The sequence below is a fragment of the Paenibacillus sp. FSL R7-0189 genome (assembly GCF_037969925.1).
GTDB lineage: Bacteria > Bacillota > Bacilli > Paenibacillales > Paenibacillaceae > Paenibacillus_AQ > Paenibacillus_AQ odorifer.
Genome location: NZ_CP150223.1, coordinates 634385 through 692055, shown reverse-complemented (window position 1 = coordinate 692055; position 57671 = coordinate 634385). Strand labels below are relative to the sequence as shown.

Here is a 57671-nt window from a genome sequence, read left to right as displayed (position 1 = left end):
CCACATCTGCACTTTCGCCAGCGGTTTCGGCAACGGCTGTCTGTAGCAAAGTAGCCGCTCCTCCAAACGTCAACCCCCATACACCAACCACTAAATAGATCACTACGGGCTGGCTGCTACTAATGCCTAGTACAATGGATGACAAGGCGAAAGCAGCGAGGCTGATCAGAACCAATGGACGCAGCTTGCGGTCGATCAAAATACCGATGACCCAGATGCCAACAAGCGCTGTAATGCCGAAAATAAGCAGTACCAAGTCAACGCGCTGGGTTAGCCCGGCCTGAGTAAGATAAGGGGCAATGTAGGTATACAAGATGTTGTGTGCCAGTACCCATGCCAGAACAACAAACAGTACCGGCCGTACCCCCGGAATAACAAAAACCTTGTAGAGAGGGAGTCGCTTATCAGGGGCCTCTCCTGGATAGTCCGGTAGCTTCCAAAACACCCAAGCGATTAGCATCAGAGCCAATAGCGACATGATCCCGAAGATAGAGCGCCAGCCTACAAGGGTGCCAAGAAGTGTTCCCGCAGGGACACCGAGTGCCAGAGCGAGAGGCGTGCCAACCATGGCTACCGCCATTGCTCGTCCCTTGAGTGACTCCGGCACCATGCGCCGGGCGTAACCTGCTATCATCCCCCATAAGACTCCAGCGGATACGCCTGCGAAGAACCGAGCTGTCAGCGTAAGTATATAATTGGAAGAAAAAGTGGTGACGGTGTTGAATATGAGAAAACCAAGGATGCACATTAGTAGCAGTGGTCGCCGCCGCCATCCACGCGTCACGGTAGTTAAGGGGATCGCCGCCAACAGTGAACCCAGGGCGTACAAAGTGACAAGTTGACCTGCAAGGGCCTCGGAGACTCCAAGCCCGTCACCTATTTGGAGCAACAAGCCGGCCGGAATCGTTTCGGTAAGAATACAGATAAACCCCGTCATAGCTAGGGCGAGTAATCCAGCCCATGGCAGACGTTCAGAAGAGGGAGTGCTGGAGGCACTTTGTGTGGCAGAAGATGTGTTTTGGCTCATAGAGAAGCCCCTCTCTTATATAATTTTAGCAAACTCAATGATACACACGACGAATAGGTCTACTAGACAGAGCGCCTAGGCCGGTTTATTCCGGACCCAGGCACCTTGTGTTCTTGCTCTATTTATTACGTCTGTCATAAATGGCATCACAAAGGTCAACAGTAAACTGACCCGACATGCCTTCCAGTGCAGTATTAGTGAAAGCCACGACACTGAGGCGTTGCTTCGGATCGACGAACCACGAATGACCATAAGTGCCACCCATGCGCCAAGTACCCGGGGATTCCGGAGTGTCTGCGGCGACAGGATCCTTTAGTACCGTAATGCCTAGGCCAAAGCCTCGTCCTGGCCAGAAGGCCATTGGCAGATCACCGATCTGGTTGGTCGTCATATCGTGAACCAGTGACTCTGGTAGCAGCGGCGCTCCGCCCTTACGTAATGTTTCCAGCAGTTGCAAAAAGTCTCCGGCGCTGCCGACCATGCCAGATCCTCCAGAAGGATAGGCAGTAGTGTCAAATGCTCGGCTAGGGGCAAGCAGGAACCCAGCCGTTCCCTCCACAAAGGCAATACTGTCGGGCTCAAGTAAGGGCCGTGGCTCTGGAGTATCATTGGCATAGGAAGTGGCCAGCCGTTCTCGGTCAACTGCAATAAAACCCGTGTCGCTCATGCCAAGCGGCTTTGTCACGAGTGAATGTACAGCTTCACTAAGCGGTGTTTCTGTGACCTTTGCAATTACTGCTCCCAGTACATCTGTCGCGATGGAATATTTCCACTCGGTACCTGGCGTATAAAGGAGGGGGACAGAGGCAAGACGACGCAGGTTCTCTTCCAACGTGATGCCGGGCTGATCCATACCATCTGATACCCCTGCTGACTGATAGGAACCCTTCTCTTCTTGAAAAAATCGGTAAGACAGGCCTGCGGTGTGCGTCATCAAATGACGAATCGTCAAGGTCGCGAACTCGCCATTCTGCAAACGCGGCTGAAACTCTGGAAGCCAACGATCAACGCGGTCGTCCAGCTGTAGACGACCTTGCGCAACTAATACTAGGGCTGCCGTTGAAACGATAGGTTTAGTAACTGAAGCTAGCCGGAATAAGGCATCTTCTCGCATAAGTCGGCCTATCTCGCGGTCGGCAAAACCGGCAGCACGGCTATAAACCAGTTCCCCATCTATCATTACTTTAATGACAGCACCGACCAAACGCTTGTCAGCGAGGGTTCGATCGATTACTCTATCGATGCGACCTGATAAACATTCTGTATTTATTTTGTTTGAATCCAATATACTCATCTGTCTTCATCCCTTCGGAATAGTTAAAGCCAGGAACACTTTACTATGTAGGGTTATTATATATAACGAGTTATCTTGATTACATAAGGCAACTAAGTTAAATTAGCCTTATAACGGTTAATTACAGGCTAGTTAATATAGAACACCTTAAATTTAAAGGAGGCGATTTTGATGGACCATGTTGATAAGCAAATTCTTTTCCATCTTCAAAATCAAGCAAGAATTTCTATGACAGAGCTGGGGAAATGTGTCGGTTTATCGCAACCTGCGGTTACGGAGAGAGTTAGGCGTATGGAGGAAAAAGGCATCATCAGCGAATATCGCACCATAATTTCTCCTGAAAAGATTGGGAAACATGCTGCTGCCTACATGTTATTTCATTCTAGGGATTGTAATGCATTCCTTGATTTCTGCCGCTCAAGTCCTGATGTCGTCGAATGTTACCGTATAAGTGGGGAACACAACTACTTATTGAAAGTAGTAACCGACTCTACACGAGCCCTCGAGGAGTTCGGAAATCAATGTGATAAATACGGTACCTACACGATTCTAATCGTGATGTCATCGCCAATCGATCATAAATTTCTTATACCATCGCTTGAAGAAGCAAGCCTAAACTTACTGAGTTAGATTTTAAACATAATCCGTTAGCCTGTCGCAACAAAAAAAGACTCTTCTATATAAATAGAGGAGTCTTTTTGGTGTGGATATTGTAATAAAAATGATTGCAGCTGCTCCTTTTTCGTAGATACATCATGGACTCTCTATTTTATAAGTCTGGCGGTATTTTAATGGAGAAAGCCCGGTGATTTCCTTAAATACCCGACCAAAGTGAGTCATATTATCAAATCCAACATTTTCAGCTATCTTGGCTACTTTAAAGGCAGTATTAATTAACAAGGCACGAGCTTCCTTTATCCGCACATTATTCAAATATTCTGTAAAGGTGAAGCCTGTACTATCACGAAAAGTTTTGCAGAAGTAGGAAGGACTGATATAGAATCTGTTGGCAATATCGCGTATGGAATGACGTTGGTCGTAATAACGGTTGAGATAGTCAACAATTTCAAATATTTTTTTGTTCACTACACTGATTTCTTCAGTGATTGCAGGAGGCATCGCTTCCTGGTGGCGATAAATATAAATAAGCAGCTCAAACATAAGTGTTTTTAGATAGAATTCATAGCCGGGAGGTTGCTTCGTAAATTCAGAGACCATTTTATTGAATAATTTCTCGATAAAGTTTTGTTCAGAGCCATTAAATCGCAGCAGATGACAATCTCGTGTAAAAGTGGACAGCAAATCAAGCGTCTTATTGTTCGGAAACAGATCTTCGAGGAACTCGCGTTTAAATACAAGTGTTATTCGTTCAAAGGTCTCCCCACTCGAATTGACAAGCTTATGAATTTTATTGATGTCAATCAGCAATAGAGAACCCCCGACAACCTGATAAGCCTTATCCTCTATGAAATAGCAAATATCCCCCGAAACCATGTAAAAAACCTCATAACCGTTATGGTAATGTCGTGTAGGCATGCTGGATTGACTTTTTTTCTCTCGACTGATGTCGAATTTTTGTACTTCATAAAAATTGGTTTCCATTTGCTATCCCTCCCAATTCAGTTGTATGTCAACTATATTAACAAGAATATATGCAGAAAAACAATATATTTAGTGAATATATGTGCTGAAAATCATATTTTTAGACGCTATGATGAAGTTGTTCCGAATGGTTTAGCAAAGGGGGTGTGAAGAGAAAATTAGAATGTTATCTAAATTATCGAATTGTGTAATCTATATGTAAACTTATGCTGAAATTAGAGATACTTTGAACGATTTTAAACGAAAAATGAAAAAAGGTGGGACATAAAAATGAAATCTCAATTCTTAAAAAAGAACCTTCTTTCTACATTTCTACCCGTTGCAGTTCTCGGAATGTCATTGTCGGCATGTGCCGGATCTGGTGATAAGGAATCTACTATCGACCCTTCAGGTGTGCAGAGTAATAAGGGAGAGACAGTAGAGATTAATTGGGTGATGGCTGCAGATCCGGATAAAAAAGCTTGGCAAGACGAGACGATCGCTTCGTTCGAAGCCACTCATCCTAATATTAAAGTTCATCTTGAGAATATTCCGTATGATCAGTTCGATCAGAAGTTGACCACTATGATCTCAAGCGGCAACGCTCCTGATGTGTGGAATCCGAACCAGGCGGACAGCGGTTTTGCTACTTATATGAAGATGGGTGCCCTGAAGGACTTAACGCCTTACATTGAAAAAGGGGCTCCAGAGCTGGATACGATGGATAAGGATTTGCTGGATGTATATAAAATTGATGATAAATTTTTCGGAATTCCGCTTGTCAGCAATGCGACGTATCTGTTTTACAATAAGGATTTATTCGATCAGCAGGGTATTCCTTATCCAACAACGGACTGGGATGACACTTCATGGAACTACGATAAAATGTTAGAAATTGCTCAAAAGCTTTCTCATGATGTAGGTAATGTACGCAAGCAGGTATTCGGATTTGCAAGCGGCCTTAGTCCGAATGCTATGGCTTGGTCATTTGGCGGTGATTTTTTTAAGCCAGAAGCGTATACCTCAGGGGTTATGGGGGAGCCGGATCTACTTAATGACAAAAATATTGAAGCGTTACAATTTAACCTCGATTTAATTAACAAGTATAAGGTTGCACCGGACCAACAGACTGTGTCTGCCGCGGCTCAGCTTGGAGATGTGTTCATGACGGGGAAAGTTGCCATGTACATTAATGGAGGTTGGGGATTGGGTTCTTATGAAAAAGCGGACTTTCGCTGGGGTGTCGCAGCTGTTCCCTACCATGATGGCCGCAAAGTGACACTTTTTGTGGACCCATGGAGCATCTCAAACTCAAGTAAACATCCGGATGAAGCCTGGGAATTTGTCAGATATCTGGCCGATCCCAAAACCGATGGAGGCGCCTATCGCTATATGAATGATGTCGGTAGAACGCCAGCGGACAGCAGCTTGTTTGAACTGTGGTACGAAAAAATATCCTCGCAGATTGGGATGGATAAAGCGGAATTCAAACAAGTCCATGAGGGTGCTATTAAGTATGGACGTGAAGCTGAAAATCATCTGATCGTAAAGTTCAATACGATTCTAGAAACCATGAACCAGACCATGTCTTCTGTATGGAATGGAAGTAAAGATTTGAAAGATGGACTGAAGGAAGTGGATCAGAACCTCCGTTCACTCAAACTGGATTAACTAGAACTGGAAGGATAAGCGGCCGCTAATCGCAGACTAGCCGGCCGCGTAAGGAGGATGATTCATGAAGCGAATGGCAACTGAGAGTAAGCGGGAGGAACGCGCCTTCTGGATGTTTATTATGCCGTGGTTTATCGGTTTCATATTGTTTACTGGCGGACCGATCATCGTGTCGCTAATGTTAAGTTTCTCCGAATACAATGTAATTTCGTCTCCTGAATTTATAGGGTTTGATAATTTCAGGCTGTTATTTCAGGATAGGCTGTTCTACAAATCGTTATCTGTCACCATCTATTATTCCTTATTGTCCGTACCCTTTACCATTGTATCTTCGTTGGTGATTGCCCTGCTGCTGAATCAGAAGGTTCGAGGACAGTCATTACTTCGTACGCTGTATTATGCGCCAAGTGTTATTTCCGGGGTGGCTGTGTCTTTCCTGTGGTCTTGGCTGCTTAACCCGACCTTCGGGGTAGTCAATTCCTTACTCTATGACTGGTTTGGTGTGGAAGGTCCAGGCTGGTTCACGAGCCCGGGGACGGTCGTCCCATCTATGGTTCTGATGCAATTAACGGCGTCAGGTTCAACCATGGTGATATTCCTAGCTTCCTTGCAATCTCTTCCGAGTGATCTATATGAAGCGGCGTCAATCGAAGGAGCAGGTGTGTGGAAAAAGTTCTACAAAATTACACTTCCGCTCATTTCGCCGGTGGTTTTGTTCAATACGATTATTGCAATGATCGCTTCCCTGCAAGTATTTACTGAATCCTACGTCATTACGAAAGGCGGACCGGACTGGAGTTCATATTTCTATGTATACTACTTGTTTGATACAGCCTTTAAACAATTTCGGATGGGTTATGCCTCTGCTCAGGCCTGGATTCTATTTATCATCCTTTTTACACTGACTCTTGTATTCATGTGGAGTTCGAAGCGGTTTGTCCACTATGAATATGACTCTAAAAGATAGGAGGGATTCACATCATGAGACAGCGAAGTTTTTTACACGGCAAGCTGAAGCCCATTCAGAAGATACTGTTATATCTAATCCTTTATGGCGGCGTTATTCTTTTCGCATTCCCGTTATTCTGGATGTTGGTCACCTCGCTAAAAACCATGGGCGACATTCATAAAGTCCCGATGATATGGCTGCCATCCTCTATTCAATGGAGTAATTATAAGCAAATTTTCATAGATGCTCCAATGGGGCGATATTTATTGAATTCGGTAGGCTACACATGTATCTCAGTATTTGGGACTGTGCTTGCCTCCTCTATGGCTGCGTTTGCGTTCGCTCGTCTTCGTGCCCGTGGAAATATGCTTCTGTTTGTGCTTGTACTCAGCACAATGATGATCCCGTCACAAGTGACTTTGATTCCTCAATATTTGTTATTTAATCAAATTCATTGGACAAATTCTTATTTGCCGCTTATCGTTCCGGCATTTACAGGCAGTGCATTTGTTATCTTTTTGTTACGCCAATTCTATCTTGGGATCTCTAGGGAAATGGATGAGGCAGTTAAGATAGATGGTGGAGGACATCTAGTCATGTATTGGAGAATTCTCCTGCCCTTGTCGGCACCGGCGCTCGCTACATCGGCTGTTCTAGAAATCATGTCCCGTTGGAATGATTTATTTGGTCCACTTATTTATTTAAGTGAAAGCAGTCAATATCCTCTTTCACTAGGATTAGCAAATTTCACAGCCGCATATGGACAAACACCATGGAATCTGTTGATGGCAGCATCTGTGGTAACCGTCTTTCCGTTGCTGTTATTGTTCTTTTTTGCTCAAAAAGTATTTATTCAAGGAATTGTTATTTCTGGATCGAAAGGTTAACGCGAATCATAAAAAAGTTTATTACCTGGAGGGAACTTATGAAGTTTGATTATCATACACATCATAATCGTTGCGGGCACGCAACAGGAACAGTAAGAGATTATGTAATTGCAGCCATTGAAAAGGGATTACAGGTTATTGGAATCTCAGATCATACTCCTGCATTTGCGCTGGAGGAAGACCTGCCCTGGCCCGGAGGAGCTATGGCGAAGAGTGAATTTCCTGCATACGTGGATGAGGTTCTAGCTTTAAAAAAAGAATTTGCGGGACAGATTGATGTAATGCTGGGGATTGAAGCGGACTTTTTGCCTGATTCCCTGGATATATATCGTAGTGTCATCGCCAGTTATCCCTTTGATTATGTGATTGGTTCGATTCATAATTTCGGCGGAATCAGCATTTACGATGGAGAATACTGGGACGGATTGGATCAGGCGGGGAAACTTGCGACCAAAAATCTGTATTATGACTATGTCTCTCAATCGGCTAAAAGTGGCTTATACGACATACTAGGCCATGTGGATGCTTTAAAGCGGTATTTTCCCGGTTATTCCGGCTTGTGGACAGAAGCGCTGGATTTCACCCTGCAAACCGTTGCAGCAAGTGACGTAGTTCTCGAAATTAATACTTCTGACGATAACTGTGTCCCAGATACGGCTTTTCTAGAAAGAGCTCTGTTTCATGGTGTGAAGGTCACGATTGGATCAGATGCACATGAACCCGAACGGGTGGGAGATCAGTTCGAAGAAGTCCGGAAAAACCTGCAGGCCATTGGCTATCGGGAATGGGCTACATTCCATAAACGGGTTAGAACAATGGTTAGTCTAGACCAAATATAAAATGAATTAAGTAGCCAAGCTAATGCCGGCATCACCTAGTTTCCAACGGCAGGTCATTATCAGCTGCTCATCCTCCAGTTCGGCTGTCAGCGTGCCACCCATTTTATTCATCAGACTTTTGGCGATGGAGAGACCCAGCCCGGAGGCTTGAGAAGATCGGGTACGGTCTGCGGTATAGAATCGGTCAAATAAGAGGTTAACGTCGCTTCCGGCTAGTTCCTTCGCATCGTTTACTATCGTTAAATCAGCTGTTTCCTGCCGTCGTTCGAAACGGATTTCCACATACCCGGTCGCGTGTTTGACCGTATTGACAAGTAAATTCTCGACAACTCTCCGCACAGCGGATTCATCGGCGTATACGGATACATTTTCCTCAGGTAGCCGTATATCCGGTGTAATATTGCGTTCGTTGAAGGAATCGTAAAATCCGACCAGAATTTCCGAGAGCAGGGCCGTCATCCCAAGCTTTTCGGTATGTAGAGGATAATCTAGCGATTCGATCAAGGAAAGCTCAAAAAAATCATTCAGCAGCGCCTGCAGCCGTTTCGTCCGATTTTTAACGATGGCAACATATTCAAGCTTTTCATCAGGGGTAATAGACTCATCCTCCAACAGTTGAATATAACCGAAGATGGAGGTGAGGGGTGTACGGATATCATGTGAAATATTCGCAACAGCCTGACGGAATTCTTGTTCGACACGTTTTCGCTGGGCATCCGCTTCGACGATTAAATCAGATTGACGATTGATTTGTCCCGCAAGCGCCTCAAGCTTCTGGTCGAATAGAGCCACATCAATTTTTTTACCGGTTGCTCGCTCATTGTAGGTATGCAATTGCTCTGTTATCCGCCCTAGCTCTCGCCTTAAAATCAACAAACGGAAAAGCAGGAGAGCTCCTGCCGCAAACAATATGATTGTCAGAATAAACAACACTCTCCTGCACCTCCTATTTGTTATTTGATTTCTTTTCGGTGGAATACGAGAATACCGAGTACCCCGGAAACGGCTATTGTCAACAACGGTACAAGTAAAAGCGCTGGCCAATCTCCACTGTCGATACTGGGCTTACCGATATCGCTCACCAGTTTGAAGATGGAATAATCATACAAATTACTAAAGAAAGAGATCTTTGCACCTATACTAGCCAAAACCGTATCAATCATAAGGAAGAAAATCATTGAGAAGCCGATAGTTTTGCCGCTGTCGGTTAGGATTACGGTGAACAGCGCCCCGATGGCTGCGTAACCAGCTGTGTACAACAGGGTTAGCCCGAGGGCTCGCGGTATAAAAAGTGTAGTGCTTCCTTCTGGCAGATGACCGAAGCCCGAAAGCAGCGTGACTTCGACTGTGCTGACAATAGGAAAGACGAGCGAAATCGCCATGGCCCCAACTGCGAATACGATTAGTTTTGCCGCGAACAGCCGGCCTCTGGTGTTGCCCGAAGATGCGATCGTCTTCATGACCCCTGTGGAATATTCGTTAGAGATAAAGAATCCAGCCAGAATGGCTACGCCGAATTTAATAATGTAGGCATTGCTTGAAATAAAGGTAGTCAGAAATTCAGCACCGGTGATCTGAGGTTCCCCATTGGACCGATGATCAAAATAATATAGCAATGGGTAAGCAAGTGAGAGGACGGAAAGTGCCAATAGAAAAGTCCAAAATGATCTATTCTTACGGAGCTTGAAAAACTCAACTCTGATCAGATTATACATTTGGATTCCCCCCAATTCGCTTCGTAAAATAACTTTCCAAGTCTTCACCCATAGGCATAAACTTCTCGATCTCGAGGCCGGCAGAGAATAACGCTGTTGATACTTTGCCTGGCTGCTCAATGCGGCTATACAACTTGATGGTTCCATCCTGCATCACTTCGAAATCGGCCGTACCCAGCTCGTTCTGAATGACGGCTGTTGCCTTGCCCGGATCATCCACTTTGATAAACAAATACTGCTGACATTTCTCGTTTAATTCCTCCGCAGTGAGTTGTTCAAGCAACTGACCGCGATGAATAATGCCATAATGACTTGCCATTAAATGCAGCTCACTTAGAATATGACTTGAGATCATTATCGTAATGCCAAGCTCACGGTTTAGTCGCTTGAGCAGTTCGCGCATTTCGACGACACCCATTGGATCCAACCCATTGGTCGGCTCGTCCAGAATCAGAAATTCTGGATCTCCCAGCAAGGCGATGGCAAGACCTAACCGCTGCTTCATTCCAAGTGAGAAATTTTTGGCTTTCTTCTTGCCAGCGCCCTGCAGTCCAACTTGTTCTAGCATTCTAGGAACGCAATCTTTGCCGGGAATACCGCGTAGAATCCGGTTTGCTTCTAAATTTTCGCTTGCAGTCATATGGGGGAACAAAGCGGGGCTCTCGATAATCGAGCCGATTCGCTTACGAGCCTGGATCAAGGCCTGCTCTTCACTGGCTCCGAACAGCTCGATCGTCCCCTGAGTCGGAAAAGCAAGTCCGGTCACAATCCGGATTAATGTTGATTTTCCAGCTCCGTTTTGCCCAATAAAACCATAAATAGAGCCTTTACGGATTGACAAATTGACTTTGTCCAGCGCCGTATGGCCCTTGAACTTTTTGGATAGTTGATTTGTTTTTAATACATACTCGTACATCTCGTCTTGGCCTCCTTTTCGTGATAGACCAAGTATAGAATTGAAAACATAAGAAGAGCTAAAGCCAAATCTTAAGAATGTCTTAAGGCTTGAGCCGATAACCTATGCCCCATACCGTCTCGATAAATTCGCTTCCTGGTGCGGCCTTGGTTAGCTTGCTGCGCAAATTGCTCATGTGGACATTGACCGTATTGTCGTCCCCGAAATATGGCTCTTGCCAGACTCTTTCATACAAATTCGCTTTCGTAAACACCTTTTTTGGGGCCGACAAAAGTAACGAGAGAATCTCAAACTCTAGAGCTGTGAGCGTCAGTTCCGCACCATTTGCCGTAACCGACATCGCATCTCGATGAAGTACAAGGCCCTGATGCTGGAGCACGTTAGGCAAAGCCGATTGCGCAATCCGCGAATACAAACGTAGATGAGAATCGATCCGTGCAGAGACTTCTTCAACATCGAAGGGTTTTGTAATGAAATCATCCGCCCCCGCCCGTAGGGCAGACACCTTGGTCTGGGGCTCACCCTTGGCGGAAATGATAATTACCGACATATCGTCCCGCCCGGCAATCCTCTCAAGTAGTTCCTCTCCCGACATGCCAGGCAGCATCAGATCCAGTAGCAGCATGCTCCATTGACGTTGCTCCAGATAGAGAAGTGCCTCCGTTCCCGAGTAAGCGGGTTGGGGAATGTAGCCGCTTTTCTTAATAATGTTGCACAGCAATCGGTTGATGTCGCTGTCGTCCTCAGCAACAAGAATATGTATCGGGTTATTCATTTAATCTCCTTTTTCCACCTAAAATAGGTCGTTATTCGGATGAATGCCTATTAAATAGGATAGCAGGTTTTAGATTCTGTATCCAGATCCAGCCAATTTCTGCATTTTGGTTATTCAAATCTATATCACCGATTCTTGTGAGTTCATTTTTATATAAAAAAGAGACTCTTCTATTTAAATAGAGGAGTCTCTTTGCTATGTTAAGGTATTTAGATAAATAGATTATGACCGGACTGATCGGCTTGGCCGAGGTAATAACCAACGCCGCCGATTCCGACACCGTCAATCAGTTCTTCACGAGTGATGCCCATAAGATCCATGGACATTTGGCAGGCGACGATTTCCACACCTTGGTCGATAGCCATCTGAATCAATTCTTCCAAGGAAGAGATATTTTTGCTCTTCATTAGAGAGCGGATCATCTTCGAACCCATGCCCATCATGTTCATATTTGAAAGCGTCAGCTTCCGGCTGCCGCGTGGCATCATGGCACCGAACATTTTACCGATGAAGTTCTTGTTCACATGCACCTTCTCATCCTTGCGGATAATATTGAGGCCCCAGAAGGTAAAGAACATCGTGACTTTTTTGCCGCTGGATGCTGCTCCGTTGGCAATGATGAAGGAAGCGATCGCTTTATCCAAATCCCCGCTAAAAACAACCATTGTGCTTGCGTTGCTAGTTTGAATTACTTGTTCGCCTGCTCCGGTTGGTGCTGATGCTGAAGCCTCGATAACTCCTTTGCGCAGATAAGCTTCGATCATACCAGTAGGCAGCTTTGTTAGCTGCAAAAGCGTATGGTTGGACATACGAGCCCAAGCCTTGATATCCTCATAAAATCCGGGATCGGAAGCAGTTACCTTCAGGACTTGGCCGTCCAAGAGCGGGTCCATGCTCATTTTAACTTGGATCAGCGGCCCTGGGCAGCACAGTCCGCAGGCATCAAGCACGGAATCAGGTGCTAGTTCCGTTTCTATTTTGGATGAAGGGGCACCTATTGTGCTGGAGTTAGCAGTGAAAGCTGTAGCATTGACGGTTGGTGTAACTGTGCCAGTCCCAGTCTCAGGCTCCGTCATTGCTCCCGTTGCTGCGATTTCTTTAATGGCTACGGCTGTATCAACGTTTGGCGTCAAGTTATCTTTTTTTTTAGGCGTAAATTGGCTCATCTGATAGGTTTTATAACCGCCGGTCAGATTCTTCACACGGTAACCTTTTTGCTGCAAAATCCGGGAAGCGGTGTAGCCTCTGAGTCCAACTTGGCAATACACCCAAATTTCTTTACTAGGGTCAAGCTCGTTTAGCCGACCACGCAGATCATCCACAGGGATATTAATGGACCCTTCAATATGACCGTTGGCATGTTCGATTTCCGAACGTACGTCAACTAAAATGGTGTTGTTTTTGTCACGACCCTCTAAATCCTTAGGGACGAATACCGTAGTCAAACCTTGCAAAATATTTTCAGCGGCAAAGCCGGCCATGTTCACCGGATCTTTTGCGGAAGAATAAGGAGGGGCATAAGATAGCTCCAACTCCGTCAAATCAGTGACCGTACCTCTAAAACGAATAACTGTAGCGATATCGTCGATACGTTTATCTACACCGCTGTAACCCACAGCTTGTGCTCCTAGCACCGTACCTTTTGGATCAAAAATCAGCTTCATAGATATCGGAGTTGCCCCCGGATAATAGGTTGCGTGTGAGCTTGGATGTATATAAATCACGTGATACGGCAGACCCAAACGTTGTAGTGTTTTTTCGTTATTTCCAGTAGAAGCACCTGTGACTCCAAAAACCTTAATAATAGAAGTCCCTTGTGATCCTTTGTAAGTTGTGCCGAGACCACTGACGTTGTCCGCAGCAATGCGCCCTTGCTTATTGGCAGGACCAGCTAGTGGAATGGCAGTTTTTGTTCCGTTTACGAAATCAACCACCTCAACCGCGTCACCTACAGCGTACACTTGATCCAGATTTGTCTCCATCCGCTCATTGACTACAATATGGCCACGGGGACCGAATTCTAAGCCACTGTCCTTCAGGAAAGAGGTATCCGGAGAAACGCCGATAGCCAGCAGAACCAGATCACTTTGCAGTACAGTGCCACTTGCTAATTGCACCTGTATTTGTTCTCCCACCTCAGCAAACCCTTGGACCATATCGGAAAAAATAAGATTAACACCATGCTCGTCAAGTTCTTTTGCCAAAATAGAAGACATTTCAGTATCGAATGGAGCTAATATTTGTGGTCCTGCTTCAATTAAGGAAACTTCCAGACCAGCTTCTCTAAGGTTCTCAGCCATTTCCACACCGATAAATCCACCACCGATCACCACGGCCGAACGTGTGCCTTCCGCAGCGACTTTAGCTTTGACTTTGTCAGTGTCGGGAATGTTACGCAACATGTGTATTTTGGAACTCTCGATACCAGGCAAATTCGGACGAATCGGTTTAGCACCTGGCGATAAAATAAGCGCATCATAACTCTCTTCATAGGAGCCTTTTTCTATACTTTCTACTCGCACTTTTTTGTTCACGGGGTCGATAGACACTACTTCACTTTGAATCCGAACATCGATGTTAAAACGTTTATGCATCGCCTCCGGTGTCTGCACTAGCAGCTTGGAGCGGTCCTGAATGGAACCCCCGATATAATAAGGAAGTCCGCAATTGGCAAAAGAAATGTACGGATCACGCTCAAACATTACAATATGCACATCTTCATCTAATCTCCGAAGTCGGGCTGCTGCTGATGCGCCTCCTGCAACTCCACCAACAATCAATACTTTTTTACTCATGATGACTTATTCCTCCCCTAAAAATAACTGAATCAGATGTTTGATTTTTTCGTCTTTAACAGAATAGTTAATTTCCAGCCCATTACGTTCGGTTTCAACGATGCCTAGTGATCTAAGCTTCTGTAAATGCTGGGACACCGTAGATTGGGGAAGGTCGAGACAGTCCTGCATGAAGCTCACGTTGCAGCTGCCCTTTTCCAGAAGTCCTTTGATGATGCATAAGCGCACGGGATGAGCTATAGCCTTTAAGGTTTCGGCGGTTTGGTTATAAGCTTTAAAATTTTTGTCCATGGTAACGAACACCTCGCTTTACAATATCCTTATATCGTAATATTATGATATAGTGATATGAAAATCAAGTTATTTTTATAAAGGTGAAGGAGAGATGCTCAATGTCTTTTAAAATTTCAAAGGAAATTACCCCACAGCAAGTGGCGGAACGCTTGAAGAATGGCGAGACTCTTACCATGTTGGATATACGCGAACCAGCCGAATGGGTGGAGGGACATGTAATGGGTGCTAAGCATATTCCGCTTGGACAGCTATTGATGCGCATAGATGAATTGGATTCTCATGGCGAGATAATTGTGATGTGCTTAAGTGGTGGCCGTAGTGGACTGGCTTGTGAGCTGCTGAGTGAAAAGGGGTATAACGTTGTGAACATGACGGGTGGATTAGGGGCTTGGACGGATGATTTTTTGGTACGGGAGTAATGGCATGAGCATGATGGTACGGATCCTACTGAGTATCTTAATTGTCTTTAGTATTTTGAGGTTTTTACGTTATGCATGGCCTGTTCGTTCACTTTCTTATATAGAAGTCCGTGAGGTTCGCGAATTAGCAGATCAATCACTGGCTATGAAAATGCTCGATGTCAGGGATGCCGTTGATTACCAGAAGGACAGTATCCGTGGTTCGATAAATATATCGCTTGGGCGGTTACCCTATGTCTGGCAGCACTGTCTATCTCCAGGCGATTCGGTCTTAATTCTTGCAGGAAGCTACTACAATAGAAATAAAGCTGCGCGAATTCTTTATAAGCAGGGATTTCGTAAGTTATATGCGGTAAACGGTGATTTGTTAGGGAACAAAAGAACGCTCTCCGACATTTCTGTGAAAGGTTGTTGTGAAGGATAATGGATTTATGATCATTGATTTCCCGTCTCGGATTGAAGCTAGGGTGTCGAAGTCAGGGTGTCGATGGAATGATCTCTTATGATGCCTATGGGCGAGGCGCTCGGCATGCACATTTGCTAGGTGAGGGAGAGCAGTGAAGAGGAGCAATATGTCACTCTAGTTGAGCCGCTATATTAATGGTGCTAAGTTGTGATGTTGTGGCTAGGTCGCTATATTAATGATGCTAAGTCGCGATGTTGTGGTAGGTCGCAATATTAATGTTGCTAAGTCGCAATGTTGTAGGTAGGTTGCTACATTAATGTTGCTAAGTCGCGATGTTGTGGCTAGGCCGCTAAGTCAATGTTGCTAAGTCGCGATGTTGTGGCTAGATCGCTAAATCAATGTAGCCAAGTCGATGTTGTAGCTAGGGCGCTAAGTGATGTAACTAAGACGCAATCCAGCCAGCCTCACTCGAACTCAGTTTTAATTGCATTTTGTGCAGCTAAACTTCAGTAGTTTTAGGAAAAGTAACAATTAACTGCACTTTGTACATCTAAATTTGATCATTTACGCTTAACTACCTAATATCTCCTTTTTTAGTTGTAGAAAGTACAACTAAATGGACTTTTAGGGGGATAAGGGTTAAATAGTTGCATGAAATACAATTAAATAGAAAAATCACAGGTCGATAGCCAGTGAATAGTGGAGAATGGGAGACGATTTTAGACAATTTCAAAAAGGTAGGTCGAATAATATTATTCTAGGGGAACTTAGTCAAACCGAGATTACTTTAACTGAACCTACTATACAAAACATACTATATTGAGCTAAGTCTAGTCGTCTAACTCAAAAGTAGTTTACTTAACCGAGATTGTTCTTGCTGAGCTAATACTAACTGAACTGTAGTGATCTAACTGTAGCTAAATTTAGCTGAACTCACTGTAGTGATCCAATTCTAGCTGAACTCACTGTAGTGATCTAACTGTAGCTGAAATTACTTTAATGCAACATACTCTAACCAATGTGATTTTTTAATAGGCAAGTATATTTAGCTCGATGCTAACGTTGAATGTAGAGTGTCATTGACAGCATAAGAAGGCGAATACTATACTTTTGAGTAATAGGACGAAGCACGTCCCGCATCCATAATTGGGTGCGGGATTTTTTTATGCCAAGGAGGAGGGGAACGTTATGGGATTTACGGAAGAACATCGTAAGTGGGTGGAAGATCATATTAGTCGAAGAACGGGAGAAAGACGGGGGAGATTGGAGCGGGGACATGGGCATGGTGAGCGAATGTTTGCGGAGAAGGTTTGGTGGCCGATGATGGGTCATTTTGATGATCTCCATCCTGAATATGAAGTGTTGGATTGGCGGGGATGGCCTTATTTTGTTGATTTTGCGTGGAAGCCTGGGCAGGTTAAGTTTGCTTTTGAGGTAAAAGGTTACGGCCCACATGTGCAAAACACAGATCGGACGCGTTATCGGCAGGAATTGAATCGAGAGACTTATCTACAAATCGCGGGTTATCGGGTAGTGGCGATACCATATGATGATCTGGAAGCCAATCCTGAGAATACTATTTTTTTGTTGAGATCATTGCTGATGCCGTACCTCGCTTTGAGGACAGAAGAGAAGGAGGCGTTTAGTCGACTGGAGCGTGATATTTTGCAAATTGCGGTGCGTTCGAACGGGGACATTCGGCCTGTTGATTTGGTGAGGGAGCTTGGCATTGATCTGCGTACAGTTAGGAAATGTATGAGGTCGCTTTGTGAGAAAGGTAAGTTTAAGCCGATAGTTTCCCAGGTGAGTGGGAGGGTTTGTCGCTATGAATATGTACATTCACTTAACGATATTCAGCTGTGGTGAATAAACGGTATAAATCCCGTAGATTGTGGGCGTGGAGCGAGAAGTGAGCAAATGAACGGTATAAATCCCGTAGATTGCGGAGATGGAGCGAGAAGTGAGCAAATAAACGGTATAAATCCCGTAGATTGTGGGCGTGGAGCGAGAAGTGAGCAAATAAACGGTATAAATCCCGTAGATTGTGGGCGTGGAGCGGGAATTGGGCAAATGAACGGTATAAATCCCGTAGATTGGAGGCGTACAGCGGGAATTGGGCAAATGAACGGTATAAATCCCGTAGATTGGGGGCGTGGAGCGAGAAGTGAGCAAATGAACGGTATAAATCCCGTAGATTGCGGAGATGGAGCGGGAATTAGGCAAATGAACGGTATAAATCCCGTAGATTGCGGAGATGGAGCGGGAATTAGGCAAATGAACGGTATAAATCCCGTAGATTGCGGAGATGGAGCGAGAAGTGAGCAAATGAACGGTATAAATCCCGTAGATTGCGGAGATGGAGCGAGAAGTGAGCAAATGAACGGTATAAATCCCGTAGATTGGAGGCGTGGAGCGAGAAGTGAGCAAATGAACGGTATAAATCCCGTAGGTTGTGGGCGTGCAGCGAGAATAGGGCAAATGTGCGGTATAAATCCCGCAGATTGGGGGCGTGGAGCGGGAAGTGGCCAAATGTACGGTATAAATCCCGTAGATTGTGGGCCTACAGCGGGAAGTGGGCAAATGAACGGTATAAATCCCGTAGATTGTGGGCGTGGAGCGAGAAGTGAGCAAATGAACGGTATAAATCCCGTAGATTGTGGGCGTACAGCGAGAAGTGAGCAAATAAACGGTATAAATCCCGTAGATTGTGGAGATGGAGCGAATAACGAGCAAACCTACGTACTCACATCATCCCCCTAAATCTCTAATTATGACCTGATTTCTATTTAGATTGTTAAGGTGTTGCGGAGGAGGGGAATCTTCTATGATTAGATGGATAGGACGTATAGGAGTTTTTTTGAAGGATTGTCCTCGGGAATGAATGAAACCGCTATCAACAAGAGACGAAGGAGCGATTTTGATGGGAACAGATATAGCTAAATATCCATTTCAACAGATTGATTTACCTTTAAATGAGCGAGTGCAGGATCTGATCTCCAGACTAACACTTGATGAAAAAGTAAGCCTGATGCCTCAGTATCAAGCTGCCATAGAGCGTTTGGGTGTTGGGGCCTACAAGCATGGTACGGAAGCGGCGCACGGGATTTCTTGGCTTGGAAAAGCGACTTCTTTTCCTCAGCCAAGCGGACTGGCTTGTACTTGGAATCCAGAGCTGCTGAAGGAAATTGGTTCGGCCATCGGAGATGAAGCTAGAGCCTTTTATAAAAAGAATCCAACGGTGAACGGTCTGACGTTATGGGCGCCAACGGTGGATATGGAACGTGATCCACGTTGGGGAAGAACTGAGGAAGCTTACGGTGAAGATCCAGAGTTGACCGGCCGACTCAGCACATCACTAGTGCAGGGAATCCAAGGTGATCACCCGGTCTATTTGAAAGCGGTAGCAACGCTGAAGCATTTCCTCGGCAACAATAATGAGATTGAACGCGGGAACTGCTCCGCGAGCATCGATCCGAGAAATATGCGGGAGTATTATCTGGAAGCGTTTAAGCCTGCTTTTCAAGAAGGTGGCGCACAGTCCATGATGACCGCTTATAACTCGGTGAATGGCGTGCCTGTTATTCTTCATCCGGCAGTAATGGATGTGGTTAAAGGCGAATGGGAAATGGATGGCTTTATTGTAAGCGATGCCGGCGATCTTTTTGGGATCGTGAAGGACCACAAGTATTATGAATCTTTTGCACAATCGATGGCTGAATCTATCAAAAATGGAATTGACAGCGTAACAGAAGAAACCGCAGAGACAATCAAGGTTCTTCACGAAGCGCTAGACCAAGGCCTCTTAGCAGAGGAAGATTTGGATCGTGCACTTGCCAATACTTTCAGAGTTCGTTTCCGTTTGGGAGAGTTCGATCCGGTTGAAGGTAACCCGTACGCAGCAATCGACGATTCCGTTATTCTTAGCAAAAAACATACGGCACTCTCTTTGGAAGCTGCGAAACAATCTATAGTATTGTTGAAGAATGAACAAGGCACATTGCCATTGAACAAAAGCAGTCTGAGCAAATTGGCGATTATTGGTCCGCTTGGTGATGAAGCCTTTAGAGATTGGTATTCTGGCACATTACCTTATGGAGTGACTCCTTTGCAGGGTGTTAGCAAAAAGCTGCCTGGTAAACACATTACTTTTGAGAGTGGCGCAGATCAGATCATTCTTACTTCAGCTGCAAACGGCCAAGCCATTGGAATCACAGGTGAGGACGGAAGACTGGCTGTACAGCATGACATAGCAGAGCACGGAGAATTGTTCCAACATACAGCCTGGGGTTGGACTAGCAATACTCTGAAGGCGACAAGTCGCGGTCAGTATGTAACTTTAAGCGAAGCAGAGACTCTCACAGCATCTGCTGATGAAATTTACGGCTGGTTTGTAAAAGAATCGATTAACATCGTTCCGGAAAGCGAAGATACGGTATCTTTGCGGACCTGGAATGATAAAATGATCTCGGTGAATCCGGAAGATGGAACACTGCAGGTGGCAGATCAGGATGCTAATGCGGAAGCACGTCTTTTCAAAAAGAACATCGTAACTAACGGCATAGAGGCTGCAGTAGAAGCTGCCAAGGCTGCGGAAATCGCTGTGGTTTTTGTGGGCAACCATCCACTCCTTAACGGAAAAGAAGAAATCGATAGACCGGATATTGTGCTTCCAGAGGAGCAAGAGCGACTGGTCAAAGCTGTCTATGAAGCGAACCCGAATACAGTTGTAGTCATTGTCGGCAGTTACCCGATAACTTCCACTTGGATTGACGAGAACATCCCGGCTGTATTGTATACCTCCCACAGTGGACAAGAGCTGGGCAATGCGGTGGCAGAAGTTCTTTTCGGCGATTACAGTCCTTCCGGCAAGCTGAACATGACTTGGTTCCGTTCTGTAGAACAGCTGCCTGAGCTGATGGATTATGATATTATCAAAGGCAAAAGAACATATATGTACTTTGACGGAGAGCCACTGTATGCGTTTGGACACGGCTTAAGTTATACCCAAGTTTCCTACAGCAACCTAAGCCTAAGTGCTAAGGAACTGCAAGCGGATGACACGCTTAAAATTTCCGTTCAAGTAGAGAATACAGGCGTTGTTGATGGGGACGAAGTGGTGCAGCTATATGTGCAAGCTCTGAATTCCCGGGTCAAACGTCCGATTAAACAGTTGAAGGGTTTTGAAAAAGTAAACCTAACCGCAGGTCAATCGCAAACCATAGAGTTTACGTTGCCGGTTGCCGAGCTGGCATTCTGGGATGTTACCCGTGAGCAATATTGCGTGGAAAATGGAGAGTACATGGTTCTGATCGGCCGTTCATCTGCGAATATCCAATTATCCGCTCAACTATCGGTTCAAGGGGACGTTATTCCGTCGCGTAATCTGTATATCAATACCAAAGCAGAGAATTACGATGACTACGAAGGCGTATATCTGGACGAGTGCAAAGCAGGCGGTGCTTCCATACATCCGGTAAAAGATGGCGCTTGGATCGCTTTTAAAGATGTATTGTTCGAGCAAGGGGCAGGAGCTTTTGAAGCCTTGGTATCCTCTGCAAAAGGTGGCACCCTCGAGATTAGAACGGGCAGCCCAGCAGGGACAATGGTTGGATCTGTGACTGTACCATCGGGTGGCGTGTTGCAGCAGTGGAACACACTTACTGGTGAAGTATCCGTGGAATCTGGAACTACCGATGTTTATCTCATCTTTAATGGTGAGGTACTGCTTAGCCGTTTTCAATTTAATCAATAAGATAAGCTAGAGCGCTCTTAATTTCTTTGGATGGAGAGGTGCCTGTATGGATTGTTTGGGATGTCGGATCGCTAACGGGATTGAGCCTAACGTAAACGTAGTATACGAGAATGAAATTGTAACTTGTGTGCTCGACATTGCTCCATTTAACGAAGGACATCTCTTAATTCTCCCTAAAAAGCATTATTGGGATCTCGAAGATATCGATTCAGAAACATCGTATGCGATTATGGACGCTTCAAAGAAGCTATCAGTTGTCCTGAAGGTTTTGTTTGCACCTGATGGCATCAGCATTTGCCAAAATGGTGGGAAGTTTAACGACCTGACTCACTATCATATGCATCTTATTCCTAGATACGAAGGAGATGGCTTCGCTTGGAGTGAACCAATCCATCCGCACGGTGCCGAAAAGTTATTAAGCCAAACTCAAGCTGAAATTCTCAGTATCATAAATGAGTATTAAAAAAAGGACATTCCTGAAAGATCAGGGATGTCCTTTTCGTTTCTTTTCATCTAATCACAACCGCCCCCGCCAGCATCTCCACCACCACCGAAGTCTCCACCGCCACTATGTCCGCCGTCTCCACCCCAGCTATGCCCCCCGCTGTCAGGTCCAGAGTGGTGATGCGAGTGATCTCCAGGGTGATGATGATGGTTAGAGTGGTTTGGATCCAGCAGATCCGGATGACTGGCAGCCATAAAAGACATGTTGGCGGCATCATTTTGCCTATTTCTATCAAAGGTACTTCTGTTCGAGCTCGAGCCATTCCGTATAACGGCTTGTATAATAATAAATACAGCGACACCTACAAATAGTATCCCAAAAACCATAACGAACCTCTCCCTTCAACTCCAAAAATTAGTTATTAGCTGCTTTCGTCAAAAACTCAAGATTTCTGTAAAAAATACTCCCATAATTCCAGCCCAGATAAGGCTCAGGAATTTCTATATGGTTCACATTCACATTCATGTCTTCGTGTATTAATGATTCGCTAATATGGATTATATCATTTATATATCGTTTTATTTGCTGTAGATAATGTTTTTGAGTAACGGGCCCGTGACCGGGAACAATTATGTTCACATCTAAGCGCTCGACATAAGTAAGTGCCTCCAACCAGGATAAGGGATTACCGTCTACTAATAATGGATGATTATCAACAGCGACAATATCTCCAACAAAAGCTAAAGAATCGGAAGGAGAAAATAGAATAGAATCGCATTCCGTATGGGCAGCACCCACCGATAAGAGCTCAACGGATCTAGCCGAGCCATGTATGGTCATTTTGCGGTCATAAGTTAGTTGGGGAAGCGTTACTTCAAGCGTTAGTATAGACTCTTTGATTTCTTGTAAATAACCTATTTGCGAAAGGAGCTCTCGTTGTTTGGAAGCGTTCAGTTCGAGCTCGAGAGAGGTATTAAGCTTATTAAGATCCTCATCAAGATTAGGAAGCAGTTTCTTCATTCGGGCTAGCCAGTCGGGTTGAGTTTTTATCATGAGCTCTCTAGTTCTACTGGAGGATATGATTACTTCTTCCGAGAAGAATTGGTTCCCTCTAACGTGGTCTCCATGCCAATGGCTGTTGATGACGTATTTGATAGGTTTATTAAAATAATACAGAGCGGCATCCCTAAGATCTTTGCCAGCTTGTGGAGTGTTGAATGTATCAAAGATTAATGTGTAATCACCCATATCTATCAAACCGGCATTGCTCATGGCTCCGCCTTGCTCCTTCGCTTCAAGGCAATAAATGCCTTCCACTAGAGGGACGCAGTTAAAATGTCTGGAATGAAACATAAATTAACCTCTTTTCCTAGATAATCGAATGAAATTTATATCTATTTTATAATTTTATGGAAGTTTATACTATGATTTAATTACTCTCGGAATAGAAAAGGTTGCTTTTATACGCCCGATTTGCTACCATACGATGTAACTTAATCATTTATTTGTTTTCTAGGGTTCCGCAGCGAGTGCATAGCTGGTCTGGTCCGAGGGAAAACGCACGAACATTAAGTTTGTGTCTACACGGAGGGATAAAAGCCCGGGAGGTATCGCCATTTGGCGATGACCTTCCGGGCTTATTTGTTTGTCCGTGGGCAATCATAAGATATGGTGAATTGAAGGAGGGCTTGAAATGAAAAAGAATTCAGAGTGGCTGAAGGTAGTTGGCGCTGCGATTTTCGAAGTCATGTGGGTCATAGGTTTAAAGCATGCTTCAAGCGTGTGGGAGTGGCTGATCACAGTTGTAGCCATAATAATAAGTTTCTATGTCATTATTTCAGCAAGCAGTAAATTACCGGTGGGTACCGTATATTCTGTATTTGTTGGGCTGGGGACAGCAGGTACAGTCATTGCGGACATGGTTTTATTCGGTGAACCCTTCAAGCTAATGAAGCTGGTACTGGTGGTTATTTTGCTGGCAGGAGTAATAGGTCTGAAAATGGTAACTAACGAAACCAAAGATATCAAAGAAACTGAAATAAAGGGGGAGTCTTAAATGGCATGGGCATTTTTGGTTGTTGCTGGATTGTTTGAAATGTTCGGAGTGGCTATGATCAACAGGTTGAATAAACACCGGAATCTGCAGTCGTTTTTGCTGCTCTTCCTTGGTTTTGGGGGGAGTTTTCTTTTTCTATCATTTGCAATGAAAAGTTTGCCTATGGGTACAGCTTATGCGGTATGGACGGGGATCGGTGCATCTGGTGGGGCGATTTTGGGGATGCTTTTATATGGAGAGGCCAAAGATTGGCGGCGGGTTATCTGTATTTTTATGATACTGGGAGCCGCAGTGGGGCTGAAGTTGATAGCGTAGTTAGCAATCAATTTGTTGCTTTTTCTCTCCTAAAGGAAAGATAAGTTATAAATTAGACACGATTCAGATGTTTCGAAAGGGTCATAAAGGTCGTATAAAGTAAGTATACAATTTATCGGTAAGGAGATTTTTACAATGACTAAGGATTCAATCGAGCATTTGGCTGAAATTGTGAAAGTGAACCGAGCTAACCGCATGCTTCTTCCAGATGGTACCTCTCTGCCTAGAATAGGACAGGGAACTTGGAATATGGGTGATGATGTTTCCCGTAGAGAGGAAGAAATTGCTGCTCTTAGATTAGGCGTGGAACTAGGCATGGATTTGATAGATACGGCTGAGATGTATGGGGAAGGAAACTCAGAGCTTTTAGTAGGTGACGCTATTAAAGGAATTCGGGATGACGTTTTCCTGGTGTCCAAAGTATACCCACATAATGCCGGCAACGAGAATCTTATTCGTAGCTGTGAAGAAAGCTTGCAACGACTGAATACGGATCATCTGGATCTCTATTTACTGCACTGGCGGGGAGATATTCCGCTTGAAGTGACTGTGGAAGGCATGGAGAAACTGGTCTCTCAAGGTAAAATAGCAAGATGGGGTGTATCGAACCTTGATGTTGACGATATGAAAGAGCTGCTTAGTATAGCTGGGGGAACTCACTGTGCTATGAATCAGGTGCTGTATCATTTAGGGTCGAGAGGCATTGAAGCTGGATTGCTGCCATGGCAGAAAAGTCACCGCATGCCCGTAATGGCGTACTCTCCGCTTGCACAAGCAGGCGCGCTCCGCAAAGGGGTTATTGAGAGTGAGGCGGTTCAGGAAATTGCCCGTGTTCATAACGCAACACCACTGCAAATAATGTTAGCTTGGACGATCCGCGAGGAGGACATTATTACGATTCCGAAAGCTTCTTCACGTGAGCATGTAATTGAGAATGCTGCTGCAGGTTTAATTACGCTGAGTGAAGAAGAAAGATGGAAGCTGGATGAGGCTTTCCCGATACCTTCGTGGAAAGTGCCACTGGATATGAGTTGATATAGCTGTCTGAGAATGGTCAAGGAGCTCGCCGTGAGGCGGGCTTTTTTTATATGGGACGGGGGATAGGGGAGTATCTATAGGACACAGATGATCTTAAACGCAGAAATATGCCACTTTTGGAGGAGTATCGGACACCATAGTCGCTATTAGCATGAATGACACCAATTATGAGCCCATTTCTATGGAATAGTGTCACTGGGTTCGGAAGCAACATTGGGGGCGTAAATAGTAAACAACATGGGTGCGTTAGCAAGCAACTTGGGGAGCGTAAACAATAAACAACGTGTCGCCGTAAGCAAGCAACTTGGGAGCGTAAACAATAAACAACGTGGGTTCGTAAGCATCATGGGTCCGTCGTAGTACCTATAGCGGGATCAGCGAGCAATGGGATTGATAAGCATAAGCACAATTGGTTTTTAAAAGTAATATCGGGGTTTGTAAACACCACTGGGGCGCAAGTGACACAGGTCCGTAAGCCACGACCCCCAAAAAAAAGCAGCAATCCTTCAAAAAGGATTGCTGCTCTTTTAAAAATAAGAACCTAGCTGTTCTCGATAATCGTTTGCAGTGTAGTGCGGTCGAGGCCTTCTACGAGTTTAACTAACAGCTCTTTAGCAGCTTCGTAGTCATCGCTATGAATAACTGATGAAGCGGTATGAATGTAGCGGGAGCATATTCCGATGACTGCGGAAGGAACGCCGATTCCACTTACATGAACCTGACCTGCATCTGTTCCACCTTGGGAGACAAAATACTGGTATTTGATCTTGTGAGTATCCGCTGTGTCTTGTACATATTCGATCAGGCCGCGATGTGTAACCATCGTTGGATCAAAAATGCGCAGGAGAGCGCCTTTACCCAAATGGCCAAAGGCTTGGCTATCACCGGTCATATCAGCAGCAGCGCTCGCATCCAAGCCAAAGAAGATGTCTGGGGACAGAAGATTAGCGGCTGTACGTGCTCCACGAAGTCCAACTTCCTCTTGTACGGTAGCTCCAGCATAAACAGTATTAGGCAGCTTTTTGCCGTGTAATGATTTAACCAGCTCAATGGCGAGACCTACGCCGTAACGGTTATCCCACGCTTTAGCCATGATTTTTTTAGGGTTGGCAAGCGGGGTGAACGGACAGATTGGCAGTACTTGTTGACCTGGTCTGACGCCAAAGCTTTCTGCCTCTTCACGGCTGTCTGCACCGATATCAATATACATTTTGCTGATTTCGCCCGTCTTGCCGCGTTCTTCAGCGCTTAGTAGATGGATAGGGGTGCTGCCAACAACACCAGTCAATGTGCCTTTTGGGGTAATGATTTGGAGACGCTGGGAAGCAACAGCAGAAGCAAGCCAGCCGCCTAGCGGTTGAAAACGAATCATCCCGGTGTTAGTAATTCCGGTGACCATAAAGCCCACTTCGTCAAAATGTCCAGCGACCATAATTTTTGGCCCGTTTTCCTCACCGCGCAATACGCCGAACAGACTTCCGAGACGATCCTGCACGAACTCTTCGGTATAAGGTGTCATAGCATCCTTGACGTAAGCGCGGAGTTCGCGCTCAAAGCCCGGGGCTGCAGGGAATTCGGTAAGTGTTTTGAATAGATCCAATGTTTCTTGATTCATTTGAAATCACTCCTTTATTAAAATATAAGGACGTATAAGCTTTGCGTTATACATCATCCTTATAGTTCTACGAGAAACGGTTGCCATCCAAAATGGACGACAACGTTATTTCTTCCTGCCACTTAGTATGAACATTGTGAGCTCACTTGTCCATGCTAAAGAGACAAATGAACACCCGGTGAACGCTCCGCGAATACAATGCAATAGGGGCTCTGGTGGCAGGAGCTTTAGAAAGGATGCGAAGGAAATGAGGGTAGCAGGTAGTGTACCCAAAAGAAGGGTGCAGGGAGGATACTCCAAAAGAAACCTAAAGGTTAGCGGAGCGCGCAGACGTTACTGGCGCCACAACTCTCTGGAAAAGGAAGCGGTGCTTATTCTTGTGCTGTTCCTGCTGCTGATAGTTGTGTTACTGTATTTTTCCTGAATTGGAGGGACATAACGAAGCGGGGTATGGCAAACAATAAGGAAAACTTCTAAGCGAAGAAACAACTTGAGGGGCTCAAAGTGAGTACTACTATGATGCTTGTCAGCCCCCTTCGCCTAACTTTCAGGAGGTGCTCTCAATGCCGGCGAAAACGAAAAAATCGGGTGTCAAGCTGAAGCTTGATACCCTGACCCCGCAAGATTACGAGAAATTGTCCAAGCCCTTTGTACCCGCTAGGCCCGTATTCAAAAACTGTGTGCGAGCATTTCTTGCTGGCGGCCTAATCTGTGTAATTGGACAAGGGATTCAGGAGGCTTATATGGCCATATTCGATATGACCTCCAAAGAAGCTGCAAGTCCAACTGTAGCGACGATGATTCTACTCTCTGTAATTCTGACCAGCTTTGGCGTTTATGACAAAATGGCCCAATGGGCCGGTGCAGGAACTGCGGTTCCGGTTACTGGTTTTGCGAACAGTATGTGTTCAGCAGCTCTGGAACACCGTGCGGAAGGACTTGTGCTCGGTGTGGGTGGCAATATGTTCAAGCTGGCGGGTTCAGTCATCGTATTTGGTGCTGTCGCTGCTTTCATAATTGGTATCGTCTATCTCTTTTTAGGCGTAGGTGGAGGTGCACATACATGAAACAGCTTGGCAGTCAGACTTGGGAGTTCACGAGCCGTCCCGTTATTTTAGGCTCTTCCGCTGTAGTGGGGCCTGAAGAGGGAGAGGGTCCATTAACGTCAGATTTTGATTTTATATTTGACTCCCTGGAAATGGGAGAAAAAACATGGGAAAAGGCCGAGCGGGCTCTTTTCGAAAAAGCTTCCCTACTGGCACTGATTAATGCAAACCTCGATAAGGAGAAGCTGGAGTTTTTTGTTGGCGGAGATTTGATGAACCAGATTATCAGCAGCTCCTTCGCGGCAAGAAAATTAGGTGTGCCTTATCTTGGAGTCTTTGGTGCTTGCTCCACTTCCATGGAGAGCCTGGCGATTGCCTCTATGATCGTTGATTCCGGAGGGAGCAAATACGTGCTCGCGGGAACATCCAGCCATAACTGTACGGTGGAAAAGCAATTCCGTTATCCTACCGAATACGGTTCACAGAAGCCGCCAACAGCGCAATATACGGTCACAGGCTCTGGCTGTGCTGTAGTAGGTCAGAATGATGGGACTGGCAACAATCCGGTAGTGGTCTCGGCTACCCTTGGACGAATAATGGATCTCGGTTTGACAGATCCTTTTAATATGGGAACAGCGATGGCACCGGCGGCAGCGGATACGATTACTGCGCATTTTCGGGATACCGGACTATCCCCCGGGCATTATGACTTAATTGTAACAGGCGATCTTGCATCTGTAGGCTTGCCCATTGCGAAAACCTTATTAGCTAAAGAAGGGATTCCAATGGAGCAAACAACCTTTGATGATTGCGGTTTGCTTATCTACGATTTGGAGAAACAGAAGTATGTGATCGCCGGAGGAAGTGGTTGTGGATGTTCCGCGGTAGTGACTTATGGTCATATACTCAAGCGTATTAAAAAAGGTGAGCTTAAACGGGTGCTGATTGTGGCAACTGGAGCCTTATTATCCCCATTGTCATACCAGCAGGGAGAGAGCATTCCGTGTGTGGCTCATGCTGTTGCTATAGAAAGTGGAGGTGGAGTTTAATGATGATTTACTTATGGGCTTTTCTGATTGGAGGAGCCATTTGCGTTATAGGCCAGCTGATGTTTGATGTATTGAAGCTGACACCTGCACATACGATGAGTACATTAGTTGTAGCCGGAGCGATTGCTGATGCTTTTGGCATCTACGATCCACTTGTGAAATTTGCGGGTGCAGGCGCAACCATTCCAATCACAAGCTTCGGTAACTCTTTGGTCCATGGGGCATTGACAGAGCTGGAACGGGATGGCTGGATCGGTGTAGTTACAGGGATTTTTGATATCACGAGCGCAGGGATTTCGTCAGCGATTGTGTTCTCTTTCCTGGCTGCATTGGTTGTCCGGCCTAAAGGATAATGGGATTCTAGCGCTTTAGATTAGAACCTGCGGGACATTGTGTCCTGCGGGTTTTTGGTTTGTTTACACTTCGTAAGCTTCAACAATGTACTTTGGGTCCCCTAATCATGTAAAATATAAATATTACTGCTTATTCTGACCTAGGAGGATCATATATGCCCGTTCGTCAAGAATCAATGCACATCATGAATGCTGTCCGTAATAATCTAGAATCCTGCATACTTGGAAAATCATTTGAAATACAATTGCTGCTAACAGCGCTGCTTGCCGGTGGTCATGTTCTGATCGAGGATGTACCGGGAACAGGAAAGACCCAGCTTATTCGCGCACTTTCCAGATCAATGTCCGGGGAGTATCGCCGGATACAATGTAATCCGGATATTCTTCCGAGTGATATTACCGGTGTATCTGTGTATCATCCGAGGGACGAGATGTTTCATTTCCGCCCAGGTCCGGTGATGACGAATATCCTGCTGGCTGATGAAATTAACCGAGCCACGACAAAGACACAATCCGCCCTTCTGGAAGTGATGGAGGAACGTAATGTAACCGTAGATGGGGAGACCTATCCGCTTCCGCATCCATTTATGTTGTGCGCCACCCAGAATCCGATAGATTTTGAGGGAACCTACACGCTGCCGGAAGCTCAGTTGGATCGTTTTATGCTAAGAATTAGTCTTGGTTATCCTGATGCAGCAACCGAAAAAAATCTATTGTTGAGCCATCAAGAAGGTCAACCAGTGGACAGGCTTACAGCTGTCACTAGTATGGAGCAGATCGCTAGTATTCAAGAGGAGATTCGTGAGATTTATATGAGTGATCCTGTACTGAATTACTTGTTAGATATTGTACGCCAGACAAGAGAGCATCCGCTTGTATTGCTAGGTGCAAGTCCACGTGCTTCGTTATCGTTTATGCTGGCTTGTAAAGCTTATGCTTTCCTACAGGGAAGGGATTATGTTCTTCCGGATGACGTAAAGGTGCTTACTCCATTTGCCTTGGGTCATCGTATATTGCTGCGTCCAGAGTCGCGCCTAGATAATATTAGCGTAGATTCTCTGCTTCAAAAGCTTCTGCAGAGCATTCATGTGCCTGTTACGATGAGGCAATAATATGAGACGTTATTTGTCTACGGTGGCAGCTCACATTCAGCATACCAAATTCGCCAGCATCCTTGTAATTTGGAGTATTACTCTCTTATATGTACTATTTCAGGGCGGCAAAACTGCATTTATGTTGTTTATTATGGTCTCTGTACTTATTGCATATCTGATTGCTGGAGGTTTAGGAGGCGTTCGGCGGGCTAAGGGTGTTCGCAGTTTTTATACCGAACAGGATAAGGGAGATTTGCTCTCTGCCGGTGGGTATCTTCGTGTAGGTCTGAAGGTCACAATCCCGGGGATTTTGCCTTTACCTTATGTGGTTGTAAGGGAAGTTCTGAAACGGCATAATGGCGAATCATGGGTATTTGAGGAAAGCCTGATTCCCAGCCTCAGAGGGCATGGGGAACTGCGGTTTCAGACACCGGTTCTGGAACGGGGCACTTATACATTTTCAGATACGGATATCATCAGCCAAGATATTTTTGGCCTTGTCGAGCATAAAGGTACTTTTCTGGCTGAAGGACAGTTTCAGGTGTTGCCTCGTGCAATCTATGTTCCGCGCTGGCAGTTATATGAAAGAAAATCCCGTCTTTCTGGACCACAGACCTCTGTTGTTCAATCACGTCGTGAGACCACCCAAATTAACGGTGTACGCGACTACGTATACGGCGACCGCCTAACACGCATACATTGGAATGCAACGGCAAAGACAGGCTCGTGGAAGTCCAAAGAGTTCGAGCATGAGTCGATTCCCAAAACCATTCTAGTTCTGGACGGCTCTGCTTCTGCTTATATGAATTCGAATCAATTTGAACTCGCAGTCTCTGTAGCAGCTTCACTTCTTGGATTCGGTATTCGAGAGCGGATAGGGATCGGTCTTTGCTGCTTGGATAAGACCACGAAGGTATTTGCACCAGTTGAAGGTGCTGCTGAACGTCAGAAAATGATTCAATATTTGATCGATCTTAACGCCGAAGGGCATGGTCCACTCATTTCCCGTTTGGAAAAAGGATATCGTATGTTCCCTAAAGGCTCATACTTCGTGCTAATTAGTCCTCAAAGTGGCCAACCTGTACTGGATGCATTACGTTGGGCTGACAGCAGAGGGATGACTCCGTCTCACATTCATATAGGGAATTTATCAGAAACGAACAGCAGCACAGATTGGACAGACGTTCTAAGATCTCGGGGGATTACAGGCTACAGCATTAATTCACTGCAAGAGCTTCCCATAGTATTAGGAGGGGAAGTCTGATATGAAAAACTGGTGGAATCAGATGAAATTCTCCTGGCACCGTTCTTTAGGTCTATTGTGGCTTTTGATTATAGCCCACCAGTGGGTCTCTTATACGGAGCCTATCTGGTTAAGACAGACAACTGCTGTTGTGTGGGCTGCATTAATAACGATCACTGTTATTGAAATCATAATTCCTGTTAAAGTTCAAATAAGACTCTTTATTGAAGCGGCAGCTATTATTTATATCGTTTATCGTATACTTATCAATTATGGTATATACGTCGCTGATCCTTGGGCAACAACCCTCCCGGACAGACTGCAGGATATTGCAGTTCATATGGTGCCCTATATCTGGTTTGCTCTCGGGGCCTCAGCCCTGCTGCTGTTGTCGTCTTGGTGGGCATCCTCAAAAAGACGTATTTTATGGTTTATAGGAATGAACATAGTGGCTTTTGCTGCCTTGGATTCCTTTACATCTATCGTTTTGTGGCAGGAAGTAGCCTGGACGGTATTTGCGGGGATGGGCTGGCTGGTCAGCCATCATCTGAGAAGCTTCCAGCTACATTATCCGCGTGGTTGGGTGCATCTGCTGAAATATCCCACGAAAATTGTCATTAATATTGCCATCGTCTTCTCTTTGGTCATCCTAATTGGAGTGAATATGCCTGGGGTAAGGCCTACCCTAACCGATCCTTATACCGCTTGGCAAGAATGGAATGGGATTGGGAAGTCTTCTGGGAAGGGCACAGTTGGGACCACGAAATCTGAGATGGGTTCTGTCTCCCCTACTAACAATACTTCGTCAGGTTACAGTCTGAATGATGATCAACTAGGCGGCGGCTTTACCTTCGATTATACACCGGTGATGACAGTGGTTTCTGATTTGCGTATTTATATGCGGGGAGAAACGCGCAGATTATATTCCGGAAGAGGCTGGGTCGATAGAGATCGGTTAAATCGGGGACCTCTAGAAGCGGTGGATGTAGGTGAATCTTTAGAGAGCAGTGCGGGTTCTAAAGTGAATACACGAACACTGAAACAAACAGTAACCGTGCTTAATAATAATGAATTTCCTGTGCTGTTTGGCACTTATTCAGTATCTTCGGTGGATTCTTTAAATGGGGAAAAAGCTGGAAATGGACTCTCCTGGAGAAGCCGGGACAGCGAGCTGATCTGGGATGTGGATGGGAAGAAACTCGCTTATCCGTCTACCTTTGAGGTGACGTCTGAGGTTCCTGTAATTCCTGTTCAAGAATTGACAACAAAGACGTATGAGGAGCTATATAAAGGGAACGATTTGGAGAAAATGTTTCTTCAACTGCCTAACGATTTTCCTAAAAGAGTCAGGGAGCTGGCTGAGGAAATCACGGCTGAAGGAAAAACGCCGTATGAAAAAACAGCGCTTTTGCAACAATACTTACAACAAACCTTTCCATATACCAATAATCCAGATATATCACGTGTCACAAGCAACGATTTTGTAGAAGGGTTTTTGTTTGAGTTAAAGGAAGGTTACTGTGATTATTATTCTACTGCACTGGTTACTATGGCGCGCTCTCTGAACATCCCTGCACGATGGGTTAAGGGGTACGCACCTGGGGAACAGCCAGAAATCCCAATGAATCCGGCACAACAGCAATCAGGCACAGTGAATAATAACTATACAATTACCAATGCGGATTCCCACTCTTGGGCTGAGGTTTACTTTGGTGATTATGGTTGGATCCCAGTTGAAGCTACACCTGGATTTAATATTCCGCTTTTAACTCAGAATGAGCAAACCCCTGAGGTCGAGTCAGAAGATCAAGAAGAACAGGCAGAACCTACACCAGCGCCTGTGAGTAACGCACAAGAAGATCAAGGGTTTCATGTAGGTCTTTGGGTTGTTGTGGCAGCTGTAGTGGTGTTGCTGTCCTGGACGATTTTTATAATTTGGTATAGACGCTTTAAGCTTCGCTTCTTCATGCAGCAGCTGCGCAATGGCCGGCCTTTAACGCCAGATCAGAAAGTAGTGGCGGAAACTGAGCGTTGGGTAAGGTATTTGCATCGCAAGGGAATGCTAAAAGAAGAGCACGAAACTTTGCGTGAAGCCGTAAATCGCTGGAGTGGAGAACGGCCGGCAGTGGCTGATCATCTATCCTCACTATTAGCAATGTTCGAAAAGGCGAAATATAGCCCTGAGGTTATTGAAGACAAAGACTGGCAGAGCGTGTATACTGAAGCTTTGTGGGTGCGGAGAAAAATGAGATCCAAGAAATAACACTTTGCGTGAAAGCATAGATACAGATTTATTTGCGATGCGCAAGGAGTATGTTATAGTTTTTTGTATGAAATCGAGGTGAACGTATTGTTTGAAATGTTAGTTCCCAAACTCCGGGTGAATACGGTATTCGATATTGCTCTGGACGAGCTGTATAGACAGGGATATCGCGGAATCATCACGGATCTGGATAACACACTGGTCGGTGCCAAAGCGCCTGTGGCTACTCCGGAGCTGTTGTTATGGTTCGAAAAGGTGAAGGAACTGGGCTTTAAGCTCATCATCGTATCTAACAATAACATGGAACGGGTGTCACGCTTTGCAACACCGCTTAATATTGAATTTGTGCACCAGGCTCGTAAACCGAGTAATGCTCCTTTTCTCAAAGCGATGAAGCAGATGGAGCTGCCACCTGAACAAACGATTGTGGTGGGAGATCAAATGCTTACAGATGTATACGGCGGCAATCGCCTTGGCCTGTATACTGTTTTGGTACTGCCAATCTCCGTCAAGGATGAGGGGTTCGGCACAAGGTTTAATCGCCGGGTAGAGCGGGTTGCTCTGACACGGCTTCGCAAAAAAGGATTGTGGCACGAGGAGGAAAAATAGTAATGAACGAACAAAGCGAAACACAGCGTCCTGAGAAGTGCAGCGGTTGCGGCATCAAGCTTCAGACGGAGCATAAGGATCAACCAGGATACCTTCCGGAGGTTGCACTTGAACGGGACCCGGTGATTTGCCAACGCTGTTTCCGGATTAAAAATTATAATGAGGCTTCATCTGTTTCGGTGAATCAGGATGAATTTCTTCGCCTGCTGAGTGGAGTAGGAGAGAAGAATGCGCTTGTTATTCATATTGTCGATATCTTCGATTTTGAAGGCAGTCTGATTTCCGGCCTGCAGCGCTTTGTTGGCAATAACCCTGTTATTCTTGCAGTGAATAAATGTGACTTGCTGCCGAAAGTTACAAACTGGAACAAGTTGCGTAACTGGATGCAGCAGCGCTGTAAAGAGGAAGGCTTGCGGACGGCTGAAATCGTACTTTGCAGTGCGAAACGCAATCAAGGTTTTGACCGTTTGCTGGAAGCCGTAACGGAGTTGCGCGGCCAACGTGACGTATATGTCGTGGGTGCTACCAATGTGGGCAAATCCACACTTATTAATCGTCTGATTTCGGACTATAGCGATTTGGAGCAGGAGTTAACGACTTCACGTTACCCTGGCACAACACTCGATACGGTCAAAATTCCATTGGATGATGGCCACTACATTATAGATACTCCAGGGATTGTGTATCCTTGGCGTTATAGTGAATTAGTAGAGCGTCAGGATCTGGATGCAGTTATGCCTGCCAATCCTTTGAAGCCAACAGTCTATCAGTTGAACGAAGGACAGACTCTTTTCTTCGGTGGACTGGGACGTTTTGATTTCGTACAAGGCCCGCATCAATCCTTCACTTGCTTTATTAGTGGTACTTTAAAAATCCATCGCACGAAGCTGGAACGCGCAGATTCCCTCTATCAGGATCATCGCGGTGAAATGCTGTCTCCACCGGGAAGTGACCGGATGGACAAGCTGCCACCTTGGCAGCGGCATGAGTTCCGGATTAATCGGGGCAGCCGAACCGATCTGTACATTTCGGGTCTGGGCTGGATTAAGGTTAATGGAACTGAAGGTGCAGTTGTGGCCATTCACGTTCCCCGTGGTGTGAAGGTGCTTACCCGCCCTTCGATGATTTAACGAGGGAGGATAATCTATTGTCTACAACAGCAGTCGAAGGCTACAATAGCGGTAATATTCTACTCGGTGTAATGGGAGATCCTATTATACAATCCAAATCTCCAATTATGCATGAAGCAGCGCTGCAAGCGCTGGGAATTCCGGGTGCTTATGTACCGCTTCATATCCTCCCGGAGAAGCTGGGGGATGCGGTGCAAGCGATCCGTACGCTTGGTTTCCGTGGAGTGAATGTGACGATTCCGCATAAGGTTGCGGTGATGGAGTATTTGGATGTATTAGATGAGAGTGCAGTAGCCGTTGGTGCAGTCAATACGATTGTTAATGATAACGGAGTGCTCACCGGATATAATACGGATGGAATCGGTTATGTGCGTTCGCTCAAAGCGGAAGCTATTTCTGATTTGTCTGGTGCGAAGATTATGGTTATCGGGGCCGGTGGAGCAGCAAGAGGAATTGTTGCCGCACTACTTCAAGAGAAACCTTCTTCAATCATTATTGCTAATCGCAGCGCTGAGAAGGCAGAGGACTTGGCGACACAGTGCCGGAGCAAAGGGAATGTCATCGGGATTAGCATGAACGAAGTAGCAGAAATGCTAAGTGGTGTAGACGTGCTGATCAATACTACCTCCGTAGGTATGTATCCTCATATGGATGAGACACCGATAGATCCTGGACTGCTTCGTGAAGGAATGGTCGTAAGCGATCTGATTTATAATCCGCTGCGCACGCGGCTATTGTTGGAAGGACTCGAACGGGGCTGCACGATTCATGGAGGTCTTGGTATGTTTGTCTATCAGGGAGCTTATGCTCTGGAGTATTGGACAGGGCAGCCTGCTCCTACGGAAATCATGCGGCAGACCATTCTGGATTGTTTGGGTGGAAATGAGTAAGAAATGGATTCATTAAGTTAGGGTAATAATAGGTAATAATATATGTTAATTAAGGAGTTATTCATTTATGTTAACTGGTAAACAAACACGGTATCTTCGTTCATTGGCGCACCATCTCGATCCTATTTTTCAAGTGGGCAAAGGTGGAGTAAACGATCACCTCGTACGCCATATTGAAGAAGCTATTGAGAAGCGCGAGCTTATGAAGATTAGTATACTGAGCAATAATATTGAGAATCCCAAGGAAATCGGTGCTGCTCTGGCTGAACAATCGGGTTCTGAGCTTGTGCAAGTGATCGGTAAGACTGTCGTTCTATACAAAGAATCACGTGATAATAAAACCATTGAGCTGCCGCGTTAATAGCTGTAAGTATACCTTACCGAGGAGGTCGTCCTCTTGAAAGTTGGAATTATGGGAGGTACCTTTGATCCTCTTCATATCGGTCATATGATGGCAGCGGAAGCCGCAAGAGATACTTATGGTCTGCAAGAGGTATGGTTTATGCCTTCACATATCCCGCCTCATAAACATGAGGCAGGTGTATCTGGAGAAGACCGGCTAGCAATGGTGCAGGAAGCGGTGAAGAATCACGAAGCTTTTTGCACATTAGATTGGGAAGTTGTCAGAGGTGGCGTCTCCTATACCTATGAGACCATAAGACGTCTGCAAGAGGAGTATCCGCATTTCGATCTTTATTTCATCATTGGAGCGGATATGGTCCAGTATTTGCCGAAATGGAACGAGATTGAAGAACTGGTGCAGCGGCTTACATTTATTGGTGTGGGTCGTCCGGGAACACCTCTTGATCTAGATGCATTGCCAGACTTTATAGCAAAAAAGGTATTGCTTGCAGATATGCCACTGGTTGATATTTCGTCAACGATGTTAAGAGAACGGGCGGCAGCAGGTAAATCTATTCGTTATATGGTTCCAGAGGCAGTGTTCGATTATGTTCAAAGGAGTGGATTGTATGGCATACGGCCGCGAAGCGCTGATTGAGGCGGTCTCCACACAGATGCCTGATAAGCGCTGGAAGCATACACTCGGCGTGATGGAGACATCTATTCAACTGGCGAAGCAATATGGTGCTGACCCTGAACGTGCAGAGACAGCAGCGATTCTGCATGATGTGGCCAAGTATTGGCCGGTTGAGCGAATGAAGGAGATTATTGAACAAAATCAATTGAATTTGGATCTTCTGGTGTATGACAAGCAGATGTGGCATTCGGAAGTAGGCGCCTTTGTAGCTGAGAAAGACTATGGGATTACGGATCCTGATATTATCAATGCGATTCGTTTCCATACCTCAGGCCGTGAAGACATGAGTTTACTTGAAAAAATCGTCTGCCTAGCTGACTACATCGAGCCTGGGCGTGATTTTCCCGGGGTTGATAAGATACGCGAGAAGGCACAAGTAAGTTTGGAAGAAGGATTAGTCGCTGGGTTCGATTCTACGATTAGTTTGTTACTGGAGAAACGCCGGGTGATTTTCCCCTTAACGGTACTGGCGCGTAATGATTTAGTTAGAATATTGGAGGATAAAATATGAGTGTACAACCAAGCAAGCTGTTAGAACTGGCCCTTAAGGCTGTTGAAGATAAAAAAGCAATGAACGTCGTGGCACTAGATCTACGTAATGTTTCACCAATCAGTGATTACTTTATCGTATGTCACGGTAACTCGGATATTCAGGTACAGGCGATCGCTACCGAAGTCCGTAAAGTAGTTCATGAAGCAGGCGGAGTCATCAAAGGGATTGAAGGCATGGATTCAGCACGCTGGGTGCTGATGGATCTTGGCGATGTTATCGTTCATATATTCCACCGCGATGAGCGTGAATATTACAATATCGAGCGTCTGTGGTCCGATGCCAAGGTTGTGGAGACTGTATGAGCCTGATTGCAGGAACTACGGTTACACTTCATGTAGAGCGGGAAGTTTCCCCATACGGATTCTTTTTAAATGCTGGAGACCAAGATGTTATGCTGCATTATACGGAGCTGACAGAGAAGGTAAAAGCAGGCGATAAAGTTGAAGTTTTCATTTTCTTTGATACCGAGGACCGTCTTGCGGCAACGATGAAAAAACCATTTCTGATGCTGGGCGAGATGGCGTTATTGGAAGTGGCTGATATTCATCCGCGTCTGGGCTGCTTTTTGGAGATGGGCCTTGGACGCCAGCTGCTGCTGCCTATTCGTGAGCTTCCAGAACTTCCAGAGCTGCGTCCGCAGGTTGGAGACTATGTGTTTGCGATCATGGAGCATGATAAACAGGGGCGTCTGCGTGCCAAGCTGGCCGGAGAACAGGAGCTTGCTCCACTAGCTCTGCCTGCACCTGAATCTTGGATGGGACAGACTGTAACAGCCCGAGTGTATAAGCCGCTGCAAATGGGTACTTTTGTACTTGTGGATGCGGGTGTTCTAGGCTTTGGGATTATCGGTATGGTCCATTCATCTGAGCGGAGCCGTCTGCTGCGTCTTGGTGAGCAGTTTGAAGCACGTGTCTCTCATATCCGTGAGGATGGACGTGTTAACCTTTCTATGGGTCTCCGTAAAGAAGTGGGGATGGATGTAGATTCTGCCGCACTTTTGGAGTTCTTAAATGCTCGTCCAGGGGGAGCGATGCCTTATTCGGATGCTACGCCGCCAGATATTATCAAACAACGGTTCGGAATCAGTAAATCCGCCTTCAAGCGTGCACTTGGGAAGCTGATGAAGGAAGGCCATATTACTCAAAAAGAGAATTGGACTTATCTTGTTGCTAAGGATAATGAAGAAGGAACAACCGAAGGGCAAGAAGAAACGACGGATTAAGCTTACGATTCAATAGACGTAATTTATAAAATGTTGTTATAGAAAGCGGTGTAATTGTGTCTTCCTATGGGAAATTTGCTTATGTATACGATGAGCTTATGGCAGATATGCCGTATCCAGATTGGATATCCTTTGCTGAAGCCGCATGGAGTAAATACGGCAAGCCGTTAACTGTAGCCGAGCTTGGCTGTGGTACAGGGAGTATTACAATTCCTTTGGCGGGTTCAGGATATCATATGACCGGAATCGATTTATCTTCTGACATGCTCTCAGTGGCACAGCGCAAAATGGAGGAGCATCCCCAGGGACGGCGCTTTTTGCGTGAAGGCAGTGTTCGTTGGATTAGACAAAACATGAAGGAATGGGAGCTTCCCGAGCTGGTGGATTCTGTGATTTCCTTTTGTGATTGTCTGAATTATGTGTTGGAAGAGGATGACATCAGCGCTGTTTTTGCCAGTACCTATGCAGGGTTAAAGCAAGGCGGAACCTTTCTGTTCGATGTGCATCATCCAAACACACTAATTCGTTATGAAGAAGAACAGCCCTTTATTCTGGACGAGCCATCTGTGTCTTATATTTGGACTTGTGAGATGGATGTTCCACGCCGCGAAATTGAACATCATCTGTCCATTTTTGCCCGTGAAGACGGACACAGCGATCGCTATCGCCGATTCGAAGAGACCCATATTCAGCGTGCCTACGATCCTAACTGGATGAAGGAAGAGCTGCTTAAGGCTGGGTTTAGTGATGTGAAGATCTATGCCGATTTCGAGTGGGTAGAGGCAGAAGATGATGCTGAACGATTATTTTATGTAGCTATAAAATAAATATTCAAAATGCTAAGAGGGGCTGTCCCATAAGCTATGAAAATAGCTGCTGGGACAGCCCCTTTTTTGACCTTAGCTGATTGCTGGCGGAAGCGAGTGGAATGCTGCTGTTGGAAGCACCTAGGTTGACGCTGCCGGAAACAAGTGTGTTTCCGCTATCGAATGCTCATGCATTACCGCTGGCGTGAGCGTGTGGGTTCTCGCTCTCGAAAGCTCATATATTGCCGCTTTGCGGAAGCGTGTAGGTTCTCGCTCTCGAATGCTCATGCATCGCCCTTTACGGATGCGTGTAGGTTTTCACTATCCAACAACATGCATGCACAACTACCATCAGATATCCGTATTAGTACTAGCTATCGGACCCAGCGGACCTTATACGCAGCATTTGCTAATATTTTGGGTGCTATCGGACTCCATTGCAGCTATTGGCTTGAAAAACGTCCAATATTGGTCATTTTCCAAGGGATAGCGTCACTGGAGTCCGAAAACATGCTCCAAGGGCTAAAAATATGCAAATAACGTCATCTGGGTCCGTGAGCCACGTGAGATACGTAAGCCACGTGAGATACACGTGAGATGATGGAGACAAGGTTGGAGTAACCAGCCAGCGACCCAAACATAAACAGCGATTCTCCGATATCAGGAGAATCGCTGTTTTTATGACTTCATTCGTTGGAGCAGCTTGTAATTGCGCCAACATAATAAATACAAAATAAACCGGGCAGTGTTCATACCACCCGGCATCTTCCAATCCTTACCGATGCTCAAACAGATCAATGGCACCCAATACGACATGAGCCAGACCAAATCCAAGTACGCCTGTTGCTGCCATCTTATACTTGCTTCCAAGAAAAGCGGCGCTAGAAGCGGTTACGACGGTTCCAAGAACAGCGGGAATTAGACCTTCACGCATTCGAAACACTCCTTCTCGGTGGTTTGGGAGACAAAGTTATTATGGTTCAATATCGAAAAAATATACGAAGCTCAAAAAGACCCCTAAATCAGCGTTAGCTGAATTTAGGGTCTTTTTATTTAAATCAGGGTTGGTTACTCTGCTATTATAACAGCGTTACGAGGGAGGCCCTCTCCAACTTCATGTACATCATACAACACACGTGCCAGTAGGTCCTGGCTATAATTGCCGAAATGTTTTCCGTAAATCGTGAGTCCACGTTTGTTTGTAGGCTTGTCGGTTACTGCGATACGGAATGTGAGTTCACTTTTGTAATCCAATTGAATATCATCAAGGGTCACATCAGAAATCCGACAGCCATCAATGAAGCTGCCTTCATTATTGATACGGATCAGCTTCAGCATGCCGTATTGGTTTAGGTGCGGAGGCCACCAATCGGGGTTAAAAGTTCCCCGGGTATCTCCGAAATCGCCAGGGCTAGTCCAGAATCCGATTTCAATTCCATTTAAATAGAAATAAAGGTCGGACGGATAGTTATCGTTAGACCCAGGAGCTTCAGAGCCGATCTCCATCGAGAACTGAATTTCGCGGAACGTTTGGTTGGCTTTAAGGTAGTTTGGAATTCTATATTCGAGGAACCCTTCAGCCATCCAAATAATTTCGGATTCAATTCGCTGCGGATCTGCAAAATAACGCGGCTCGTCGAAATCCCCGATGATGCTATCTTTGGTAGCCAATCCACAAGTTGGAACAGCCTGATAGTTGCTGTAATGACCTACTTGAATTTCTACTTCGTAAAGATTATCAACATCCTTGCTGCGAAGGTCAACAATAAGCTTGTCCTTATTTAAATAGCAGACCTTTTGAATACCGTGTTTGCCCACTGATGTGTTTATCTCAATGAGACCGCTTTCTTCTAACTTTTTAATATGCATGGTAATGGCGCCGTTGCTGAGGTTCAGTTTTTTGGCAATTTCATTCAGGTTCAAGGCTTGATTGGTGGCAAGGAGCTCTAAAATGAGGATTCTGATTTCTGAGCTTAGTGCCTTGAAAATTTCTAATCCACTCATTAAATCTTTAATATAGATCATTTTATCAATACCTTCTTCCGATTACGTCATAAATTATACTATTTTATAAAATTATAAACTAATAAGGCATATAAATAAAGTATACTTCCTTATTTTGTAGAATGGTCAAATATAAGAGGGATTTTTGGCATGATTTTCTTTTAATTTAGTAAAATTTAAACAAACAAAGGATTAAACTAAAGAAAAAGACGATTATTTCGCCATAATTCATTTATTTCGAGTTTAATTTCATATAAACATAAAAAGGTTTATAGAAATATATTTACAAGGCTTTTTATATATGTTATTTTATATTGTAAGCGAATACATATTTTTTCATTTTAAATTTAATATTTATTGCTGCTCAATCTGTTGCTATTTCTGAGGTGATAATTTAATGGTAAAAAAGACAACAGATCTTGTCTTTCCATGTTCCCCAGGGAACATGCCAATGTATGATCTATCAGTGATTGATATTGAGTCTTTATGGACGCTTCACAACACACATGATCCAGGCATTATTAAAACAGATGAGGGTTACTATGTTTTTTCTACCGATATAAGAGTCGGAGGAGAATTACGTCCAGGCGTAATGGTTCGAAAATCACAGGATCTTATCCATTGGGAATGGGTTCATTATGCGCTGCCGGGAATTCCCCGAGTTGCGAAGGAATGGGCAGGGGCTACTAATTTATGGGCACCCGATGTGGTGAAATACGGTGATCAGTATCGAATGTATTACTCGGCCTCATCTTTTGGAAGTAGACAATCGCTAATCGGACTTCAAACTTCATCTTCTATTGAGGGACCTTGGACCGATGAAGGTGTGGTGATTCAGACGCGTGCTGAAGATTCACTGAATGCGATTGATGCAAATGTGCTTACGGATGCAGATGGACGGATGTGGATGGTGTATGGTTCTTTTTTTGGTGGAATTCATATCATTGAGCTGAATGCGGAAACGGGCAAACCGAAGCAAGAAGGTTTTGGTACGCTGATCGCTAAACGGGATAACACCATTAAAGATGGAGCAGTTGAAGGACCGTACATAGTGTATAACGAGCAATTCAAAAAATACTATTTGTTCGTCTCCTATGACTCCCTGTTTGAGGATTATAACGTTCGTGTCGCTCGTGCAGATACTATTACCGGCCCATATGTGGATTATAACGGACGAGATATGAGTGATAGTGCGCATCAACCCCGATATGAGGTCGGCAATAAAATACTGGGTGGCTATCGCTTTGGACAAGATCCAGGTTGGATTGCTCCCGGCCATAACTCAGTTCTTCATGAGGATGGCAGCTATTATATAGTTCATCATGCACGTGGTGAAATCGATAAACATTGGTCCTATTTACAGGTTCGTCGAATTCTGTGGACAGAGGATGGTTGGCCTGTTGTATCTCCAGAACGGTATGCGGGTGAAGTGGAACAGGATATTCCAGAACAGCTAATCGCAGGACAGTGGGAATGGATTGTAATGGACCCCTCAGTGGATGGCCAGATTCAGTCTACCCTCATAAGTCTATCGTCTGACTTTAAGCTGGAAGGTGCGAATGGAAAGGGAAGCTGGTCTTTTGATGGACGCAGAGTCCTGACCTTGGTCTGGAATGACGTTATCGAGGGTAAAGGCCGGATAGAGAAGGTGCAATTGCTTCCGTCATGGGATTGGGAGAAAGAAACTCAGACCCTTGTATTTACTGGATTAAATGAAAATGGAATTTCCATCTGGGGTAAGCAAAAGAATGGAGAAGAGAATAGATGACTACTATCAAGCTACATGCAGGTAAAGGAATTAATAAGATTAGCAAGTATCTATATGGTCATTTTGCCGAGCATTTGGGCAGATGTATCTATGATGGGATCTATGTGGGGGAAGATTCGCCGATTCCGAACACCAAGGGCTTTCGCAACGACATCCTAGCAGCACTCAAAAAAGTTAATATTCCTGTCCTTCGTTGGCCGGGGGGCTGTTTTGCCGATGAGTATCATTGGAAGGATGGCGTCGGTCCAAAAGAAACCCGTAAGCGGATGGTGAATACGCACTGGGGCGGTGTCGTCGAGAATAATCATTTTGGGACTCATGAATTTTTTGAATTATGTGAGTTGCTGGATTGTGAACCATATATCTGCGGGAATGTTGGCAGTGGCACTGTTCAGGAGATGTCGGAGTGGGTTGAATATATGACCTTTGAAGGCGAATCACCGATGGCGGATTGGCGTCGTGAAAATGGGCGTGAAGAGCCGTGGAAGTTGAAGTATTTTGGTGTAGGTAATGAGAACTGGGGCTGCGGCGGCAATATGCGTCCAGAATATTATGCAGATTTGTACAGACGTTACCAGACATATGTGCGTAATTATGGTGAAAATCAGATCTATAGAATCGCTGGTGGCGCCAACGTTGATGATTATAATTGGACAGAAGTGCTAATGCGCGAAGCTGGACGGTTTATGGATGGTCTCAGTCTTCATTCGTATACGATTCCTGGAAGCTGGGAAGAGAAACGTTACGCTTTAGGTTTTGACGAAGCCGAATGGTTTGAGACTATGCAAAAAACCTTGCATATGGATGAACTGATTACCAAACATTCAGCGGTAATGGATAAATATGATCCGGATAAGCGGGTTGGAATGATTATAGATGAGTGGGGAACCTGGTTCTTAAATGAACCTGGTACGAATCCGGGGTTCCTGTATCAGCAGAATACACTCAGAGATGCATTGGTAGCAGGGGTAACGCTGAATATTTTCCAAAAGCATAGCAGTCGTGTGCAAATGGCGAATTTGGCTCAAGTGGTCAATGTACTGCAGGCTCTTATCCTGACGGAGGGCGACAAGATGATTCTAACGCCTACCTATCATGTATTTGAAATGTACAAAGAGCATCAGGATAATGAACTGCTTGAAGTAACTGTTGAGAGCCCTGATTATACGTTTGGGGAGCTAACAATTCCACAGATTAGCGTTTCTGCTTCTCGCGATACGAATGGCAAAGTATATGTTTCTCTCTGTAACTTGAGCCATAATGACAGCGCATCGCTAAGTATTGGTATTGAAGAGGTTACCTTTAGCAAAGTGACAGGTCAGATCTTAACGCATTCCGTGCTGGGTGCGCACAATACGTTTGAGGCACCGGATACAGTTACTCCAGTAGCTTTTGAGGGTGCATCTTTATCGGGTGAAAAGCTGAGCTGCGAGCTTCCACCTGCTTCTGTAGTAGTCTTGACTCTGGAATAATATCATGTCAGAGAATCAAGAAAAAAACCGTCGCTGCAAAAGCTGTGATGAGAACATGAGAATAAGCCCAGAAAAACTGGAGCGTTTAATAGAAATAGCCACTAGAGAAAGACCCTTAGCGCCGGAGGAGCAATATTTGCAGCGTATTGAACATTGCCGAGATTGCTCTGGCCTGCAATTTGGTAGCACTTGCCGTTATTGTGGCTGCCTCGTAGAGGTGAGAACAAGATTACAGGACTCTACTTGCCCTTATCCCTCGGCACCTCGCTGGGATTGAATACTAAGTTTTTGAAAAGGACGTGAAAATCATCAAACAAAATTTGTTAGCTGCTACGCCCCCGATGGGCTGGAATAGTTGGGACTGTTACGGAGCCAGTGTAAATGAAGAAGAAGTAAGAGGCAACGCAGAATATATGGCTACCCATTTGAAGGACTTTGGTTGGGAATATGTAGTTGTGGATATTCAGTGGTATGAGCCTGGAGCGAATTCTTCGCAGTATCGCAACTTTGTACCGCTGGTTATGGATGAGTACTCCAGACTTCAACCTGCTGAGAACCGGTTTCCTTCCGCAGCGGGAGGCAAAGGGTTTGCGCCACTCGCTGAATATGTGCATGGATTGGGTTTGAAATTCGGCATACACATTATGCGCGGAATTCCGCGTCAGGCTGCTCATGCGGCCAGTGCCATACTAGGATCTGAGCAAACCGCACGCGATGTGGCTCACCCAAATTCTATTTGTCCATGGAATACGGACATGTATGGAGTAGATGCTTCAAAAGAAGGCAGTCAGGCGTATTATGACTCGCTGTTCCAGTTGTATGCCAGTTGGGGTGTGGATTATGTGAAAGTGGATGATATTGCCGCTTCTCGCATTTATGGATACCACAAAGAAGAAGTTGCTATGATCCGTAAGGCTATTGACCGCAGTGGTCGCGAGATGGTGCTCAGTCTTTCGCCTGGACCTGCTCCAGTGGAAGAGGCTGAACACTTAGCCGGACACGCTAACCTTTGGAGAATGACCGATGATTACTGGGATCATTGGCATTTGCTGCGCGGGATGTTTGAGCGCTGTGAGAAATGGGCTCCTTATGTGCAGCCGGGCCATTGGCCGGATTGTGACATGCTGCCGTTAGGTCATCTGGGCATTCGTTCTGTAGATGGCGGGGGAGACCGGTTCACGCGGTTTACTCATGACGAGCAGGTCACCATGATGACACTGTGGAGTATTTTCCGCTCCCCGTTAATGTTTGGAGGAGAACTTCGGGACAATGATGATTGGACATTATCTTTATTGACCAATAAGGAAGTGCTTCATCTGCATCGTTATGGTAAAGGCGGCAGACAGGTAGCGCTAAATGAGGAGCATGCGATCTGGACATCTGAGGATGAACAAGGTAACCATTATGTAGCTTTGTTTAATCTTAGCGATGAAACATTAACGCTTCAGGTATCATTCGAGCAGCTTAATGTTTCAATTCCTAGTACTATACGTGATCTATGGCAGAGCCGCGATTTGGAAGTAGTTAACGAAGGTATTTCTCAAACTCTTCCACAGCATGGTTCTGTATTGTTAAAGTTTAAATAGAGGAGAGAGATTATGAATACGAGTGTAGAATATAAAAATCCATTGGTGGAGCAGCGTGCTGATCCATGGGTATATAAACATACAGATGGTTATTACTACTTTATTGCTTCTGTCCCAGAATACGACCGGATCGAAGTGCGGAGAGCAACAACAATCGAGGGATTGGCTGCTGCAGAACCGGCTGTAGCTTGGCGTAAATATGAGACGGGTCCGCTTAGTGCAAACATTTGGGCACCAGAGCTCCATTATATTGACGGGAAATGGTACATTTATTTCGCAGCGGCGCGTACTACGGAGACAAAGGATGGATTATTTGATCACCGTATGTTTGCTCTTGAGAATGAATCTGCCAATCCTTTAGAAGGAACATGGGTAGAAAAAGGCCAGGTGAAAACCGCTTGGGAATCCTTCGCTTTGGATGCAACCACCTTCCAGCACAAAGGAAAATTGTATTATGTATGGGCACAGAAGGACCTGAATATTGAGGGGAATTCTAATCTGTATATTTCTGAAATGAATAATCCATGGACGCTAACGGGTCCTCAGACGATGATTGCTACTCCTGAATATGACTGGGAAATTATTGGGTACAAGGTAAACGAAGGAGCTGCAGTGCTTAAACGTAACGGCCGTATCTTTATCAGCTTCTCGGCTAGCGCTACGGATTTCAATTACTGCATGGGACTTTTGGTTGCGGATGAAGACAGCGATCTGCTGGACGCCGCTTCATGGACCAAACTGCCGGAACCGGTATTCCAGACCCACGAAGAGAATGGACAATATGGTCCGGGTCATAACAGTTTTACTGTAAATGAAAATGGGGAAGATGTACTCATCTACCACTGCCGCAATTATAAAGAAATTACTGGCGATCCGCTGTATGATCCGAACCGTCATACTCGTGCTCAAGTCTTCCATTGGAATGAAGATGGTACGCCGAATTTTGGGGTTCCCGTTAAGGATGCTGCTAAACAATAATTCGTTGAGTATATAAAAAAGAGGGTTACTCATAAGCCATGTAGATGGCTGCTGAGTAACCCTCTTTCTTATGTTGCACCTTAAGGTATATATTGTTGAACGATCGAAGTAATTACGCCGTCCTGAATGGTGATGTGATACGGGAACTGGCTCAAGTCGATGACATCCGTATTATTAAATTGATCCATAAATTGCTGTAAGGTGATGGACTCATTCCAGTTGATATCCAAGTCTTCCATGTTGCCAGTGTGATCAAAAATTTGCATCGTCACTGTGGCGTTATCCGCTATCGGATAAGTTGTTAGAGTATCAACATCATTTACAATATAATAACTGTCTGGAGCTCCGCCGATTTCTGCTGCAGCTTCTGGATCTCTTTCAGCAAAGATTCGATCGGCATCAGCACCCTGATACCAGTTTATTTCATCGGTCGTACCGGAGAGCTTGCCATGGTCGGATTCAATAGTATGAAAGTAAACTGTTTGATGCTGGGTCTTGTCACTATCTTGCGCATCTACCCGTGTTCCAACGGTACTTGCAGAAGTAATGAGGGAAAGAAACAACAGAACAACAACCGGTAACACATACGCTGACTTTTTCTTAAACATTATTAATCTCCCCCTTGAGATATGTAAGACGTTGTATAAAACTTATTACCCGCTCCGTTTTTTCTTAAACGGGTTATATATTACTCTTTACGTGAAATGAGCAGTTTTTGTTGCATTTTTTTAAAAGTTTTTTTAAAAAGCAATGAGAAGTCACGAGTTCCCTAAAATGAATAGTAAAAGCTTATCTCCTCGGGCATATTAAAATATCAAAACATGCAGATTAGGGGGAGCAGCGAATGGGCGGAATACTACGGATTTATAGGAACGATTGGCGTAACTTATTCAGAGTTCCTGTGGCCGTATTGCTGGTTGCCGCTTTGGTGGTATTGCCCTCCGTGTATGATTGGGTGAACGTTGCGTCAGTATGGGATCCTTATAGCAATACTTCTGGCATTAAAATTGCAGTTACCAGCTTAGATGAAGGTACTAAGGTACAGGAGAAGGATTTTAATATCGGGAATGAGGTCATGGAAAGTCTTCGGAGCAATAAAAACCTGGGCTGGACCTTTGTAGATGCAGAGACTGCACATAATGGTGTCAAACGCGGAGACTACTATGCCAGTATTGTTATCCCTGCTAATTTCTCCAAACGAATGACTGGAATTCTTGAAGGAACGATTGTGAAACCAGAGATCGAATATACCGTCAATGAGAAAATAAATGCGATTGCTCCTAAAATCACGGATAAGGGCGCCACTTCAATCACCACACAGATCAGTGAGAATTTCACGGAAACGATTAGTGAGACGGTATTTACTGTTTTAAGTCAAATCGATAAGGAATTTCAATCTGAATTGCCCATTATACGCAAGGTAGAAAAAGGATTGTTTAAATTAGAGGCGAGCCTGCCAGAAATTGAAACCGCAGGTAAACGTGTATTGAAAATTCAGGAAAATTGGCCGCAGATTCATGCTTCAGCAGAGCGTATTTCCACATTGGAGAATAAGCTGCCAGAGGTGGAAAAAGCGGGTGAGGCTTTAGAGAAAATTGCTGAGCATTGGCCGCAAATCGCGAGTACCTTAAATCATTTAGGGGGGCTACAGGACAAGCTGCCCAAGATTGAAGAAGCAGCACAGCTAATCGTTCAACTTGATAACCATTATGGTGAAGTTGAACAGATCATGGCTCAGGCCTCGCAAGGTCTTACGGAAGCGCATAAAATCGTTAATGCTGCCTTAACAGCACTGCCTGAGGCAGAAAAGATTGCCACTGCCGGAAATGATTTTGTTCTGGAACTTCAACAATTTTTGGAGAAGAGCAGTGCTGCATTTGAAGCTGTTCCAGCAGCTATCAAACAGAATCTTAATCTCCTACAGCAAACGGAGAACTCAGTGGTCAAGCTTGCTGAACAGTTAAAGGGAGAGGATAACGAGCCGCAAGCTGTACGTGAGCAGCTGGAGGTACTCTCAGCACAGTTGGCTGCAGGAAGCAGCGTGATTGAACACACACTTTCTATGTTAAATGCATTGAACACATTTTCACCTGAAACAGTGTCTATTGCTGATCTTGCAGCATTGAAAGGTGTAGACAGTGTTTTGAACAGTCAGAAGTCCTTGGTAAATGCTATGGCGGCTGACGTTCAGAATAAGGATAACGCTGATTCCAGTGCAATTAACCAATTGTTCCTAAAGTCTGGTCTTGGGAAGCTGGCGATTGCGAAGCTTATCTCAGGGTATGATTCGTCGACAATCCCTGCCATAAAAAATACACTGGAGCAAATAACTTCGGCGGCAGATGTCACAGCCACCGCATTGCAGCAGGTGCCAGATCGCTTACCCGCGCTGGGTACCCTGCTGGAAGAGACAGTGTCGGCGATTGAGTTTGGGCAGACAAGCTTAGCTAGTCTGCAGCAGGATTTGCCAGCTATACGCGAAGCGGTCCACACAGCAGCCAGTGGGGTTGCCGATCAGACCCAGGGCTTTGGTGCCTTCATCCGAGATACACTTCCGCTATTGGAGAGTAGCTTGCCTACTGCAGGGGAAAAGATACAGCAAGCTGCGAACTTCGTGCGTCAGGATCTGCCTACTGTAGAAGAGCGGGTTCATCAGGTCTCGGAGTTGATTCGTACAGGACTCCCCCGTGCGGATAAAGGAGTGGCGCTTGCCGCAGATTTGGTGAGAAATGATCTTCCAGTACTGGAAGACTCGATTCGAAAAGCCGCTTCCACGATCCGCCAAATTAAAGAGGAGATTGATCTGGGGGAGATTGCACAACTGCTCGGAGGAGATATTAAGAGCAAAAGTGATTTTTTGGCCAATCCGGTAGTGTTAAAAGAGAATAAGTTATATCCCATTCCGAATTATGGCTCGGCAATGACTCCTTTTTATGTCGTACTTTCCTTATGGGTCGGAGGCACACTGCTTGTCTCCCTTCTCCGCACAGGTGTGGATACGGGTGGGCTAACGTACAAAAGATATCAATTGTATTTTGGCCGCCTGCTGACCTTCCTTACGGTGGGAATTCTTCAGGGGCTGGTGGCTGTCCTTGGCAACATTTTTATTCTGCATTGTTATGTGGTGAATAAGGTGTGGTTTGTAGTTTTTGGAGTGTTAATCAGCATCGTGTTCGTAACCATTGTATTTACGCTTGTCGCTGTATTTGGCAACCTGGGAAAAGGAATAGCGATCGTGTTCATGGTGCTTCAATTCTCTAGCTCCGGCGGTACATTTCCGATTAGTACGACAGGGCGTTTTTTTCAAATATTAAATCCGTATATGCCGTTTACCTATGCAATTAGTCTGATGCGGGAGGCGGTTGGGGGAATTCTGCCAGAAGTGGCGATTCGTGATGTGATCTATCTGATTATCTTCGGTGTGCTGGCACTCTTGCTGGCATTACTCCTCAAGAAACCACTGGAGCCTTTTATCCATAAGGCTTCTGAACAAGCCGAAGAGTCTAAATTGATTTCTTAAAGAAAAAGAGGATGTGCCTAAGCCATGGTGATGGCTTTTGGCACAACCTCTTTTGTGTACTATATGGCAAGTTTGCAATAGGTTATCTTGCAGGAGCAAAATCAGCTACTGGCTTAAGAATCTCCTCGATCTGCTGTAAAGTATCAGCGGAGAGTACCGCATCTACAGCTTTGGCGTTTTCTGCAACTTGTTCTGGCTTACTGGCACCAATTAATGCTGAACTTACACCAGGCTGGCGCAGGATCCAAGCCAATGCCAATTGCGACAGCTTCAGGTCTAAACTGTGAGCGAGTTCAACCAGCTGTCCAACCACGGACAACACATCATCACGGAGGTAGCTGGAGATTACACCATTAACTGAATTATCCGCTGCACGGGTTCCTGCTGGAGGTTGTTGCCCCGGTTTATATTTGCCAGTCAGAATTCCTTGCGCTAGTGGAGAGAAGACCACTTGGCCCAGCCCCTCACGCTGGGATACTTCAAGGACCTCGTCTTCAATATAACGTTCGAACATATTATAGATAGGTTGATTCGAGATCAGTGGACGCAGATTCAGTCTGCGGCTGATACCAGCAGCATTGGAGATTTGGGCTGCGCTCCATTCGCTAACAGCGGAGTAGAGAATCTTACCTTGAGCAGTCAGATCATCCAGTGCGCGTAGAGTCTCCTCTACAGGGGTCTCTGTATCGAAGCGATGACAATAATATACATCAATATAATCAGTGCCTAAGCGGCGGAGGCTGGCCTCACATTGCTCCATAATGTGCTTGCGGGACAAGCCACGGTTATTAACATCGTCTCCCATGGGGAAAAAGACCTTTGTGCTTAGCACATAAGATGATCTTTCATAGGAACGTAGAGCAGCACCCATCGCTTTTTCGCCTTCGCCACGGTTATATGCATTAGCCGTATCAAAGAAATTGATACCGCATTCAAAAGCTTTGCTTATACAAGCATCGGCTGCCTTTTGCTCTGCTGCGGTTCCATATGTAAGCCAACTGCCTAGTCCGATCTCACTGATTTTGAGCCCTGAATTGCCTAGTCTTCTATATTTCATTTTTCTCTTTCCTCCTTGTATTCTATATGATAACTTTACTTGTATTATAGGAGACATTCAAGTTGAATGATTAATATACTAGTAATCAAGGAGATGAAAGATTCAATGACTAATCCAGCTACTAAAAAATCAAAAGTGATCTTATTTCAGGGTGACTCCATTACGGATGGGAATCGAGGTCGTGATGAAGACCCGAATCATATTCTTGGACATAGCTATGCGTATATCATCGGAGGCAAGCTAGGGAATGAGCGGGCAGAAGAAAATCTGGTATTCTATAACCGCGGAGTGAGTGGAGATCGAATCTCCGATTTATATGCACGCTGGAATGAAGATGCAATTAGCTTGCAGCCTGACATCATTAGTATATTGATTGGGGTAAACGATATTTGGAGAATGATGAAAGGGGAACCAAGTGGAGTTACGGACCGTTTTGAACGCGCTTACCGTCACGTACTTGAAGAAACACGTGAAGTTCTGCCACATACGAAGCTGGTTTTATGTGAGCCTTTTATTTTAAATACCGGAGCTCCAGCTGAACAGTGGACAGAATGGGAAGCGAAGATTAGACATTATCAGGGAGTGGTTAAGCAGCTGTCTGAGCAATTTGATACAGTTTATGTACCTCTACAGGATGCTTTTAACGCAGCTGCAGAGAGAGCAGAGGCAGCCTATTGGCTGTGGGACGGCGTTCACCCGACGACTGCCGGGCATGATCTGATTGCTGGGGAATGGCTGAAGGTCGTTTTGGAAAGTGGTCTTTTAAACAATTAAGTTATAAAGTCATTATCTCTCTTTATCTATGCACCTACTGATCACTCAGCGGGCGCATAGATAAGAGATACATGGTAATTATTTAAGAAATCGATCCATTCCTCAGAAGGCTTCTGATCTGTAACGATATAATCCACTCTATCAAAGCTGAACAACTTAATGAACGCGGTCCGGTCAAATTTGGAGTGATCTACGAGCAGAACCACTTTATTCGCCTGCTGCTGCATAAGCACCTTCAGTTCGCTTTCTTCTTCATTTGAATCACTTAGACCGCCTGTCATGGACAATGCTTTACAGCTGAATATGGCTACATCCACATTATATTTTCGAATTGTCTGTGAAGCGGTATTTCCAACAAAGGAGCTGGTCTCGGGGCCTAAAATTCCACCTGTGGAAATCAGCTTTTGACCGGAGTGTTGAAATTCAGATAATACCACCAGAGAGTTCGTAATAATTGTCAGATTGTTTTTCTCCTCAATAATTCTACGCAAGGCTTCAAACACCGTTGAGCTCGTATCCGTCACCAAGCTGTCTCCATCATTGATTAATTGCAGTACATTATCGGCTATGATTCGCTTCGCTTCAATATTGACCTGATGCCTGCTGGTATAGGAAGGATCTTCATTGGTATGGGCGTTGAGAATGGCTCCACCATAATTTTTTTTGGCAAGACCTTCTTTGTCCAGTTTATCTAGATCCCGCCGAATGGTCTCTTCCGAGACGTTGAATTTTTGCGCTAGCTCTGCGACATGGACCTTCTTCTGTCTGTAAAGCTCTTTAATAATTAGATCCCGTCGTTCAAATGCTTTCATTCGTTCACTCACCTTTATATATAAATCGTCTGCTTTCTAGTGTACTACATTGTTGTTTAAATCTAAAAATAATTACATATTCACATAAAACCACAATATATAATAATTATATCACATAAAACCACACTTTTGTTTAGGTAATATGTTGTTTTGTGTTGACTAAAGCGCTTGCAGATTTTATGATGAAGGAGAAATAGATCTATTAACGATGACTCTAAGATGATCTTGAGGAGGAACGGCATTGATAGAAAACTATCCGAAAATTGGTATCCGCCCAACCATTGATGGCAGAAGAAGAGGCGTTCGTGAATCACTGGAAGAGCAAACGATGGGCATGGCTCAGCGGGTGGCTAAGTTTATTGAAGCGAATTTAAGGTATCCGAATGGAAGTCCTGTAGAGTGCATCATCGCCGATTCTACGATCGGTGGTGTTAAAGAAGCTGCTGCTGCGGCTCAGAAATTCTCCGGGGCTAACGTAGGGGTGTCGATCACCGTGACGCCTTGCTGGTGTTATGGCTCAGAGACAATGGATATGGATTCATCCATTCCGCATGCCGTGTGGGGATTTAACGGAACGGAACGGCCGGGTGCTGTGTATCTAGCTGCTGTTCTCTCTGCGTATGCTCAAAAGGGAATTCCTGCGTTTGGTATCTATGGTGAAGAGGTTCAAGAGTCTAGCAGTGAAGAGATTCCAGCGGATGTGCAGTCTAAATTGCTACAGTTTGCTAGAGCAGGCTTAGCAGTTGCTCAAATGAAGGGAAAATCATATTTATCTATGGGTTCTGTTTCGATGGGGATTGCGGGTTCCATTGTGAATGAACAATTTTTCCAAGAGTATCTGGGCATGCGCAATGAATATATCGATATGTCTGAATATGTCCGGCGCTTTGAAGAAGAGATTTATGATAAAGAGGAATTTAAGCGGGCGCTTGCGTGGACTAAAGAAAACTGCCAAGTTGGCGCCGATAATAATCCGCAGCATCTGCAAATCAGTGCAGAAGAGAAAGAGAAGCAGTGGGAGACCTGTGTGAAAATGACATTGATCGCCCGCGACCTGATGATCGGCAATCCGGTTCTCGCTGAGCTTGGTTTTGCGGAGGAAGCTAACGGCCACAATGCGATTGTTGGCGGTTTCCAAGGCCAGCGACAATGGACGGACCATTTCCCTAACGGCGATTTCATGGAGACGATGTTGAATTCTTCTTTTGACTGGAACGGCAAACGTGCTCCTTATCTCGTAGCGACAGAGAATGACAGCCTGAATGGGGTAACGATGCTGTTCAATTATTTGCTTACGAATACGGCACAAATCTTTGCTGATGTCCGGACCTTCTGGAGTCCTGATGCTGTGAAGCGAGTGACGGGTCATCAATTGGAGGGAGAAGCAGCTCACGGAATACTGCATCTGATCAACTCTGGTTCGGCTGCGCTTGATGGCACAGGTGAGCAAAGGATAGAGGGTAAGCCTGCAATCAAACCTTTTTGGGAGATTACAGACGAAGAGGCTAAGGCTTGTCTAAGCAATACACAATTCCGGCCTGCTTCTCAAGAATATTTCCGGGGAGGCGGCTTCTCTACCGATTATTTAACCCAAGGCGGAATGCCGGTTACTATGGCTCGTTTGAACCTGGTGAAGGGGCTTGGACCTGTTCTTCAGCTTGTTGAAGGTCACACCGTAGAGCTGCCTGAAGAGGTTCATCATACTTTGGATCAGAGAACAGATCCGACATGGCCGACGACCTGGTTCGCTCCTAAGCTAACTAACAGTGGTTCATTCCAATCGGTATATGATGTCATGAATAATTGGGGCGCCAATCATGGGGCGATCAGTTATGGCCATATCGGGGCGGATCTGATTACGCTGGCGTCGATTTTGCGTATTCCAGTAAGTATGCATAACGTTGAGGAATCACGTATTTTCAGGCCACGGGTGTGGTCGTTATTTGGGACGGAGAATCTGGAAGGAGCAGATTACAGAGCCTGTCAGAATTTCGGACCGCTATATTAAAATCTTCTTGTGGAGCAGGTGTGCTTGAAATGGGTGATACGATTAAGCTTCTGGCTATGGATCTTGGCGCCAGTTCCGGAAGAGTGATGTTGGGATTGTATGACGGTAACACCCTTCGCATGGAAGAAATTCATCGGTTTGCTAATACGCCGGTGTATGTTGGCGGGCATTTGTATTGGGATGTTTTGAAGCTCTTCCACGAAATGAAAAAAGGAATCCAGAGAGCTTATAGGGCGCATGGAAAATTGAGGTCTCTAAGCGTGGATACTTGGGGAGTCGATTACGGTTTTATTGATAAAAGAGGGATGTTGCTCTATTCCTCCCATCATTATAGGGATAGGAGAATGGGAAGCCATCGTCTAGGGTTGGAGGCGCTGCTTCCACCAAGGGAGCAATTTAGCATTACAGGTATTCAACCGAGCTTGATTAATACGGTTTATCAGCTGTTTGCTGATTTTCAGGATAATGATTCTCTGCTAGAGGTCGCAGATACTATTTTAATGATGCCAGACCTGTTCCACTATTTATTCTCTGGTATCGCGGCAGCAGAAAGCACGATTTGGAGTACAAGTGGCTTAATGGATGCTGTATCTGGTGAAGTCTCCACTGAAGTATTCAGCAGGCTTAATATTCCGGTTGGTCTAGTGCCACAACGGGTTCAAGCGGGAACGGTTATTGGTTCTATCCTTCCGGTAATTCAAGAGGAGCTTAGCGTAGGTTCAATGGAGGTAATTGCGGGTGCTTCTCATGATACGGCTTCAGCAGTAGCGTCTATTCCTTATTCTCTAAAGGATGATGCAGCATTTATTAGCTGTGGTACATGGTCGTTAGTGGGCATGGAGACGCCTAAAGCTGTCATTACAGAGAAAAGCTATGAATACGGATTCACAAATGAGCAGTGTTACGGCCAATCTAATCGTTTGCTCAAAAATATAACGGGACTATGGATTTTGCAGGAGCTGCAAAGGAATTGGGCAGAAGCGGGAAAATACGTCAGCCAAGGCCAAATGGTTGAGCTAGCTGAAACCATAAATCATGCCCCAGCAATTATTGATCCGAATGATGAACTGTTTAGTACACCCGGTGTGATGACCCAACGGATTAGAGAATATTGCGAACGAACAGGCCAGCAAGCCCCCTACACGAAAGCTGAGATTATTCGCGTCATACTTGAGAGCTTAGCAGAGTCCTATCGCCATACGATTAACGAAATGGAAGAGATCACCGGCAAAAAAATCAATATCATTCATATGGTCGGTGGTGGGATTCAGAATGAACTGCTCTGTCAGCTTACCGCTAATATTACGGGGAGAAAAGTTGTAGCAGGGCCTGTGGAAGCTAGTGCAATTGGCAATATAATTATTCAACTGGCTGCCCTAGGGGAATTGGAAATCTCCGAGGGCAAGCAGGTAGTGGAAAGATCTTTTGCCTTTAAGACATATCAGCCTTCTTTGGTGAAGGTTTGTGAAAAATAGGATACGAGGAGAGAAACCCTATGGATACATTGGAACAAAAATTACGTTTGCAGATTTGTGATATCGGGAGAAACCTGTTTAATAAAGATTTTATCGCGGCTAATGATGGGAATATTTCTGCTCGCTTATCA

The 57671-nt window shown here is 45.2% G+C and carries 57 protein-coding genes and 1 riboswitch (2 of these 58 running past the window's edge); of the genes, 39 read left to right on the top strand and 18 right to left on the bottom strand.

The window, feature by feature from the left end; all coding sequences use genetic code 11:
- Together MKY63_RS03015 and MKY63_RS03010 are read right to left on the bottom strand one after the other, a co-directional pair.
- Nucleotides 1-1027 carry the 5' portion of an MFS transporter gene (locus tag MKY63_RS03015; RefSeq protein WP_076144493.1) on the bottom strand. The gene continues 182 nt to the left of window position 1, outside the view, so only the first 1027 of its 1209 coding nucleotides appear in the window; its start codon is at nt 1025-1027; its stop codon lies beyond the left edge, outside the window.
- A gap of 118 nt (nt 1028-1145) precedes the next feature.
- Complete coding sequence (locus MKY63_RS03010) at nt 1146-2321, bottom strand: serine hydrolase domain-containing protein (protein WP_051490868.1); 1176 nt, start codon at nt 2319-2321, stop codon at nt 1146-1148.
- A 171-nt stretch (nt 2322-2492) separates the two neighbouring features.
- On the opposite strand from MKY63_RS03010, the gene MKY63_RS03005 reads away from it, so the two are divergent.
- Nucleotides 2493-2951, top strand: a complete 459-nt coding sequence (locus tag MKY63_RS03005) for an Lrp/AsnC family transcriptional regulator (RefSeq protein ID WP_036675753.1) — start codon at nt 2493-2495, stop codon at nt 2949-2951.
- Between the two features lie 123 nt (nt 2952-3074).
- On the opposite strand, the gene MKY63_RS03000 is transcribed toward MKY63_RS03005, so the two are convergent.
- Nucleotides 3075-3923 (bottom strand): AraC family transcriptional regulator, encoded by an 849-nt coding sequence (locus MKY63_RS03000; protein WP_036675751.1) that lies wholly within the window; start codon nt 3921-3923, stop codon nt 3075-3077.
- 270 nt (nt 3924-4193) lie between these two features.
- Between MKY63_RS03000 and MKY63_RS02995 the strand changes: the two genes are divergently transcribed.
- The 4 genes from MKY63_RS02995 (at nt 4194) to MKY63_RS02980 (ending at nt 8248) form a co-directional block, all read left to right on the top strand.
- A complete protein-coding gene (locus MKY63_RS02995) occupies nt 4194-5573 on the top strand; it encodes a sugar ABC transporter substrate-binding protein (protein ID WP_036675749.1) in 1380 nt (459 codons plus the stop codon).
- A 64-nt stretch (nt 5574-5637) separates the two neighbouring features.
- Nucleotides 5638-6540, top strand: a complete 903-nt coding sequence (locus tag MKY63_RS02990) for a sugar ABC transporter permease (protein WP_036675748.1) — start codon at nt 5638-5640, stop codon at nt 6538-6540.
- 14 nt (nt 6541-6554) lie between these two features.
- Nucleotides 6555-7409 (top strand): carbohydrate ABC transporter permease, encoded by an 855-nt coding sequence (locus MKY63_RS02985; protein ID WP_036675746.1) that lies wholly within the window; start codon nt 6555-6557, stop codon nt 7407-7409.
- 38 nt (nt 7410-7447) lie between these two features.
- On the top strand, nt 7448-8248 hold the full coding sequence (locus tag MKY63_RS02980; protein WP_036675745.1) for a histidinol-phosphatase HisJ family protein: 801 nt from the start codon (nt 7448-7450) through the stop codon (nt 8246-8248).
- 6 nt (nt 8249-8254) lie between these two features.
- Here the strand turns inward: MKY63_RS02980 and MKY63_RS02975 are convergent, their stop codons facing one another.
- From MKY63_RS02975 to MKY63_RS02950, 6 genes are all read right to left on the bottom strand, one after another.
- A complete protein-coding gene (locus MKY63_RS02975) occupies nt 8255-9181 on the bottom strand; it encodes a HAMP domain-containing sensor histidine kinase (protein WP_036675743.1) in 927 nt (308 codons plus the stop codon).
- Nucleotides 9182-9201: 20 nt separating this feature from the next.
- Nucleotides 9202-9963, bottom strand: coding sequence for an ABC transporter permease (locus tag MKY63_RS02970; protein WP_036675742.1), 762 nt, complete (start codon nt 9961-9963; stop codon nt 9202-9204).
- Nucleotides 9956-10879 (bottom strand): ABC transporter ATP-binding protein, encoded by a 924-nt coding sequence (locus MKY63_RS02965; protein WP_036675740.1) that lies wholly within the window; start codon nt 10877-10879, stop codon nt 9956-9958. Before MKY63_RS02965 ends, MKY63_RS02970 begins: the two co-directional genes overlap by 8 nt.
- Before the next feature lie 82 nt (nt 10880-10961).
- Nucleotides 10962-11654 carry a response regulator transcription factor gene (locus MKY63_RS02960; RefSeq protein ID WP_036675739.1) on the bottom strand — a complete coding sequence of 231 codons (693 nt, stop codon included), beginning with the start codon at nt 11652-11654 and terminating at the stop codon, nt 10962-10964.
- A gap of 209 nt (nt 11655-11863) precedes the next feature.
- Nucleotides 11864-14449, bottom strand: a complete 2586-nt coding sequence (locus tag MKY63_RS02955) for an FAD-dependent oxidoreductase (RefSeq protein ID WP_036675737.1) — start codon at nt 14447-14449, stop codon at nt 11864-11866.
- A gap of 6 nt (nt 14450-14455) precedes the next feature.
- Nucleotides 14456-14740 (bottom strand): metalloregulator ArsR/SmtB family transcription factor, encoded by a 285-nt coding sequence (locus MKY63_RS02950; protein ID WP_036675735.1) that lies wholly within the window; start codon nt 14738-14740, stop codon nt 14456-14458.
- A gap of 101 nt (nt 14741-14841) precedes the next feature.
- Between MKY63_RS02950 and MKY63_RS02945 the strand changes: the two genes are divergently transcribed.
- The 3 genes from MKY63_RS02945 (at nt 14842) to MKY63_RS02935 (ending at nt 17434) form a co-directional block, all read left to right on the top strand.
- Nucleotides 14842-15162, top strand: coding sequence for a rhodanese-like domain-containing protein (locus tag MKY63_RS02945; protein WP_076144501.1), 321 nt, complete (start codon nt 14842-14844; stop codon nt 15160-15162).
- A 4-nt stretch (nt 15163-15166) separates the two neighbouring features.
- Nucleotides 15167-15586, top strand: a complete 420-nt coding sequence (locus MKY63_RS02940) for a rhodanese-like domain-containing protein (protein WP_076098864.1) — start codon at nt 15167-15169, stop codon at nt 15584-15586.
- Between the two features lie 1170 nt (nt 15587-16756).
- Complete coding sequence (locus tag MKY63_RS02935) at nt 16757-17434, top strand: winged helix-turn-helix domain-containing protein (protein ID WP_036675732.1); 678 nt, start codon at nt 16757-16759, stop codon at nt 17432-17434.
- On the opposite strand, the gene MKY63_RS02930 is transcribed toward MKY63_RS02935, so the two are convergent.
- Nucleotides 17408-18301 (bottom strand): hypothetical protein, encoded by an 894-nt coding sequence (locus MKY63_RS02930; RefSeq protein ID WP_339811476.1) that lies wholly within the window; start codon nt 18299-18301, stop codon nt 17408-17410. The genes MKY63_RS02935 and MKY63_RS02930 overlap by 27 nt on opposite strands.
- Nucleotides 18302-18488: 187 nt before the next feature.
- Here MKY63_RS02930 and MKY63_RS02925 point away from each other — a divergent pair, with 187 nt between their 5' ends.
- Together MKY63_RS02925 and MKY63_RS02920 are read left to right on the top strand one after the other, a co-directional pair.
- A complete protein-coding gene (locus MKY63_RS02925) occupies nt 18489-21320 on the top strand; it encodes a glycoside hydrolase family 3 protein (protein ID WP_036675729.1) in 2832 nt (943 codons plus the stop codon).
- A 46-nt stretch (nt 21321-21366) separates the two neighbouring features.
- Nucleotides 21367-21783, top strand: coding sequence for an HIT family protein (locus tag MKY63_RS02920; RefSeq protein ID WP_038569451.1), 417 nt, complete (start codon nt 21367-21369; stop codon nt 21781-21783).
- A 50-nt stretch (nt 21784-21833) separates the two neighbouring features.
- On the opposite strand, the gene MKY63_RS02915 is transcribed toward MKY63_RS02920, so the two are convergent.
- Together MKY63_RS02915 and MKY63_RS02910 are read right to left on the bottom strand one after the other, a co-directional pair.
- Nucleotides 21834-22151 carry a hypothetical protein gene (locus MKY63_RS02915; protein ID WP_076213413.1) on the bottom strand — a complete coding sequence of 106 codons (318 nt, stop codon included), beginning with the start codon at nt 22149-22151 and terminating at the stop codon, nt 21834-21836.
- A gap of 28 nt (nt 22152-22179) precedes the next feature.
- Nucleotides 22180-23118 carry an MBL fold metallo-hydrolase gene (locus MKY63_RS02910; RefSeq protein WP_076213410.1) on the bottom strand — a complete coding sequence of 313 codons (939 nt, stop codon included), beginning with the start codon at nt 23116-23118 and terminating at the stop codon, nt 22180-22182.
- A 148-nt stretch (nt 23119-23266) separates the two neighbouring features.
- A riboswitch (guanidine-I (ykkC/yxkD leader) is annotated at nt 23267-23374 on the top strand.
- An 84-nt stretch (nt 23375-23458) separates the two neighbouring features.
- Here MKY63_RS02910 and MKY63_RS02905 point away from each other — a divergent pair.
- The 3 genes from MKY63_RS02905 to MKY63_RS02895 all read left to right on the top strand — a co-directional run bounded on the left by MKY63_RS02905 (nt 23459) and on the right by MKY63_RS02895 (nt 25171).
- The gene (locus MKY63_RS02905; RefSeq protein ID WP_036675723.1) at nt 23459-23821 is read left to right on the top strand and encodes a multidrug efflux SMR transporter; all 363 of its coding nucleotides are present in this window, start codon (nt 23459-23461) and stop codon (nt 23819-23821) included.
- The gene (locus MKY63_RS02900) at nt 23822-24136 is read left to right on the top strand and encodes a multidrug efflux SMR transporter (RefSeq protein WP_036675721.1); all 315 of its coding nucleotides are present in this window, start codon (nt 23822-23824) and stop codon (nt 24134-24136) included. It abuts the gene before it with no gap.
- Between the two features lie 135 nt (nt 24137-24271).
- On the top strand, nt 24272-25171 hold the full coding sequence (locus MKY63_RS02895; RefSeq protein WP_076213407.1) for an aldo/keto reductase: 900 nt from the start codon (nt 24272-24274) through the stop codon (nt 25169-25171).
- 544 nt (nt 25172-25715) lie between these two features.
- Here MKY63_RS02895 and MKY63_RS02890 read toward each other — a convergent pair.
- A complete protein-coding gene (locus MKY63_RS02890; protein WP_038569461.1) occupies nt 25716-26789 on the bottom strand; it encodes a M42 family metallopeptidase in 1074 nt (357 codons plus the stop codon).
- A gap of 247 nt (nt 26790-27036) precedes the next feature.
- Between MKY63_RS02890 and MKY63_RS02885 the strand changes: the two genes are divergently transcribed.
- The 16 genes from MKY63_RS02885 (at nt 27037) to MKY63_RS02810 (ending at nt 40107) form a co-directional block, all read left to right on the top strand.
- Complete coding sequence (locus tag MKY63_RS02885; RefSeq protein ID WP_155288103.1) at nt 27037-27213, top strand: hypothetical protein; 177 nt, start codon at nt 27037-27039, stop codon at nt 27211-27213.
- Between the two features lie 139 nt (nt 27214-27352).
- On the top strand, nt 27353-27856 hold the full coding sequence (gene spoVAC / locus MKY63_RS02880; protein WP_036675716.1) for a stage V sporulation protein AC: 504 nt from the start codon (nt 27353-27355) through the stop codon (nt 27854-27856).
- Entirely contained in the window at nt 27853-28884 is a 1032-nt protein-coding gene (spoVAD, locus tag MKY63_RS02875) for a stage V sporulation protein AD (protein ID WP_036675714.1), read from the top strand. Before spoVAC ends, spoVAD begins: the two co-directional genes overlap by 4 nt.
- A gap of 2 nt (nt 28885-28886) precedes the next feature.
- Complete coding sequence (gene spoVAE, locus MKY63_RS02870; protein WP_036675923.1) at nt 28887-29237, top strand: stage V sporulation protein AE; 351 nt, start codon at nt 28887-28889, stop codon at nt 29235-29237.
- 155 nt (nt 29238-29392) lie between these two features.
- A complete protein-coding gene (locus MKY63_RS02865; protein WP_036675712.1) occupies nt 29393-30349 on the top strand; it encodes a MoxR family ATPase in 957 nt (318 codons plus the stop codon).
- Between the two features lies 1 nt (nt 30350).
- Complete coding sequence (locus MKY63_RS02860) at nt 30351-31595, top strand: DUF58 domain-containing protein (protein WP_076213404.1); 1245 nt, start codon at nt 30351-30353, stop codon at nt 31593-31595.
- A 1-nt stretch (nt 31596) separates the two neighbouring features.
- Nucleotides 31597-33837 (top strand): transglutaminase domain-containing protein, encoded by a 2241-nt coding sequence (locus tag MKY63_RS02855; protein WP_076213401.1) that lies wholly within the window; start codon nt 31597-31599, stop codon nt 33835-33837.
- Between the two features lie 87 nt (nt 33838-33924).
- A complete protein-coding gene (locus MKY63_RS02850) occupies nt 33925-34446 on the top strand; it encodes a YqeG family HAD IIIA-type phosphatase (protein WP_076213420.1) in 522 nt (173 codons plus the stop codon).
- Nucleotides 34447-34448: 2 nt separating this feature from the next.
- Complete coding sequence (gene yqeH / locus MKY63_RS02845; protein ID WP_076104718.1) at nt 34449-35576, top strand: ribosome biogenesis GTPase YqeH; 1128 nt, start codon at nt 34449-34451, stop codon at nt 35574-35576.
- A gap of 71 nt (nt 35577-35647) precedes the next feature.
- Nucleotides 35648-36466, top strand: a complete 819-nt coding sequence (gene aroE, locus MKY63_RS02840) for a shikimate dehydrogenase (RefSeq protein ID WP_081388063.1) — start codon at nt 35648-35650, stop codon at nt 36464-36466.
- A 67-nt stretch (nt 36467-36533) separates the two neighbouring features.
- On the top strand, nt 36534-36827 hold the full coding sequence (gene yhbY, locus MKY63_RS02835; RefSeq protein WP_036675703.1) for a ribosome assembly RNA-binding protein YhbY: 294 nt from the start codon (nt 36534-36536) through the stop codon (nt 36825-36827).
- Between the two features lie 36 nt (nt 36828-36863).
- On the top strand, nt 36864-37466 hold the full coding sequence (locus MKY63_RS02830; RefSeq protein ID WP_036675702.1) for a nicotinate-nucleotide adenylyltransferase: 603 nt from the start codon (nt 36864-36866) through the stop codon (nt 37464-37466).
- Nucleotides 37438-38016, top strand: coding sequence for a bis(5'-nucleosyl)-tetraphosphatase (symmetrical) YqeK (gene yqeK / locus MKY63_RS02825; RefSeq protein WP_036675700.1), 579 nt, complete (start codon nt 37438-37440; stop codon nt 38014-38016). Before MKY63_RS02830 ends, yqeK begins: the two co-directional genes overlap by 29 nt.
- Nucleotides 38013-38360 (top strand): ribosome silencing factor, encoded by a 348-nt coding sequence (rsfS, locus tag MKY63_RS02820; RefSeq protein WP_036675699.1) that lies wholly within the window; start codon nt 38013-38015, stop codon nt 38358-38360. The genes yqeK and rsfS overlap by 4 nt, the downstream gene beginning before the upstream one ends.
- Nucleotides 38357-39280: a S1-like domain-containing RNA-binding protein gene (locus tag MKY63_RS02815; RefSeq protein WP_076141205.1), complete on the top strand. Its 924-nt coding sequence runs from the start codon at nt 38357-38359 to the stop codon at nt 39278-39280. Before rsfS ends, MKY63_RS02815 begins: the two co-directional genes overlap by 4 nt.
- Before the next feature lie 56 nt (nt 39281-39336).
- Nucleotides 39337-40107 (top strand): class I SAM-dependent methyltransferase, encoded by a 771-nt coding sequence (locus MKY63_RS02810; RefSeq protein ID WP_038569469.1) that lies wholly within the window; start codon nt 39337-39339, stop codon nt 40105-40107.
- Nucleotides 40108-40861: 754 nt separating this feature from the next.
- On the opposite strand, the gene MKY63_RS02805 is transcribed toward MKY63_RS02810, so the two are convergent.
- Both MKY63_RS02805 and MKY63_RS02800 read right to left on the bottom strand, forming a co-directional pair.
- On the bottom strand, nt 40862-41020 hold the full coding sequence (locus MKY63_RS02805; protein ID WP_036675694.1) for a hypothetical protein: 159 nt from the start codon (nt 41018-41020) through the stop codon (nt 40862-40864).
- A gap of 134 nt (nt 41021-41154) precedes the next feature.
- Nucleotides 41155-42111, bottom strand: a complete 957-nt coding sequence (locus tag MKY63_RS02800) for a winged helix-turn-helix transcriptional regulator (RefSeq protein WP_036675692.1) — start codon at nt 42109-42111, stop codon at nt 41155-41157.
- A 376-nt stretch (nt 42112-42487) separates the two neighbouring features.
- Here MKY63_RS02800 and MKY63_RS02795 point away from each other — a divergent pair, with 376 nt between their 5' ends.
- The 5 genes from MKY63_RS02795 to MKY63_RS02775 are packed head-to-tail and all read left to right on the top strand — an operon-like array spanning nt 42488 to nt 47894.
- Nucleotides 42488-43858 (top strand): arabinan endo-1,5-alpha-L-arabinosidase, encoded by a 1371-nt coding sequence (locus MKY63_RS02795; protein WP_339811470.1) that lies wholly within the window; start codon nt 42488-42490, stop codon nt 43856-43858.
- Nucleotides 43855-45330 (top strand): alpha-N-arabinofuranosidase, encoded by a 1476-nt coding sequence (locus MKY63_RS02790; protein ID WP_076215856.1) that lies wholly within the window; start codon nt 43855-43857, stop codon nt 45328-45330. The genes MKY63_RS02795 and MKY63_RS02790 overlap by 4 nt, the downstream gene beginning before the upstream one ends.
- A gap of 4 nt (nt 45331-45334) precedes the next feature.
- Nucleotides 45335-45607: a DUF6171 family protein gene (locus MKY63_RS02785; protein WP_076101283.1), complete on the top strand. Its 273-nt coding sequence runs from the start codon at nt 45335-45337 to the stop codon at nt 45605-45607.
- Nucleotides 45608-45638: 31 nt separating this feature from the next.
- A complete protein-coding gene (locus MKY63_RS02780; protein ID WP_076106163.1) occupies nt 45639-46916 on the top strand; it encodes a glycoside hydrolase family 27 protein in 1278 nt (425 codons plus the stop codon).
- Nucleotides 46917-46928: 12 nt separating this feature from the next.
- Nucleotides 46929-47894 (top strand): family 43 glycosylhydrolase, encoded by a 966-nt coding sequence (locus MKY63_RS02775; RefSeq protein WP_076215859.1) that lies wholly within the window; start codon nt 46929-46931, stop codon nt 47892-47894.
- An 80-nt stretch (nt 47895-47974) separates the two neighbouring features.
- Here MKY63_RS02775 and MKY63_RS02770 read toward each other — a convergent pair whose 3' ends face one another.
- Nucleotides 47975-48502: a hypothetical protein gene (locus tag MKY63_RS02770; protein ID WP_038569473.1), complete on the bottom strand. Its 528-nt coding sequence runs from the start codon at nt 48500-48502 to the stop codon at nt 47975-47977.
- Nucleotides 48503-48738: 236 nt separating this feature from the next.
- Between MKY63_RS02770 and MKY63_RS02765 the strand changes: the two genes are divergently transcribed.
- Nucleotides 48739-51414, top strand: coding sequence for a YhgE/Pip domain-containing protein (locus MKY63_RS02765; protein WP_076215863.1), 2676 nt, complete (start codon nt 48739-48741; stop codon nt 51412-51414).
- 82 nt (nt 51415-51496) lie between these two features.
- On the opposite strand, the gene MKY63_RS02760 is transcribed toward MKY63_RS02765, so the two are convergent.
- Nucleotides 51497-52471 carry an aldo/keto reductase family protein gene (locus MKY63_RS02760; protein WP_036675684.1) on the bottom strand — a complete coding sequence of 325 codons (975 nt, stop codon included), beginning with the start codon at nt 52469-52471 and terminating at the stop codon, nt 51497-51499.
- 66 nt (nt 52472-52537) lie between these two features.
- Between MKY63_RS02760 and MKY63_RS02755 the strand changes: the two genes are divergently transcribed.
- On the top strand, nt 52538-53245 hold the full coding sequence (locus tag MKY63_RS02755) for an SGNH/GDSL hydrolase family protein (protein ID WP_076215872.1): 708 nt from the start codon (nt 52538-52540) through the stop codon (nt 53243-53245).
- 41 nt (nt 53246-53286) lie between these two features.
- On the opposite strand, the gene MKY63_RS02750 is transcribed toward MKY63_RS02755, so the two are convergent.
- Nucleotides 53287-54057 carry a DeoR/GlpR family DNA-binding transcription regulator gene (locus tag MKY63_RS02750; protein ID WP_036675683.1) on the bottom strand — a complete coding sequence of 257 codons (771 nt, stop codon included), beginning with the start codon at nt 54055-54057 and terminating at the stop codon, nt 53287-53289.
- Nucleotides 54058-54298: 241 nt separating this feature from the next.
- Between MKY63_RS02750 and MKY63_RS02745 the strand changes: the two genes are divergently transcribed.
- The 3 genes in view from MKY63_RS02745 to MKY63_RS02735 are tightly spaced (at most 29 nt apart) and all read left to right on the top strand, a layout consistent with a single transcriptional unit that may run on beyond the window.
- Nucleotides 54299-56065: an L-fucose isomerase gene (locus MKY63_RS02745; RefSeq protein ID WP_076215876.1), complete on the top strand. Its 1767-nt coding sequence runs from the start codon at nt 54299-54301 to the stop codon at nt 56063-56065.
- Between the two features lie 29 nt (nt 56066-56094).
- Complete coding sequence (locus MKY63_RS02740; protein ID WP_076215880.1) at nt 56095-57540, top strand: rhamnulokinase family protein; 1446 nt, start codon at nt 56095-56097, stop codon at nt 57538-57540.
- 20 nt (nt 57541-57560) lie between these two features.
- Nucleotides 57561-57671 carry the 5' portion of a class II aldolase/adducin family protein gene (locus MKY63_RS02735; protein ID WP_038569477.1) on the top strand. Its footprint extends 540 nt past the window's final position, so only the first 111 of its 651 coding nucleotides appear in the window; the start codon lies at nt 57561-57563; its stop codon lies beyond the right edge, outside the window.

What these genes read in the sequence shown, in the direction of transcription:
- spoVAC (WP_036675716.1), top strand. Translation starts at nt 27,353, where the DNA reads ATGCCGGCGAAAACGAAAAAATCGGGTGTCAAGCTGAAGCTTGATACC.
- MKY63_RS02970 (WP_036675742.1), bottom strand. Translation starts at nt 9,963, where the DNA reads ATGTATAATCTGATCAGAGTTGAGTTTTTCAAGCTCCGTAAGAATAGA.
- MKY63_RS02980 (WP_036675745.1), top strand. Translation starts at nt 7,448, where the DNA reads ATGAAGTTTGATTATCATACACATCATAATCGTTGCGGGCACGCAACA.
- MKY63_RS02865 (WP_036675712.1), top strand. Translation starts at nt 29,393, where the DNA reads ATGCCCGTTCGTCAAGAATCAATGCACATCATGAATGCTGTCCGTAAT.
- MKY63_RS02750 (WP_036675683.1), bottom strand. Translation starts at nt 54,057, where the DNA reads ATGAAAGCATTTGAACGACGGGATCTAATTATTAAAGAGCTTTACAGA.
- MKY63_RS02945 (WP_076144501.1), top strand. Translation starts at nt 14,842, where the DNA reads ATGTCTTTTAAAATTTCAAAGGAAATTACCCCACAGCAAGTGGCGGAA.
- MKY63_RS02905 (WP_036675723.1), top strand. Translation starts at nt 23,459, where the DNA reads ATGAAAAAGAATTCAGAGTGGCTGAAGGTAGTTGGCGCTGCGATTTTC.
- MKY63_RS02760 (WP_036675684.1), bottom strand. Translation starts at nt 52,471, where the DNA reads ATGAAATATAGAAGACTAGGCAATTCAGGGCTCAAAATCAGTGAGATC.
- MKY63_RS02885 (WP_155288103.1), top strand. Translation starts at nt 27,037, where the DNA reads ATGAGGGTAGCAGGTAGTGTACCCAAAAGAAGGGTGCAGGGAGGATAC.
- MKY63_RS02755 (WP_076215872.1), top strand. Translation starts at nt 52,538, where the DNA reads ATGATTAATATACTAGTAATCAAGGAGATGAAAGATTCAATGACTAAT.
- MKY63_RS02770 (WP_038569473.1), bottom strand. Translation starts at nt 48,502, where the DNA reads ATGTTTAAGAAAAAGTCAGCGTATGTGTTACCGGTTGTTGTTCTGTTG.
- MKY63_RS02775 (WP_076215859.1), top strand. Translation starts at nt 46,929, where the DNA reads ATGAATACGAGTGTAGAATATAAAAATCCATTGGTGGAGCAGCGTGCT.
- MKY63_RS02965 (WP_036675740.1), bottom strand. Translation starts at nt 10,879, where the DNA reads ATGTACGAGTATGTATTAAAAACAAATCAACTATCCAAAAAGTTCAAG.
- MKY63_RS02925 (WP_036675729.1), top strand. Translation starts at nt 18,489, where the DNA reads ATGGGAACAGATATAGCTAAATATCCATTTCAACAGATTGATTTACCT.
- MKY63_RS02910 (WP_076213410.1), bottom strand. Translation starts at nt 23,118, where the DNA reads ATGTTTCATTCCAGACATTTTAACTGCGTCCCTCTAGTGGAAGGCATT.
- aroE (WP_081388063.1), top strand. Translation starts at nt 35,648, where the DNA reads ATGGGAGATCCTATTATACAATCCAAATCTCCAATTATGCATGAAGCA.
- MKY63_RS02995 (WP_036675749.1), top strand. Translation starts at nt 4,194, where the DNA reads ATGAAATCTCAATTCTTAAAAAAGAACCTTCTTTCTACATTTCTACCC.
- MKY63_RS02765 (WP_076215863.1), top strand. Translation starts at nt 48,739, where the DNA reads ATGGGCGGAATACTACGGATTTATAGGAACGATTGGCGTAACTTATTC.
- MKY63_RS02815 (WP_076141205.1), top strand. Translation starts at nt 38,357, where the DNA reads ATGAGCCTGATTGCAGGAACTACGGTTACACTTCATGTAGAGCGGGAA.
- MKY63_RS02805 (WP_036675694.1), bottom strand. Translation starts at nt 41,020, where the DNA reads ATGCGTGAAGGTCTAATTCCCGCTGTTCTTGGAACCGTCGTAACCGCT.
- yqeH (WP_076104718.1), top strand. Translation starts at nt 34,449, where the DNA reads ATGAACGAACAAAGCGAAACACAGCGTCCTGAGAAGTGCAGCGGTTGC.
- MKY63_RS02855 (WP_076213401.1), top strand. Translation starts at nt 31,597, where the DNA reads ATGAAAAACTGGTGGAATCAGATGAAATTCTCCTGGCACCGTTCTTTA.
- MKY63_RS02985 (WP_036675746.1), top strand. Translation starts at nt 6,555, where the DNA reads ATGAGACAGCGAAGTTTTTTACACGGCAAGCTGAAGCCCATTCAGAAG.
- spoVAD (WP_036675714.1), top strand. Translation starts at nt 27,853, where the DNA reads ATGAAACAGCTTGGCAGTCAGACTTGGGAGTTCACGAGCCGTCCCGTT.
- MKY63_RS02940 (WP_076098864.1), top strand. Translation starts at nt 15,167, where the DNA reads ATGAGCATGATGGTACGGATCCTACTGAGTATCTTAATTGTCTTTAGT.
- spoVAE (WP_036675923.1), top strand. Translation starts at nt 28,887, where the DNA reads ATGATTTACTTATGGGCTTTTCTGATTGGAGGAGCCATTTGCGTTATA.
- MKY63_RS03010 (WP_051490868.1), bottom strand. Translation starts at nt 2,321, where the DNA reads ATGAGTATATTGGATTCAAACAAAATAAATACAGAATGTTTATCAGGT.
- MKY63_RS02785 (WP_076101283.1), top strand. Translation starts at nt 45,335, where the DNA reads ATGTCAGAGAATCAAGAAAAAAACCGTCGCTGCAAAAGCTGTGATGAG.
- MKY63_RS02890 (WP_038569461.1), bottom strand. Translation starts at nt 26,789, where the DNA reads ATGAATCAAGAAACATTGGATCTATTCAAAACACTTACCGAATTCCCT.
- MKY63_RS02955 (WP_036675737.1), bottom strand. Translation starts at nt 14,449, where the DNA reads ATGAGTAAAAAAGTATTGATTGTTGGTGGAGTTGCAGGAGGCGCATCA.
- MKY63_RS02790 (WP_076215856.1), top strand. Translation starts at nt 43,855, where the DNA reads ATGACTACTATCAAGCTACATGCAGGTAAAGGAATTAATAAGATTAGC.
- MKY63_RS02960 (WP_036675739.1), bottom strand. Translation starts at nt 11,654, where the DNA reads ATGAATAACCCGATACATATTCTTGTTGCTGAGGACGACAGCGACATC.
- MKY63_RS03000 (WP_036675751.1), bottom strand. Translation starts at nt 3,923, where the DNA reads ATGGAAACCAATTTTTATGAAGTACAAAAATTCGACATCAGTCGAGAG.
- MKY63_RS02900 (WP_036675721.1), top strand. Translation starts at nt 23,822, where the DNA reads ATGGCATGGGCATTTTTGGTTGTTGCTGGATTGTTTGAAATGTTCGGA.
- MKY63_RS02800 (WP_036675692.1), bottom strand. Translation starts at nt 42,111, where the DNA reads ATGATCTATATTAAAGATTTAATGAGTGGATTAGAAATTTTCAAGGCA.
- MKY63_RS02950 (WP_036675735.1), bottom strand. Translation starts at nt 14,740, where the DNA reads ATGGACAAAAATTTTAAAGCTTATAACCAAACCGCCGAAACCTTAAAG.
- MKY63_RS02895 (WP_076213407.1), top strand. Translation starts at nt 24,272, where the DNA reads ATGACTAAGGATTCAATCGAGCATTTGGCTGAAATTGTGAAAGTGAAC.
- rsfS (WP_036675699.1), top strand. Translation starts at nt 38,013, where the DNA reads ATGAGTGTACAACCAAGCAAGCTGTTAGAACTGGCCCTTAAGGCTGTT.
- MKY63_RS03005 (WP_036675753.1), top strand. Translation starts at nt 2,493, where the DNA reads ATGGACCATGTTGATAAGCAAATTCTTTTCCATCTTCAAAATCAAGCA.
- MKY63_RS02990 (WP_036675748.1), top strand. Translation starts at nt 5,638, where the DNA reads ATGAAGCGAATGGCAACTGAGAGTAAGCGGGAGGAACGCGCCTTCTGG.
- MKY63_RS02860 (WP_076213404.1), top strand. Translation starts at nt 30,351, where the DNA reads ATGAGACGTTATTTGTCTACGGTGGCAGCTCACATTCAGCATACCAAA.
- yqeK (WP_036675700.1), top strand. Translation starts at nt 37,438, where the DNA reads ATGGCATACGGCCGCGAAGCGCTGATTGAGGCGGTCTCCACACAGATG.
- MKY63_RS02920 (WP_038569451.1), top strand. Translation starts at nt 21,367, where the DNA reads ATGGATTGTTTGGGATGTCGGATCGCTAACGGGATTGAGCCTAACGTA.
- yhbY (WP_036675703.1), top strand. Translation starts at nt 36,534, where the DNA reads ATGTTAACTGGTAAACAAACACGGTATCTTCGTTCATTGGCGCACCAT.
- MKY63_RS02740 (WP_076215880.1), top strand. Translation starts at nt 56,095, where the DNA reads ATGGGTGATACGATTAAGCTTCTGGCTATGGATCTTGGCGCCAGTTCC.
- MKY63_RS02915 (WP_076213413.1), bottom strand. Translation starts at nt 22,151, where the DNA reads ATGGTTTTTGGGATACTATTTGTAGGTGTCGCTGTATTTATTATTATA.
- MKY63_RS02795 (WP_339811470.1), top strand. Translation starts at nt 42,488, where the DNA reads ATGGTAAAAAAGACAACAGATCTTGTCTTTCCATGTTCCCCAGGGAAC.
- MKY63_RS02935 (WP_036675732.1), top strand. Translation starts at nt 16,757, where the DNA reads ATGGGATTTACGGAAGAACATCGTAAGTGGGTGGAAGATCATATTAGT.